The organism is Desulfovibrio inopinatus DSM 10711 (genome assembly GCF_000429305.1).
In the GTDB taxonomy this organism is placed as follows: Bacteria; Desulfobacterota; Desulfovibrionia; order Desulfovibrionales; family Desulfovibrionaceae; genus Alteridesulfovibrio; species Alteridesulfovibrio inopinatus.
The window spans coordinates 1-57,671 of record NZ_KE386879.1 but is presented as its reverse complement, the minus strand read 5'-3'; the positions used below and the strand labels follow the sequence as shown (position 1 = coordinate 57,671).

The window sequence follows — 57,671 nt, the reverse complement described above, 5'->3', positions numbered from 1 at the left end:
ATCGGCAAACGCGCCCTGCCCATACATAACATCCCCATAAAACCGGATAGGATCAAGAACAGATATTTCGAATGCCGCACCAGCCCAAAAAAAGAAATTTTGATTTTCCTGATAGCCAGAAGGTGTCAAATAAGAACCCGCAGTCAGTAATCCTTTTTGGTACTGTGAGCTGGGAGCAACTGCTTTGCCATACACGCCGGCCATGGCCCATGGAGTAATTTTAGCACCTGTCGGTGTAATGGGTATCGTCAAAAAATAGAAATCAAATTCATCATCAACTTCTGTTGTCGTTGAATCAAACATCCCATTGGAATCAAAGGGACGCCCAAAACCGAATCGTACATTGACAAGATCATCAACGATCGGTGCTTCTACCACAAGAGAAGCAATGGAACTGCTTTGATTGTCCGTGTTGATTACCGGGTTTTGGTAGAATACGGAGGAGATTGGTAAACTGAACGGTTGCATACCAACCGTAAAGGCTATGTCTGTATCCGGCCAGGTGAAATGAAGATAGGCTTGATATACTTGTACGGCGGTCGTCGAATTATCCGCGGTAAAAGTCCCATTTCCCCAATCGGTATTGTTTGGAAGGCGCAATCCAAACCGAAATTTCAAGTGCTCGTTCGCAATAAAATCCATACGTAAACGGGAACGTTGCCAGATATTCAAAGCATCGTATGTCCTTGTGCCTGCATCATTCCAGCCTGTAAAATTTTTATTGGACCACAAAACCGGAGCAATACGAAAGTCACCGACCATACGAATCTCTGTTGCCAGCGCAGTTGTCCCGACACAGAGAAAAAGGATTGCCAAAGCAATCCCACGATGAAGCGCCTGCATAAAATTACCACCTTTCCATTTGGTTACGCAGCCAGCCGGACCGCACAAAACACCGCCTTTCTCATCATGATATCGTCATCCAGAAGGCATCGTGCGCCAAGATCGTTAAGATTCTGATACTATGATGTGGAGCTATAGGGTGATCCCTGATGCCTGCACAACCTGACTCAAAACATGTTCAGCATCGAATAGTTGTTCTGCAAGACGTCTCGACGCCAGCTTTAATCCATGGGGATCGTCAATCACGCTGGCAAGCGCTGTGTGCATTTCGTCAGTATTGTTAAACCCGAATACGCCCTGCCCTTTCGGTATATATCGAAAGAAACCTGTATCTTCGACAATGATCGGCCTCCCACTGGCCAGATATGTTGCCGAACGATCAGAAAACCATCCGCTTTTTAAACGAACATTTTGTTCCTTGGCCATTGTAAATTCAGCCTTAGACTCCTGAATGTACCGCCTGTAGGCAAAGGGATCTCTGGAAATACGGTTGGCGTCACGAACGCACCACCCATGTTGAGCAAATCGATCACTATCGTTTGTTATTCCAGAAAACGTCAAATCAAAGCGCTCATTGGGGTACGATGCAGGGAGATCAATAATTTTTTCAAATCGAAGTGACTTGCGCCAGGAATAGACTTCTCCATTCAATTCAACATCACGCCCCTTGCTGTCCCAGGAACCGATCGTAGTCAAACCATCCCCAGATCCTGTTTGCATCGGCCAAAGATCAAGCGCCACAGGAGGTAACAAAGGTTTCCAATCAAAAGATCCCATGGGCACAGGTGTGGGGAAAAAGGGATCGGCTAAATTATAGCCGTAGGTAAAGTGAACGTCGTGTGCTTCGTAATATTTCCGCATTTTGGGAAAGTCACGAATTGAAATTTGTGTAAAAACCGGATCGGTATCGATAATGACTTTCGTTTTTGGACCGGCATACTCTTCCTCAAGCGGCAACAGTCCTGAAACGTTTATAAGCAGTTCTGCTTCATCCATAAAACTCTTTAATTCACGTAACGTCGCGCCATAAGAGGTGTCTTCAAAACGACTTCGATAGACGAACGTTCCATCAAAGCCGCATCGTGCAAAGAGGTCGTTCATAATCTGCCGCCCCACACTGGAGTCAACACCGTATGTTTTGGTGAAAGGATTGAATGGATAAGCCCAATTGGACGAGTCTTCAAGAAAAAGCACATCAAATCCGAGCCGCGAGAGACCGAGGAGATAATGCAAAATCATCCAGGCCTGTCCCCCCATGGGGAATGCGGCAGCATATCCCGCAATAACGGCTTTACGATTCTGACTCATGCTGGATTGCCACCACGTTTAAATGTTTGCCGAAAAGTCTCTCTGATCCTTCTTGCAACGTAACAACGTCAACTTGATGTTGATGAACCCAGGTCAAGAGCGCATCCAGTGTTTGAGAACTGATAGGTTCCCACCCCACTGAATCTCCAACACCGTGGAGGCAAAAAATAACCCATCCGTCATTCTGAATTGCATCCTTCTCAATGATACCACTGAGTTTCTGCAAAGAATGGTCACTATGAACGACAAATCGTTTCAAAGCATGTCGATCGGCATCGTGTTTGTAGTTTGCACGATTTCCTCCAACAGCAACGTTACTATACATGGAAAGACTTAAATCTCGTGTCTTTCTCGTCCAGTAATTATATGGAACAATATATGATGAAATATGAAATCCATATTTTTCAAGGTGCATCTTGGATTGAGCCATTTCGCGTTCATACGACATCGCACGGAATTTCCTCTCTCCTGGATACGGATGGATCACAATTCGCCCAATAGAAACATCAAAGAAATAGGATCCAGCTTGCGCTTTGAGATTGGAAAATGCCTGGACTCGGGAAAGTACATGATTATCTTGCACAATGTCTGTGAGAATCGGATAGAAATACGACGCACGCCACAGCATTGTATTTTGAGAATCGCGTACCGCATTGAGGGGTTCTGCTGTATATGTCAATGGAGCTTCGATAGGGCGGATATGGTTGGTTCCGTGAGAAGCGATTTCAAATCCGGCTTGGGCCAACACCTTGAGGTCATCGATATTTAAAAAATCAGGATCACCGCTCTCCACTCGTCGGGAAATCACTCCGACAACGGCGGGAACATGATGTTTTTGTAGAAGAGGAAATCCGTGCTGAATAACGCTTTTGAGCCCATCATCGAATGTAAGCGTTAGCATTCCCTTCGCCTCGGCAAAGGAACTTCCCCATATAAAAGGACACACAAAGAGGAAAACGAAGAAGAATCGAAAAATACTTGCGGAGTTCATGATATTGAGACGAGCAAAGGTTAAAAATTCCGTCCAAAGACGTCGAGAATTAACAAAGACATCGTCTGCGGTAAAGCTGGTCCTCTAAATTAAAAAATCAGGAGTTGCACTTTTGATCACCGGGTGACAGCTTCATGCTGTTTTCTTGATTGACGATGAGGAAAAAATTGTTAAAGCCAAAACCGGCCTTGTACAAAGAACCGCACTCAAGGCTTGTGGGCTTAGTGCCCCAACCAAGGTTTGGAGAATGTCATGAAGCACAGCGTCTCGTGTATTGCCATCGTTAGTTTGATCTTCATCCTCGCTTCCGAGGGATGGTGTCAGGCTCAGCATTTTGATACGTCATATTCAAATTTTGTCCGCTATCTTGATAAAGCGGCACAACTCTATTTTGACAGCGACGATCCATCAGATAAAAATATCCTGTCTCACTTTACTGCGACCACATCGCTTTTTGCGGAGAAATCTTACCTTTTTGCCACATTGCTTGAGATATTTGAGAATATGAAGAGTGAAGGTGACAAAACATATGTCAAGAATCGAATAGAAGGCGTTCGCACCAAAGAAGCCGGAAAACTCGAAAACATGATCGATATCACGTCTCGCCTTGTCGATACTGCAGACAACAAGGGAATTCAGTTCTTAGGGTATCAGATCATTAACGAAATGAGGATATTGCGTCGGAATATTGATCATCTTAACCTTCAATAAAGGCACCAAACGATAAACTTCACGCAAACATTGCAAGGTTATCTTCGTACCCTTCGGAATCGGCGTAGCGTGCTCTCACTTCGAGAAGACGTGGTAACAAGACTTGAAACTCACGGACTAAATCAGGGTCAAACATTGTTCCGGCTCCGTGAATGATTTCTTCAACCGCACGCTCAATTGGCCAAGCCTCTTTATACGGCCGTTTGGAACACAGCGCGTCAAAGACGTCACATAAGCATGTAATTCGACCAACTAAAGGAATGGAGCCCCCTTGCAGACCATGAGGATATCCTTTCCCATCAAACCGCTCATGATGCGATATTGCAATGATTTCAGCCATCTTCAATAGCTCTGACTGGCCTCCAGTAAGCATGCGGGCACCGATGGTTGTGTGTTGCTTCATGATGTTCCACTCATCCCCCGTTAATCGCCCCGGTTTGAGGAGAATGTTGTCTGGAATACCTATCTTACCGATATCATGCATAGAACTGGCATGATATAACGTATCGCACTCCTCCAACGGTAATCCGCATGCTTCCCCAAGGAGAGCGCACGTTCCACTGATACGTTTCACATGATGTCCCGTATCTGTATCTCGATACTCAGCAGCCATACTCAGTCGATGCAAAACTTCAATCTGTGTGTCATGAAGTTCTTGCGTCCGTTGGCGTACGCGTTCTTCGAGAATATCATTTTGTGCTTTGAGTGTGATGCGCGCTCGACGAAGGCTCACATGCGTTCGTACACGAGCCTTGACTTCAGTGATATCAAAAGGCTTCGTGATATAGTCAACCCCACCAAGAGCGAATCCCTTTGTTTTATCTACGGCATTGTCCATTGCCGTAATAAAAATAACGGGGACATCTTCAAGTCGTTCCTCGGTTTTGATTTGTTTGCATACCTCAAAGCCATCCATCCCCGGCATCATGATGTCAAGCAATATGAGGTCTGGCGTTCGGTTTTGCAAATATTTCAATGCCGTATGACCACTTGTCGCCACACCTAGTTTGTAGTCGTCTTTCAACGCTTCTACTAACAAAGAAATATTTGTTTTGGTGTCATCAACCAAAAGCACATTCGGTTGGTCGTGCATGTCCCCTCTCTCTTGACACGGTACGGATATGATTTGGTGCCTTCATTCAATGTGCTGCTTGGACCAACACATCCCGTAAGGCGATGACTTCTTCCTGTGCGGCATCGAATTCGTAGTCGTCGATTTTCTGGCGTAAACGATCAAAAGATTCTCCGCGCAGTCCTGTATATTCTTCAAGGCAACGCATGGCTCCAACTGGATCATAATCCGACAGTCGTTCCATAAGCTCGTCAAGCCATGAATGCATAGTGTGGAGATCCATTGCACTATATTGTTGCTCAATCGCTACACTCTGTAAAGCATTGCTGTCTGTTTTCAGCATGTGAAGGCGATGAACACTTACACACACGACCTTCAACTCACGCTTAAAACGTTCTGCCAACTCCCGTGAGCGTTCCAAATCATCTTTGTCCACCATGCGCTCCAAGTCACGAGCAACATCTTGCAATTGGACAGCCGCCACATTTCCGGCTGCACCCAGGACACGGTGAGCGATTTCCCGAACTGTTTTGATATCTCCCCGATCCAAAGCACGGGAAAGATCAATATCGCTTTTAGAAAAAAGCTCTACAAAGTCAAAAAGTACTTGAGCATAAACCGCATGACGCCCACCCAATCGTGTGAGCCCTTGAGTGACATTGAAGCCGTCGAGATCCATGGGAACTTTAAATTCATTGGAAAAAGAATTTGTTGAAGGCTGTGTCATCGTCTCAGTATTTGGACTATATTCGGTATGATCCACTCGTATCCAGTGATTCAATTTTTCATACAATACATTTTGATCAATGGGTTTCTTCACATAGTCATTCATACCGGCATTCAGACATTCTTCACGGTCTTCTATTCTGGCATGGGCTGTCATAGCGATAATGGGGAGCTCAGCAAAACGCTTATCTTCTCGAATACGCTGTGTGGCCTCCAAGCCATTCATTACTGGCATTTGTATGTCCATAAGCACAGCATCGAACGATGCGATTTGAATAGCTTCCAAAGCCAAAGATCCATTGTGAACAACATCGACATACAGACCAAATTCTTCAAGTATAGCCTTGGCTACCGTTTGATTCACTTCATTGTCTTCAACAAGAAGCACACGTGCTCCTTGAATTTTGGAGGTTGCTCCCCTTTGTTCATCAAAAGCACTCGGTAAGCATGGGTTGTGGCCGAACACAGCCATAATAGAATCAAATAGCACGGATTGTTTGATCGGTTTTGCAAGAAAACCATCAGTACCAACTTCTTGTGCACGACTTAGCTCTCGTTCCCGACCAAATGCTGTCATAAGAATCACAGGTATCGATGCCGTGTCCTCATTGCGGCGTATCTCTTCCACAAATTCGATACCGTCTTTCCCTGGTAACTTCCAATCCGTAAAGATAAGTTGAAATGTTGGCAAATCAGCGTCCTGAAGACGTTTGAGAGCGGCTTCAGCGGAATCAACGGTCTCAACGGTCATTTCAAAACATTCCAAAAGTTTGGCCATAACAAAACGAGCATATTCGCTGTCATCGACTACCAACGTATGAAGGCCAGCAATGGAACTGTAATTGGCTGAAATGTTAGAGTTCATCCGCTCTACTTCCAATTTGGCTGAAAACTGAAAGATGCTACCTTTTCCTTTTTGACCAGTCGCGGAAATTGTTCCTCCCATGAGCTCAACAAGGGTTTTGCAAATAGCCAAACCCAGACCAGTTCCTCCATAACGTCGCGTTATGGAGCCATCTTCTTGAGAAAAGGGCTCGAATAGCAGTTCGGCTTGCTCGGCACTAATGCCAATTCCCGTATCTTGAATTTTAAAATTGAGTTCGATGTTGTCCGCAACATGTTTAAGTACGGATACTGAAATATTGATTTCACCCTGTCGGGTGAATTTATAGGCGTTACCGGTGAGGTTAATAAGAACTTGTTTGAGCCGAAGTGGATCTCCACGAAGCTCCGCGGGAACATCTGTATCAATATGAAGAATAAGCTCAACACCGCTATACGCCATTTTTTCTCGGAAAATATCGGCAACTTCGTCCAAACAATCACGTAAACGAAACGTAATGGTTTCCAATTCAAGCTTACCGGCCTCAATTTTCGAAAAATCGAGTATGTCATTGATAAGGCCAAGCAGTGATCGAGCCGACGTGCGAATTATACGGAGTCGTTCTCGTTGTTTAGGATCCGATTCAGACGAGAGCGCAATTTCGCTCATTCCAATGACCGCATTCATGGGTGTTCGTATTTCATGGCTCATATTGGCAAGAAATTCACCTTTGGCGCGATTGGCTGTCGTGGCGTCCTGTGATGCTTTAGCCAAGAGTTTATTTTTTTTAATTAATTCAGCGGTCCGTTCCTGGACTTGCTCTTCTAATAGATTCCGATTGACTTTTAACAACCGGTCACGCTCTTCAACAACAGAAAGCATGCTATTAAAACTTTCAATCAATACTCCGATTTGGTCTTTGGAATATTGGGGCACACGCAATGAATAATCTTCTGTTGCTGTCACTTTTTGCGCCATATCAACCAGACTGGAGAGCGGTTTCGTCAGCAGAAAACGAAGAAAAACACTGAGACTGACAACGAGAACTAATTCAAGAAAGAGCATACGCAATACAACCATAAGAATCTCATGGCGTAACTCTTCGGTAAGAAATTCCGTTGTCACAAAAAGTTTAACAGATCCAACGTTATACCCTGATTTTTCGACAATGAAATTCGCAGATCGTTCTATAAAGTTTCCTGTATACCTTGGCACAACATGATGTGATATCGACCAATATTTGTTTCTTACGCCACCTGCAAAAATAGACGTGCCATCTTCTTCAATGACGACAATTGAATAAATGCGTTTATCACGCATAGATGTTTCAATTATACGTTCAGCTTCTTTGTTATCAACATTCCAAACTGGGTTTGACAACAGACGACTTAATTCCTGTACAGTAAAATCTGCAAAATCATTGAGTTCATCCATCATTTGTGTTCTGGATGTTTGATAGTCATAGAGTCCAAAAATGAAAAAAATGACAGTGATAACTGTAATGAGAATAAGACTAATTTTCGCATTCACACTGCGAAAAAATGTACTCGAAGAGTGATTGAAAAAGAAAGACGATAAAAACATGGAGGTTACAGAATTCCTCGTTCAGTCGTTGAGTTCACATTATTACGATGATGAGACGTTACCCATTCTTTGGAATCATTCTTTATATGAATTTGCATTTGGATATGTAATCACGATAAGATGACAATTTCAATAAAATACCTTTCTTCGTATCGAACGTATTCATACGGATGAAGGTCGCAGAAAGAAATCTCCTCAACGTAAAGACTGCAAAGCAAACCCAGCTCTCCTTTTCTATCAGAAAAAGATTGGTATGAAGATTGCTTGTTTCTCAGTAAGAAGGAAATGAGGCAAAAACTTCCCGATAGCTCATGGAAAACACCAAACGATCTTCTCTCCACTTGGGGAAGGGGCGGAAAAGATTGTTATTGGCCAGCATACCGGGAAAATATCCACAGGGGGTAAGTACTATGTCGACTATTTCAGGCGTAGCATCAGGCTTGGTCTATAACCCAAAACCAGTAAACACACGTCCAAGCGAAGAAGCATCCCAAGCAGAACAAATGAAAAACATTCAAAAACAGCACCTCGAGCGTGAAGTCCTCTCCGACCCGAGCAAGGCAGGAAAACTTGTCCAACGTGCAGCATCACCGGTGTACAACGCCAATGGCAATTTGATCCAGACGAGCGGATCACTGTAGTTGGCGTTTTTGATCGTGGGCTTTCGCGACAGTCACAAAACAGCCTCAAAACCTGACTTTGCTTTACTTCTGGCTGTCGCGAAGGACCATGCCGAGTATGATTTGATATGTAACAATGACTTTTGATTTTCTGCAGAAACTTCTTTCTTTCGCAATATCAACATCTTCCTCATATCCATACAGTTGTTTCTAGAAGCATTCACTTCTTCACATCAATTCCGTACAACTCACAGAAAATCAACGCAATTCATCGATATGCAACGATGCTCTACAATGTGGGCAACACATGAGGCTTGTCCCAAAAATTCCATTTGTTGACCAAAAGATTGGTCGCCAAGAGCGACGACCACGAAGATGCAAATAGCGGACATAAACGGCTGCGCCGCAACGGCAAAAACGAGGTTGCATATCATCACTCCTGTTGTCTTTTCCAAACATTTTGTCTATTTATATAAACTATGTGCCCTAAAAAAATTGCCCTGTTTATTTGAGGGCAACATCCTTACGTCGTGCTCATAGCAGCAACCATGCGATACGACACACGATCGCTCCATTTTCGCGTGTTTACCGATATTGAATCGATGCTACGAATGTTCCTTGCATATCCTGCGAAGAGGCAAGGAACTTTAATCAAACTTCTTGGAAGTAACTTTACGAGCAGAGTTCTCGACCAACCCAGACAACCCGCCCGATAATGCGAAACGAATGTAATTCATCTCCTCGTACTTCAATGGGGGAATAATCGCGGTTGTCGGAAAGCAAACGAATCTTTCCGGGCTGTTGTTCAAGACGCTTCACCATGATTGAGTCTTCAACACCCACAGCAAAAACAGCATATTGAATAATCTGATTTTGCGATTCATCCACTAAAACCGTGTCACCTTCCTTAATTTCAGGCTCCATGCTATTTCCGACGACATCAAGCAAAGCCATCATTTCAGGATTCCCCTTTCGTCGAAGCCAATCCAATCGAAATGCTTGGTAAAACTCGATATTATCCTCTACTTCAAGGGAACCACCACCTGCACTCAATCTCGCGGCTACTTTCGGAATTCTGTGGAATTCCGGGGCATTCTCAATACAACTTTGTCGACCGCCGAGTTTGCGGCCCGTCATAAGCCAATCCGCATCAATGGCATACATTCTTGAGAGGCGAAGGATCCATTTTTCCGGTACAGATTTCTTCTTTTTGGCCTGCGTTATCGCTGACCTATGGACCCGAAGTTTATCGGCAAGTTCGGATTGGGAATCAATCCCCGTCGCCTGGCATACGCGGGCATAAAATGTATCGAAGTCGAGATGTGTCATACTCCTCCTGTTTGTCGTCGTTGTTGAATTCAATAAACAACCAGACTCAACAATGTCAACATTATTTCGTTTATTCGCCGGATCGAGTATTTATGAATCTTTTACTGGCATCATTTCTTGCAACAAACCTCTTTTTCAGGATAAATGATAACAAAAGGTAGAGTTTCTATCTGTCATCAACCTTGAAGGAGCTTTCCATGGAGCGCACAATGCAAGCAAAAGAACAGTTAAACGAAGATTTCAAGCGACTTGTGGCCGATGCCCAAAATTTATTAAAGGCTACATCGGATGACTTGGATGATAAAACTCGTGAAGCCCGCTCTCGCCTTGAACAAAGCATCAACGATGCGAAAATCAAATATTCCTCGGTGACCGATACGGTTAAAGAGCAAACGGATATGGCCGATCGCCTTTTGCATGAAAAACCTTACCATGCCGTGGGAGCCAGCTTTCTCATAGGCCTTATTTTAGGTTGGCTTTTCGGAAGAAAATAGGCGGCATGCATGACAAATCGCTTTTCAGGTCTGATTGATGCCAGTAACCGCTTCCTTGGGTTGGCCCTCGATCTTGCCAAAAACCGACTTGAGCTTGTTTCTATAGAGCTACGAGAAGAAACGACCTTCCTTCTCTCTATGTTTATTTGGGGTTGTCTTGCCGTAGTTCTGACTCTCATGACGTTGGTTTTGGTCACTTTCACGGTGGTCTTTCTTCTTGATGCCTCCTTACGCCCCATCGCTTTAATTGTGGCAACAGCTCTTTACGCTTTCTCTGCTACCTTGATTCTCATTGTTATGAAGTACAAATTGAAAAACAGAAAACCGCCTTTTGCTGCTACAGCGGCTGAATTGGCCAAGGATCGACAATGTCTGCAGGACGCGCCCCCACATTAGCAGAGCGCAAAAAGGAACTTATTGCGCAAAGTGACCTGTTGCGCATGACGATGCGCATGGAAGCATATCGTATGCGTAAAAACGTCAACAGTGTTTCTCACGACGTCTCTCAGGGGATGGCGGCTATGGCTTGGATAGAATCTCTTATCGGGCTATATCGTCGTTTGCGCCGCAGGACTTCATGAACTTGCACACAAGAACCAGGAAGAGAGGCTCGCATGCCTTACGATTATGATGTCATTGTTATCGGCTCCGGTCCGGCCGGTGGCGTTGTTGCGCGGCAATTACACAGTCATAAAAAAAACGTTGCTGTAATTGACGCTGGTCCGTTTGGAGGCGTCTGTCCTAATACAGGATGTGAACCGAAAAAAGTACTTGTCGAATCAGCGGCTGCCGTTGCCCGAGTCAGACACATGTCGGGGAATGGCGTACTCGGCGCGCCAACACTGGATTGGCCAGCGCTTATGAAGTTCAAGCGAAGCTTTACAGAGCCCATTTCCGAACTCGTTCAAGACTCACTGGAAGGATCGGGAATAGCGACCTATGAGGGAGCAGCTTCTTTTGCTGGACCAAACGAGATTGCAGTTGGAGAAAAAACACTTTCTGCCAGACATATTGCCATTTGCACAGGTGCGCGCCCCCGTCACCTGACATTTTCTGGTGCAGAACGTGTCATTTCAAGCGATGAATTTCTTGAACTCGACACATTGCCCAAACGCATTGCATTTGTCGGCTCCGGATTTATCGCCTTTGAATTTGCGCATGTTGCCGCCACTGCTGGGTCTCAAGTCGCTATTTTTCAACCACGTGAACGCTCTTTGCGACAATTCGATATCGATATGGTCCGTCTCCTTGTTCAATCATCACGTAATGAAGGTATTTCCATCTATGAAAATGCGCCTATTTCGACCGTCCAACGTGTAGACGATGGGCTTGAGATTGTCGCAAATGACCGCGCCGGAACTCGCATTGTCGTCGATTGTATCGTGAATGCTGCTGGCCGTGTTCCCGATATTGAACACCTTGCTCTGGATAAGGGTGAGATCGAAATGAAGGATGGCGGGGTCTCTGTGAACGCCTATCTGCAAAGTACGACGAATCCAGCCGTGTACGCTGCTGGAGATGTTTTGGCAAAACGACCGGCACTCACTCCGGTCGCGGTGATTGAAGCGCAGACTGTTGTGGAAAATATTCTCTCCGGGAATACGTCTCTTATGCGTTATCCCCCTGTACCGAGTGCTGTTTTCACCGATCCTCCACTTGCACGCGTCGGGCTCAACGAAGATGAAGCGCGAGCCAAAGGGCTCCCGTTACGTGTTATCACGGGCCGCGCTGATTCCTGGTCTGAATACGAACGCCTTGGCCGTCGTTTTGTCGGATACAAGCTCCTTGTAGATTCGAACACAAACCATATTTATGGAGCCCACATACTCGGCGATGGAGCCGAAGAAGTTATCAATCTTCTTGCGATGGCGATGCGACATAAGCTGACCACAGATGACCTTATGAATATGGTCTTCGCCTATCCTTCGTTTGGCTACACCATTCGATATATGTTGCGATAACACAGAAACAGCACGCTTTTGATACCGAGGCGCCAATAACCGGCAGATATTGCACCCTTCCGTAGTCCATGCCGGTAATCCCCTTGTCATTCCTGGCGACTTCATCTATCGGCTTATCCTTCATCTGGAGGTGAAGCTATGTCCAGGCACAATAGGGAAATTGCAAAAAACGCCTCGGTCGTTGGTGGAGCGACACTTGTTACACGTATCCTCGGTTTTCTTCGAGATATGGCCGTCGCCTATGTCTTAGGGGCTGGCCTGTCGGCCGATGCATTCTATGTCGCATTCCGCTTGCCCAATCTTTTGCGACGCCTTTTCGCCGAAGGGTCTATGACCATGGCTTTTGTGCCGATATTCACAACCATCCGCAAGGAACAAGGCGACAATGAAGCGTTTGCCATGTCTCGTTCCGCTTTGGTTTGGCTTATTCTTATTTTACTTGCCATTACAGGATTGGCCATTCTTTTTGCCAAGCCCCTGACTCTTCTCATTGCTCCCGGCTTTGCCGAAGAAGCTGGTGCCGTCGAACAAACGGCGACATTGGTTCGGATTGTTTTTCCCTATATTATTCTCATTTCCGGGGTGGCTCTGTGTATGGGCATCCTGAACTCCATGGGGCACTTCATGGCACCTGCCCTCTCACCGGCGATACTCAATCTGGCTATCATTGTCGGCGCGCTGGTCGGCGCATTATTTCATATTGATATTCCAACAGCATTGGCATGGTCTGTTCTTGTCGGCGGCCTCGGACAATGGCTTATGCAACAACCTTATCTGGCTCGTTATGGGTTTCAGTGGCGTGGCCCGTGGTCATTAAAAAATAAAGGTGTTGCACAAATGGCCCGCCTTATGACGCCAACAATTTTCAGCGCAGCCATTTATCAACTCAATATTGTCTTTGGCACCCTTCTCGCTTCATATCTTCAGACAGGCAGCATTACATATTTATACTACGCCGATCGGCTTGTTCAGTTCCCTCTCGGCGTTTTTGGTGCCGCAGTAGGAACAGTCGCATTGCCGAACTTGTCCCGACTTGCAGCAGACAATGACCTGAAAGGCTTTGCCCATACACTCAATTTTTCTCTTCGTTTTACACTCTTTATTTGTTTACCGGCGGCTGCAGGACTTATTGGCTTATGTCATCCCGTTGTCGAGGTACTTTTCGGTAGAGGGGCTTTTGGTGCGGCAGATGTTACAGCCACAGCTCAGGCTCTTGTGGCCTATGGCGTCGGTCTGCCCGCGTTTGCCTGTGTTCGATCATTGTACTCGGCCTATTTTGCGCTGACTGACACCAAAACACCGGTTCTCATCGGAGCCATATGCCTTGTCGTCAATATTGGTTTTGGACTTTTGCTGATGGGACCACTGGAACACACAGGACTGGCCCTAGCTACGTCGATCGCATCATGGGTCAACGTCATATTGCTTGTTGTGCTACTCAAACCAAAACTCGGACCTTGGCTGGCAATTGGACGTTCCGTGGCGATTTCCACGCTGCTCAGCCTGGCTATTGGTGTTGCCACAGCCATGCTTGTGACATACGCCCCGCTTCGCATTGGGTTGATACCGTTCTGGGCAGCACTTTATATGTTGGGTGCAAAGTTTTTCAGAATGGAAGAAGCCAACTACTTCATTGAATTTGTTACAAAAAAAATAAAGCGTCGAAAAACGCGGTAAAAATCAATGCTCTTTCCAGATATACCAGAGTCAAACAAAACAGCTCGAGAGGCGTTTCCTCGCGGACTCCATCAACCCGAAGGACGATTTCGTTTTGGAATTGATGCTCTTCTTCTAGCTTGCTTCAGCTCTATAAAATCATCGGAAACTCTCGTCGATCTCGGAACAGGATGTGGAGCCGCCGGTCTTGGTCTTTTATTGCACCATGCAAAATCGAAGGCGCAGGTTATTGGTATTGACTGTGATCTGAAAATGACATTGGCAGCTCAAGCCAATGCCGATCACCTTGGTCTCTCCAAGAACTTTTTCGCTCTCGCCGCCGATGTCCGCGATATTGCATCCAAACGAACAATCAAAGCAGAAACAATCGATCGTGTCATTGCGAATCCGCCATATCGAAAATCCAACCAAGGACGTTCTTCAGCAAATGCAGCACGAGCTGCAGCTCGTTTTGAACACACAGCCCAACTCCGCGATTTTATCGCGGCAGCCGCATTTCTTGTAAAGAATAAAGGAGCCGTTTCGATTGTGATGTTAGCCGAGCGGCTTCAAGAACTTTTTATTGAAATGAATACAGTTAGGCTGACACCCAAACGCTTATGCTGTGTACATGGTCATGACCATGCCGAATCGCGACTTGTTCTTGTCGAAGCTATAAAAAATGCTCGCCCAGGGCTGCGAATTGAGCCTCCGCTTATTCTTTATGAAAAAGGCATTACGTGCTCTCAAATTTCGTCACAAGCACTAGAGTTCTGCCCTTTTCTCGCATGCAATGCGCGCCAACCGTCACATGATCATCACACAGAAAAGTCTACGCGATAAGTTCAAGCTGGCGAAGAAGGTGCAAAAGCAATTCTCGGTCAATGGGTTTTGCCATATATGATGTGGCGCCGCCTTGATAGTAGGCATTCATCACATTTTTGGGATCATCCAAAGCTGTGACCATGATGATTTTGACCTCATCTGTTCCGCGCACACCCAGCTCTTTCTCATTCTGCCGAATGCAACGCAAAGCTTCGTGGCCATCCATCTCTGGCATCATAATGTCGAGAAAGATAACGTCGTAAGGTTTTCCCTCTTTATGCGCGAAAGAAAACGCATCAACGGCTTCGACCCCATTGACAGCAATATCGCTTTCACCAACCCCTTCCAGAATTCCCTGCAGTAATTTCCGGCAGGTAAAGTCATCTTCAACGATCAGTGCCCGCATAGGCTCTCCCTGCAATCCGTTCTTGAAAGCAGAGGGTTTATCCAGCAACAGAAGTCCGCTTCCCCAAAACGTGCTGGATTTACAAAAATCTTTGTTTCACCTTTCACACGTCAGACGCCGCACATCCTTTTAGGATTAAAACAGGTCTGTGCACGACGGCAATATTATGCCTGTTTTTTTCCCGCCTGACTACACTCTGCACATACCCCGTAGAGGTACATTTTGTGTCCGGTAAGCAAAAAGCCATGCTTGAAGGCGACTTCTTCCTGAAGTTTTTCGATACGTTCATCTAAGACTTCAACATTCTTTCCGCAACGTTCACAAATGAGATGGTCATGATGATCTTTTTCGATATTGTACTCGTAGCGAGTGACACCATCACCAAAATCAACCTCATTTGCCAAGCCCGATTCACTGAGTAATTTCAATGTACGATAGACGGTGGCTTGGCCGATTGTTTTGTAGTTCTTCTTGACATGCCTGTAGAGTTCTTCCGAAGCGATATGCCCTTCATGTTTTAAAAAAACATCAAGAATATGTTTTCGCTGCGGAGTCATTTTCAATCGCTTATCTGCGATGAATTCGGCAAACTTGACATAGGGATCAATAGATTCGTTCATGCATTTATTGGAGGAGTTTTTCATGGTAGGCAACCATTTCTTCTTTTTGTCTTTGGTGTAACAGCTCAAGAAGAACAATCAATAGCATACAATACAAGTCGAGCCAAGAACAATGCAAAGCTTGACACTGATTACGTGTTCTTTACCATGCTGTCCACGTAGAACAATCACGTAAAATTCTCATGGTTGCAATTATGGCATCAGTAAAGAGTCAGTCCAATATTCATTCCAGACTCGATATAATCGCGTGGCATTTCACGTAACACCTTCTCTTCCCATTTATAGACATGGTCTACAACAGCTTCAAGTATATTGGGAAGTATATCTGGAAATCGTTGTACTGTTTTTTGAAATTTTTCACGTCCAATAACAAGACATGTCGCTGTAGAGACTACTTCCAAAGTAAATAATGATTTTGCATTACTCACCAGAGACATGCCACCATAGAAGTCATTGTTGCGAAGGTGATGTACAACCAATGACTCACCATTAAAGTCTCGCATGACGGCAATATCACCTTCATGGACAAAACAAAATTGATCGAGGACTTCTCCTTGATGAATCAGGATATCACCTTTATTGAAGGTTTCCTTGATACTGAAATATGCAAGAACCTTGAGAGCATCCAAGGAAACTCCCGTAAAAAACGTGAGGTCTCGCAAGACATCGAGATGGTGTGTATAGCCGCAGGAAGTTGCGCCGCTATTTGGAGGAGCCGTGCACGAGCTCATAAAGCATCCCCTTCTTGGCAATAAGTTCCTCATATCCGCCGACCTCGACAATGCGACCGGCTTTCATGACCGCGACCTTATCATAGTTCTTGATCGTGTCCAGGCGGTGAACAACAGCAATAACTGTGCTGCTTCCCCTCCACTTGTTTTCAAGAAGATTCTGAATACGATTCTGCGATGCATTATCCAACGCTGCAGTGGCTTCATCCAAGATAAGAATGGGAGGTTCACGCAAAAAGGCTCGCGCCAGAGCAACCTTCTGCCTTTGTCCACCCGAGAGTCTGTCACCATGGGAACCAACCTGAAAATCAAGCCCCAATTCAACGATACGCTCAAGCATGTCTTCCATGATAAGCAGACGAATGATTGTTTTATTGATTTTATCCAATGCGTTGGGATTGGTTGTTTTTGTCCGTCCAAAAAGAATATTATCCATAATCGTCTGGTTATGGATATAGTCTTCACGTCGGTAGAACGTAATATCTCCGGAACGCTCACTGAAAATCTTTTCCATAAATCGTGCCCGGGCACCGAGAATGAGACGTTCGGTGAGTTCAGGCAATGCGACAAGCCGATGAACACCGGGAACGAAACGCAAAGCAAGGCTTAATAACAAATCTTGATCTTCAGGAGTCATTTCATGAAGTTTGGTGCGCGACAAACGCTCATCAAGCTCCCGATAGGTTTCAAACTCATCAGCGAGGACCGGTGTCTGATCAAAGAATGTTGAATCGAGCTCCGGAACATTTTTCAAGATGTCCACAGTCTGGTGTGTCAAGTCTCGTCCAAGCTCCAAAAGCACCATACGTAACCCAAAATCTTGGATGAACTCTATAAAATACGTGCTCTTGTGGATATTCTCGAATTTAAATTCATCATTATCGGGCGAACCAAAAACAATGTTCGTCGCGACATCACTAAAGTACAGGTAGCGATCAATATCAAAGAACTCGACATATTCAGCAAGGGATTCACCCTGTTCCTGATAGTATGTCTCACGAATCCTGATGACCTTTTTAACAAGGTTCTCTTTCTTACCTTCCTTAAATGTCGTATTGAGACCGAAACGCAACACATCGATAAAGAGCCCGACTTGCTGAATCGCTTCAATGATACGATCAAGGCTCGGAAGTCCTTCCTCTCCTATTATATCGTGTGCCTCACGTCGCGCATTGATGGAGTACAGGAGGTTGTCTTTGATGCTCCCTTGAAAGATAAACGGATGCTGGGCGACAACTCCAAGATTGTCTGCAACATCGCTTTTTGCCATGAGGGCGATTTCATTCCCACTTAACGTCGCGCTTCCCAGTGAATACGGGTTGATTTGACACATGATGAGAGCCAGCGTGCTTTTTCCTGAGCCGGAAAACCCTACCAGGGCCACAAGCTCTCCCGGTTTAACCTGTAGCGAAACGCCTTTGAGTAATTGAATGCCGCCTGTAACCTCCATAACCAAGTCTTTAACTTCCACACTTCCATCAAGTTCAATCGGCGGGCGTGGCTCAGCCGGTTCCAGAACAAAATCGGGATCGGCTGTGAAGTATTCCATAATCCTCGAGTAGCTTACGCGAGCATCCTGCCAAGTTTGATAGAAATCCATGAGTTCTTTCCATGGATCATAAAGCTTTTCGTTTGCCGACAAGAAAGCAACAAGAGCGCCAAGGTCAAAATGGCCGTTAATTGCGAGATAGCCCCCAACCAGGAATAAGATAAATGGTCCCAGGCTCTGGAAAAAATTATTGCTTGTCTTTACGCCATATTTATACAGGTTCCAACGCAGACGAACACGGTACAGAGCGTCGGCAAGTTGGCTAAATCGTCGGTTTTCCAAGTGGAAACTGGCATTGGAATGAATTTCGTGAACCCCGGAAATCGCTTCACTGACCAGAGTGGACATGGCTCGCCCCGTATCGACGCGCTCCTTATTGGCTTTGTTTGTTCGGCGTTGCAGAATCGGAATAAACATGAGCGCAATAGGATACAGCGCCATGGACAACAACGCCAAAAGAGGATTGAGATAGAAAAGATAAACAGCAAATGCGAGCAACGTCAGGAGGTTGACGACCGGCGTGGCAATAGCTTGACCGACGAACTCACCGGTATTCGCGACTTCGGTTATAATCGATGAGACAACCATCCCCGGAGAGGCCGTACGAAAAAAAGACGTCGGTAGCGTAAGAATATGAGCGTAAAGTTGTTTACGCAGACTCGCTAGCGCCTGTTGTCCTATTGTTGCCTGCAATGCGTTGATGACATATTTTAGCATCGCAGCCAGAACAACGGCCCCCAGATAGTATCCGCAATATAAGTACAACAGTTGGAGGTCTTTTAACCCAATGGCCTGGTTGATGATCTTTTTTTGCATTTCAAGGGGCAGCACACGAACGCCGACCGTTACCACAATTACAAAAAGTAGAACGATTTGAAGCGTCAAATTGCTTGTCTTGACCCAGGAAAACAAGGATCGTTCATAAATCTTTGAAGGAATGTTTTTACTCAACATGGCGATGTCCTGGGTTCGAATGCGACAAAAAGAACAAGCTTTTCTCAAGAGGAGAAACTTTGCCTCGTTTGCCTGTAAAAATCAATAAAAACACCTTTTTCTTGCTTATTCAGTCTGAAATAAGAAGTTTTCCCGTTGTGCACACCGCAACAAGCATGAGAAAAGTATTTCATAACTCTGTGACAAGCCTTTACCTTAATTGAGTGGACCGGTATTGAGAACAAAAAAGATTAGGAGAGAGCGGAACGTATGCATGCCCAAGACATCCTCATCGATGACGTCATTCTCTTGCAACTCAAAGACAAAAGTCTTGATGTCTCCAATGCCGCAGATTTCAAAACCATGGGCCTTGAGTATATTGATTCAGGGCATCACAACATTCTCCTTGATATTTCCGAAGTGGAATTCATTGATTCCAGCGGCCTCGGTGTGATGGTCTTTTTGAGCAAGTCAGTGAAGAAAAAAGGAAATTTTGGTGTGTGTTCCGCACGCCCCGAAGTCACCAAAATCATTATGTTGACCCGTCTTGATCGTGTATTCCATGTTTTTGAAACTGTGGAGCAAGGTTTGACCGCGTTCGGCGTCAGCTCGACATAAGTGCTCAACGCGTTGCAACACGGAAAAAGCGTTTTCCCTCCTTGACTTTTTCGCCGCTTTCTTCCCAAAGTTATACTGCTGCTGTGGCATAACTGCCGGAGTTCTCCTACGCATAACCAGCCAAACTCCTCGGGAGGAAAACCGTGCGAACCGGTACCGAAGAAAAAACGGCTCTCCGTTTGACCTTTCACAATATCGATGCCTACGTCAAAGACGCGTTCGGTCCTGATGCCGAATTGCTCGATATGGGTGAAATCGGCGTTCCAGGAACTCAAGGCATTAAAGAGTTCGGTTACGGGAAGCCCCTACGCATTGAGTATCGTCAAGCTGGCACAGTCCATCGCGCCGTTTTATCGATTATGCGCGGAGACAAATACGGTCATCAATTTTATTGGGACCGTGCCGCTATCCTTATGTTTCAACATGCCACTTCAAATCGTATGCCTCGGCATGTACGATCACTGGGATTGGGCTATTTCGACGAATCCGATACCCCTATAGCCGTTAAAGATCCCAAAGAATTCTTCATTGTGAGTGAGATGGTCGAAGGATACGATTACTATCGTGATCTTGAACGGATCCGTCAGTGTGACTTCAAACCGACCGATGAATCATTAGCGCGTTCTTTCGCTGGTTGGCTTGCCGACATACACAGTCAAAAATTCGAAGATCCAGACCTCTACCTGCGTCGAATACGTAACCTCATCGGCGCTTCGGAATGTATCTTCGGACTTGTGGACTCCTACCCGTATCCCTACGACCTGTTCCCACCGGAACGATTTGCCGCTCTGGAAAAAAGAATTGTCGAGTGGCGTTGGAAACTCAGAGACTATACGCATCGACTCAGTGCGGTTCATGGAGACTTTCACCCATGGAACGTGCTCGTTCAAGACACACCGGCCGGTCCCGATTTCAATGTCTTGGATCGAAGCCGCGGCGAATGGGGCGAACCCGCTGACGATGTTGCCACCATGAGCATTAACTATCTCCTCTTCGGTCTCTTCGATACCGCCTGTCTGGGACAATACTTCGACCGTCTGTATGCTGCTTTTTGGGAAGAATATCTTGAACAAACCAACGATGAAGAGATTCTTGAAGTCATCGCTCCATTCTTTGTTTTTCGCGGCCTCGTGATTGCTTCTCCGCAATGGTATCCCAGACATCCTCCGGCAGTCCGACAAGGATTGTTTCATTTTCTCGAAAACGTTCTCGAGGATGAGCGCTTTGATTACAAGAATATCAATAAATACTTGGAGGTATCACCGTGAGTGCCACCGTGCAACGTCAGGCAGGAAACAACGGTCCTCTTGAAGAATCCCAAGGAGCAGCCATCTGGTTCACGGGATTGCCCGGTTGCGGCAAAAGTTCGATAGCGAGGGCCGTACGCGATGCGTTGGCTGTCAAAGGCTTACCCGTCATTTGGCTTGAGATGGACAGACAACGCAAAATATACGTCCCGCACCCACAATACACGACGGAAGAGCGACACCAAGCCTACGCACTTTTTGCGAAAGAAGCCGCACAACTCGTTGCCGAGGGCCATATTGTTTTGATGGATGGCACTGCGCCGGAAAAATCCATGCGTAACACCGCTCGGGAACAAATCGAACGATTTGCCGAGGTCCATATCCAATGCAGCCTCAAAACGGCTATGGAACGGGAATCGAAACGTCCCGAAGGAAAAGTCATGGCAGGACTGTACGCGAAAGCCGTCAAACGAAAAGCAACCGGCGAACAGTTTGAAGGACTCGGAGAAGTCATTGGCGTGGACACGCCGTTCGAAGTCGATCCCAATGCCGAACTCATACTCAATAGCGAAGAACTTACGGTACAATCAGCTCGTGCTACGGTTCTCAGGCGTTTTGCAGCCTGGTTATAACGATTCCGCCCTGTGAACTGTGGGTACATTCTGTTGACAGGGCGGTTTCATTGCTTCGCCCTATCCCAGACAGTTATTAACGCAAACGTTTGATGTCTGCGCTCCATCTCATACAATTCGAATATTCATAGCCCCAAAAGACATACGCTGGATATGTTGTCCGAGTTCTCTTCTCTTTCATCCCCCCCATCTATCAATAGTTATTCGCGTAACGTACTCAGAATACAATATTATAGTGAAAAATATGTGTTCTGTGCACAAAAACTTCATTGGACGCCCGCTTTTCAAAATTCAAGAGATTTTACTCTTCCTGTTGACATCGCAAACGATATATTGCACCTGCCCTCGGATCGATCTCCACGCGAGACACTTTTCAACATTTCAAGGAATACATGAACTCTCCCAAGTACCCGACACACGACGTATGGTGCGCTCCCCCGTATCAACGGCTCGAAGTGAACGCATGTGACCAGACATGGCTTCTTGAACGTACGGCCGACATGGAATCGTTGTGGGAAGCCATGGATGACGAAAGATTCAACGAAGACGAACGGATGCCCTACTGGGCTGAATTATGGCCAGCGAGTTTCTTGTTGGCTCGTCAAATTTCCCGCCGCCAGGCTGATATTCAAGGAAAACAATGTCTCGACCTTGGCTGCGGTCTCGGCCTCTCGGCGATTATTGCCTCGTCATTCGGGGCTTCGGTCACCGCGATGGATCATGTTTGGCCGGCAGTCCATTTCGGCCAACGCAATGCAGCACTCAACAACGTCCCTCCTCCCCTTTTTGTTCAGATGGATTGGTGCGCACCAGCGTTCAAACCCGAAGTTTTTGATTTTATATGGGGGGGCGATATCGTTTATGAAACCCGGTTTTATGAACCTCTTCGCAACCTTTTTTTCAACCACCTTGCTCCAACCGGTGAAATCTGGCTTGGAGAGCCCGTACGTAGTGTTTCGCGCCCCGTGTGGGAGCGACTTGCATCTGATGGCTTTCTTGTGGAAAATCTCGGAGTGGAAAACATCCCCGTGGAAGGCTATCATGTTACGGTCAATTTATGGAGACTGATGAAACCTCGTTCATAGGTCCGGCCAGCTCACCCTGACAACAAGGAAATCGCAGCCATGGGAAAAACAATCCGATTCGGTGTCTCCCTGAACTCCGAACTGCTCGAAAAATTCGACAAGCTTTGTGAAGATAAAAGCTACCAAACGAGAAGCGAAGCCATACGGGATCTCATTCGTGGTGTTCTCGTGCAACGTGAATGGGAAGAAACCGACAAAGAAATTGCTGGCGTGCTTTCCCTTGTTTATGATCACCATGTCAGTGATCTTGCACAACGCCTTGTTGAAATCCAACATGATCACCACGATATTATCTTAACTTCGATGCATATCCATCTTGATCATGATAATTGCCTGGAAGTTCTCATCCTGAAAGGGCCTGGCGAGTCCATGCAAAAGCTCTCACAAAAGCTTATTTCCACTCGCGGTGTGAAGTATGGCAAGCTGACATTGGCCACGACCGGTCAAGACCTGGTCTAACGCCGTCTTCACCCGGGCTATGGCGACCATTACCTTCCTGCCCGCTTAAATGACAGTTGAGGCTCGTATTAATACGGCTCCCGTCATGAAAAGCGGCCTACGGCAGCGAAGGTATGGTCCAGAAAAAAATATTGATTCCAAGAGATCGAAGCCCCCTGGAGACGTGTCTGTCTGTGACTAAAAACGAAGTCAGTCGAAGTCTCTTTGAGCTGTTTGGGAGCGGTTGCAGAAATTTTGCAGCTTCATAATCCTGTTTTTTAAATGTGTTACGGTTCGACTTGGTCCAATGCCGCGTCGATGCGTTTCAGAAGATCATCCAGATCAACCTCCCAAGTCAATTTATGGATAAACCCCACTGTCTCGGCATCCTTGGACGGATAGGCTGCTTGTGCTGATGCAGCCCCTTTAAGATTTGCAAGCCGAATAAAACAAGGGTTCAGGTAGGGTTCTGGAAAAATTTCAAACAGGAGTCGAAGATTATCCGAATACACAATGTTGGTGAGCCCTGCTCCATGTGGTCCGACGATAATTTCCGCCTGAGAAAATACCTGAATCTGCTCGCTATACGGTAATTCACCAGGAGCAATAACGGTGAAACCACGTTTCTCCATGGCGGCGGCAAGCTCGCTTTCATTTGCAAGCACACGACGTTCGGCATCATGACGGCTGACATACAGACGTTTTCCAGATTGTACTGCAGGCGTTTGTTCCTCTGTACGTTCTGCCAACCTTTTTTTTATGACCTGGTATCCATCAAGAATCGTTGGATGTGGTGAAAAAGCTTCCCCTCGCAAGACGGTGGGATAAAAAATATCATCGGCTGTATAATGTCCAGGGCGCAACTCAAATCGATTCTCCACGCCAAGCAAATCCAGAGAGTCACGTTGCCATTGTGCAAGCGGCATAGTGACAACGCAGACATCGTCCATACCAAGTTTTCGTGCCTGAGTGATTGCCGGTAACGCATCAATATGCCAGTGGAAATAGTCCCGATGACAAGCATTAAATAAAATCAGACTGGTACGTGGGATATCAAGTCGACGCGCAACGGCCGGAAAACGTACACAATGTGTTTCCGGTGCATGACGCCAAAACAACGCACTATCATTCAGGTATTCTGTTTCTGGAACAAGACGATTCTGTGCATCGTAGACATGCAGTGAGTATCCGCTGATTTGGGCTCCCGGTAAATAATACAATTGTTGTGGAGCCGCCGTATACGGCACATCCAACGATTTCAGGAATTGCGCCAAGGCAGCTTGATTTTTTTCAACATTGAGCAAGCGGGGGCGCGGTACGGCTGTTTGGGGATGCACGACAAACCGGGATGCTTGCCGTTTGACAACAGCATCTTTCCATTGTTGTGCGGGCAATCCGGGAAGATCGTTTTGTGCAGAAAGCTTACATTCTTTAGCCTCAACAACAGCCCCGGATGTATCTGTAAGACGAATCAACTCGGAAGGCTCTCTAATATCAATACAACTTCGTACATTCTGCGAATACTGCTTATAATACAAAAAAAGATACTCACTGAATATACCGCCAATACGCTTGTCCAATTGTTCTAAATCGCGTTTGGCTTGTGGAGCATTGCGTTCATGAGTGTCAAAGAGCAACTTCTGATGAATGACACTATCTGGCGTATAATGGGGAAAAAAACGTTGAAGGCCATGCGATTCAAACCGTTTCACATCGAACATATTTGCCATGCCTTCAAAACGGGAAAGACCACACAAAGCCGTATGAGGACGATCTTTTAACTGCTCATACGCAGCAAGGCGCATGTCGATAGAAGCAAGAGCTGGAATAAGATCATAATTGTTATCGCGAATAATAAGGAGATCGCGTGCCAGCTTATACAGCCAACAGAACGATTCAATACTTCGCAGGACCTCACGCGTCCCAAAATGGTAGGGAGCAAAGACGATATCCCATTGCGGACTTGAAGAAAGATCAAGGTCAGTAATAACAATAGCGTTATGACCATCATCTTGTGCTTTCTTTGCTTCCTGTTCCGTTTGCATGAGAAACGTAATATCTACATTCCCCTGAAACGGAAGGATATCGAGCCATATTCTATTCCGAGCAAGAACAAGTACTTGTACTAAAGGAACCAAACCTGTCACCGTCTTTTTCGCCTCCTCATGTTCATATCGCCTGCTCGTAATTTCTTTTTAGCGTGGTGTCGATTCTTCATATTTCATAAATGCGAGGGCGGCAATCAACGACCAATAAATTACTATTAAATTCAGAAGAATACGGGAAGATAAAAAAGACACGAGAAAATGCAGCAGATCTATTGGCAGAAAAACGAAAAGTCGCAAATTCAATTCGTTTTACGGCTTCCTTTCCAAGGAGCCATCAATCACTCATTATATCTTTCAGAGAATAACACCGAGCAATTAAAGCAAAAGCCTCTTTGCTTGGCAAGGGGCGAGACATGAGAAATCCTTGTCCATAATCGCAACCAGCCTGTGTCAAGACACCGAGAACAGCTTCGGTTTCAAGTCCTTCAGCAATGACATCAAGTTCAAGTCCATGCGCAAGATCAACAATGGAGTGCACAATGTCCTGGTCTCGGCCCGGATGATCTAAATTTTGAACAAAACTTCTGTCAATTTTAATGACGTCAAGTGGTAAAGATCGGAGGTATCCCAATGAAGAATACCCCGTACCAAAATCATCAAGCGCAATCGTTACGCCTTGAGCATGTGCAGCTTCAAGCACTTCCGTAGCAATTTCCAAATCATCCATCAGAACAGTTTCGGTGACTTCCAAACGAAGACGATGCCCAGGGAGGCCGGTGGATGCAAGAGTTTGCCGAATTTGACCAACGGGATCCCCCTGGTAGATTTCACGGCCCGACACATTCACGCTCATCGTCAGCGGGGTGTCCTCCTCAAGTTTGTCCAACCAATCAACCATCTGCTTGCACGCTTCGCGCAACACATACGGCCCAATCTCCAAAATAATACCTGCATCTTCGGCAACAGGAATAAATTCAGCAGGTGAGACGATCGTTCCATCGTGTCGTCTCCACCTCACTAGAGCTTCAAAACCAGCTAATTGCAACTCGTTCAAATCAAAATACGGCTGATAATAAACAATAATTTCTCCTGCTGGAACTGCTCGCCGCAATCCCTGTTCCAGCTCAACGCGTCGAAGTAAATCTCGATACATGTCTTTATCAAATACTTCGGTTTGCCCTTTTCCACGATGTTTCGCCCGATACATGGCGATATCAGCGTCTCTAAGGACATCCTCGGGAGTCAAATAGCCTGTCTTACATAACACTAAACCAATGGATGCACTGAGGACAATTTCACTTCCTCCAACTCGAAATGACTGATTCAAGACAGCATGAATATCTTTCGCCACGTGCAACGCGGCAAAAAGATCAATAACCGGAGAGATAAGAACACCGAACTCATCGCCTCCGAAACGAGCGACCAGAGCTTTGCCGGCAAGAAGTGCTTTGAGTCTACTGGAAAAACGACTCAATAGATCATCGCCGACGGGATGTCCGAACCCATCGTTAACAAGTTTAAAGTTATCCAAATCAAGAAAGAGCATGGCGAAACGCAGTTTATCGTGGACCGCCGTTTCAATAGCGGAACGCATCTGCTTCAGAAAAAAGCCTCTGTTGGCTAACCCGGTCAATTCATCGTGATAAGCTTGGTGTTTTAACTTGTTTTCTACGAGCTTACGATCCGTTATATCTGAGACAAACCCTTCAAACGCAAGGACTTCTCCTGTAGAACTTCGTCGAGCTCGCACATTGCGCATCGTCCAAAAAATGCTCCCATCGTAGTGACGATTTTCACTTTCAAAATCATGGACCGCTCCGGTTGTTAGTATACGTTCATGCAGCAGGCAACGTTGCTTTGGGTCAACATAGATTTGTATCGCAATGTCCTTGACAATACGAAGGACTTCTTCTGGAGATTCGTACCCAAAAATCTGCGCAAAATGACGATTGACTTGAATATAATGTGCATGAGGCTCGGGTAGACTTTGGTAAATTCCAACAGGAGCCAGTTCCACAAGCAAACGATACCGTTCCTCAGCCTGCCGAAGTGCATTTTCAGCATGTTTGTACCGACTCATATCCCGAGCAAAACTCGCGAGTTGGACAACATTCCCCTGACCATCATGGATAGGGTGAAACGTGACCCACGTCCATCGTTCGCCGACGTGTTCCTCAAAAAAAACAGGCTTGCCCGTGTTAAACACCTGACGAATAGACTGTTTTCTCTGATCGACAATTGCTGGTTGATAAAAATCGAATATTGTCTGCCCCAATAAATCGTCAGGTTTTAGTCCTCGCTTCCTCGCTGCTTCATCATTGAGTGCCTGAACTCTTCCATCAATGCTTAAAAGGACAACGGAGTCAGTCGTTGCATTGAGAAGCGCTTTGATGCGACTGGCGTAATCGTGAAGAGCCTGCAACCTTTCGGCATCTTTTTCGGTACGTTGTGCGAGATCATGCGCCATATGCTCAAAGGCTTGCGCCACCAAACCGAGCTCTCCCCACTCGGGAACATCTTGTATGTGAACGTTAAAGTGCCCTAAACCAATTAACCTGGCTGTTCGAACCAGTGCCGCCGCAGGTCTCAAAATGTATATGTGACTGATTAATCGAGTAATCCAAAGAACAAGAATGGCAACACCAAGCGCACCAAGAAACGTATTTCTCATCATGCGATCAGCTCTTCGAATCTGTGGACTGGATGATATATCGGCAAGTGTCGACATCGGCTCCTTTTGAGGACGAGTTTTCATTTCGAATGCTGGTCTTTCCTGAGTTTGAACATGTCCCAAGGCTTGATCAATAAGAAGTTGACGACTTTGCAGCCCGGTATAGAGCGCGACACACAAGGCCGGGGTCAATGCCAGGCAAACAAGTCCAAAAAGTAATCCCCGAAGAGATTTCCAAGGCCAAACATACGTGTACAACCGGGCTTGGTCTTGGGGGACATTATGTATTGAGTTCTTGGGTAAGTTCATGAAGATCTTCAGCTGTTCTGGTCAGGTGGTGCAGCGCATCAAGAGCATCTTTCATTCCATCGGCTGTCTCCGATGCCACAAGGTTGACCGCATCCACGGCTCGATTGATTTGTTCGGTTGCAGCCGATTGTTGTTGGGAAGCAGCAGCAATAGATTGCGCCTGCCCTGCTGCATCATCGGCAAATTGGCTTATCTTATTCAACGCTTCGGATGACGCGACAACCAAGCGGTTCGCTTCATCAACTGCTGAAATGGCCGAGTCCATCCCTTCCTGATTACGCTTGGTTGCTGATTGAATCGCATGAACTCGTTCGGCGACTTCTTTCGTTGCGGCCATAGTCTTTTCAGCAAGTTTCCGAACTTCGTCTGCCACAACGGCAAAACCACGACCGGCATCGCCAGCACGGGCAGCTTCGATAGCAGCATTGAGCGCTAACAAATTGGTCTGATCAGCAATTTCATTAATGACATCAATGACTTGACCAACGGACTCAGCATTCTTGCTCAAGCCGGTCATTTCAGATTGCAACCCTTGTGCAATTGTATTGACTTGCTGCATGGCTTTACCCGCTTCATCTGCGACGAGAAGGCCCTGGACGGCATTGTGTCTGGTCGATTCCGCCGCTGATGCCGCACTGCCAGCATTGCGAGCTATTTCAAACACTGTTGCGCTCATCTCTTCCATGGCTGTAGCCGTTTCCGTCACACGATCTTTCTGCATCATGGCTCCTTGGGCGACATTTTCCGCTTGCTCGGTCAGTCCAACAGCTGACCCTGCTAAATTTCGCGCAATATCATCAACACGGCCAGCCACATGTTGCATGCGCTCAAAAAGCCCACGAACCTCATGCTCACGCGAGTTGGCTTCTGCTGATGCCTGATCGGCTTTTTCAGCCTGAAGTTTTGCTTTCTCCTCACTCACAAGGACTTGACGCATTTTTTCATCAAGGCTGGAAACCATCGCAGTAATATCATTGCGCAATTCAGCGAGTTCACCATGAAAATCTCCATGAGGTTTTGCCGTAAGTTCACCTCTCGCGACGGCTGCCGAATAACTTCGAAGAGCCCCCAGTGAACTATTGATGCCTGCAATAATCCACAGGATCATTGCAATCACAATGGCAACAGTGGATCCTTCTAAAATGACACCGATCCGATCGACACGAGTGACAAGAGTATCGTGTTGCTCTTCATATACTTTGCGCAGGTTAACAACCAAGGTTTCAAGTCGTCTTCCCGCCTGGATAAGGTGATCCGCTTGCAGCACGAGTTCATTATGTTGGTCGATATATTTGGTAAAATAAGATCTATAAGCTTGAAGTAATGGACTCACCGAATCATTGGCAGGAAAAGAAGATTTCAAATCTGTAAGATATTTCAATACGCGATTGGAATATAAAGCTTCACCTCGCAGGATAAAATTCTTTTCCTGTCGCCGGAGTTGCAACAATGCAATAAGCAAATCTTTATTGTTTCGAGAAGTGATGGCCTCTTCAAGCTTGCGGGCTGCCATGACAAAGTCATGCTCCAATCCCGAATCGAGTTTCCCCATAGCTTGGTCTGCTCGAGAAACTTCAGTAAATGCTTCGGAGTAGGATTGGAGTGCGACGAGAATCGTCTTTATGGTACCGGCCATATCAGGGTCATCTCGAGCAATGCTATCAAGTTGCGTCCCAATTCGTGCTATTGCTGCTTCAGCTTTTTGAAGGGAATCGGCATCATGCCTGATCAGAAAATTTTTTTCTTGGCGTCTGGACTGCAACACATCCAATGCAGCTTCGGACATGAGGCTTTCACGATAATTTACACTATCAACGAGGATAATGCCCACACGGTCAACAACAAACATACAACTGAATCCTGCAACGCATATACATAAGAGAAGAAGCAACTTTTGTTTAATTCCCATGACGCCCTTCTTTGTGTTATCTTTTTCTATACACTGTATTCATGATTCCATTCTGAGGCATTTTCCATGCCAAAAAGAACTCTTCATCAAATCCCCAACAGACAGAACTTTTCTTTCTCTTGGTGAAATAAAATATTGTTGATCTCACATGCTTTTTTACAAATCGTAAAAAAAGCTGACAGTCTTTTCAGGAATTTATTGAGTACAAATACGAAATCTCTGCGACCCCCTCGAAAAATTTTCTTCATTCTATACAACTGAAGGGTAGATATACGCGATGCTGAATGACTGTTTTTCCGACGAAATGACAAACAACCTGACAGTACGGAACCAAGTCAAGACAACACAAAATACACTAAGAAAAAAAATCAAAGAAAAACAAGCCGGATAGACACTTCGTATATCAATGGAACTGGCATCTATTTTGCCTTCTGTCCAACATCCCTGGTCTTTCTTTACACGTGTACCACCATCTCTCTTTGAGCCAGGGCAAAACAGGAGGAAACCATGCAAGAATATAAACTCCTTGTTGTGGACGATGAAGCGGATTTTGTTCGTAGTTTAGCGGAACGGCTTCAAACGAGAAAAATGAAGGCCGAAGTTGCTCTTTCCGGAGAAGAAGCGTTAGCAAAAACTAGTGTAGACGAACCAGAAGTCATGGTTCTTGATCTCAAAATGCCCGGTTTGGATGGATTGGAGGTATTGCAACGCATCAAGATGGCCTACCCGACAACCCAAGTTATCATTTTAACCGGACACAGCTCCCTGGAAACCAAGGAGCAGGCAGAAGGCCTTGGAGCGTTTGCTTACCTGGAAAAACCCGTAGAGATTTCCACATTAGTAAGAATCGTCAAACAAGCTCACGATCAATTTTTACAGATTAAAAAACAGGTTGATGCCGCTCTTATGGGGATGGCGATGTCATCAATCGCCTGTCAGCCCGATATGGCTCGTAATGTGATGGCCGAGGTAAAGGATGAGTAGCTTTGCAACGGGTCCGGCGTGGCGAACAGACACCCCGCTTGGACCCACAAGTCTTTTTCAGGAGCGTTGTGAGAACATGACATCGGTACTTCTCGTCGATGATGAAACCCGATTTCGACAGGTTCTCGTCAAACGTCTCTCACGGCGTGGTTTTCAGGTTTTCGAAGCCGCCAATGGAGCAGATGCGTTGAAGCGCATGACGAAAACCCCCTGCGAAGTCGTTGTGCTTGATGTAAAAATGCCAGATCTTGATGGGCTGGAGGTTCTGCGGCGCATCAAAGACCAATTTCCGTATACAGCTGTTATCTTACTCTCTGGCCATACCAGTATCGAGGATGGTATGAAAGGTATGAAAGCCGGAGCATATGACTACCTCTCCAAGCCCGTCGACCTCGAAGAACTCGCCAAAGTTATCCGTTTGGCGCATATCAATCAGAAAAATAACATTTCCCTTTCGTGAAATACGGCCGGCTTCGAAATGAAGTCTGTGAACAATCCAAGCCGGCCATTTCTCGTAACACCACATATTTTATACGAGAGAACTGTCGTGCACTTCCGCTGTTTCCTGCTCAGGAACGCCGGTCCAACGGCAACGCATTGCAGACACTTGATCCATTTCGCGTTGTAATCTGGCTCGTACAAGCGCGACCTGTTCAGCATTATTCATAATCATATCGAGCTGCCGTGTATGCATGAGCAAATAGCCGAGTACCCGCAATCCACATTCCATGTCAGATCGGCTCAAACGTTCGAGTCGAGCGGCAAGGCGATCCTCACGCAAATCCACCCGAAAGCCATGCAATTCAAGGAGTTCCCCCACCATCGCGACTCTCCGTTCTCGTCGCATATCGTCAGCCGCTCCCCCCTGAAAACGAAAACTCGCATAATTTTCCCGAGCATGCTCACTCACCATGGATTCGACCTGAGCAAAATGGTAGCCGAAGCGTGAATGTAAGGAACAGAAATTTTTCGAAATCATAAAATAATTGCGACTGGAATAATGTGACGGCATGGCTGGATCAAGAGATCGATTCATGGTCGAGTTAAACAGGACCGACATGAAGCCACGCCCATCAATAGCGGGCGGGCCTTGCCATGGCACCGCGATAATACCATCCCAGAGAGCCCTCATGGGAATGGATACGATATTATCAAGGTGCACATACTTTCCGGGCATTTCTTTGGCAATACCATCGCTGAGATCAAGTACCCACCACTGCATGGTCACACTGGTGACTAGACGTTTTCCCGAAAATTCCGGGTTCTCATGATGTTTGCCGAATCGAAATAACTCATGCACAGCTTTCTCATGGCAAAATCTCGTCACATCATGAACCGTTTCACAGTTGGATGCACGAAACGCCGGGGAATCCGGATCAATCAATGTCAACGGAGCTATGTGTCGAGAAACGTCTTTGAGCGTTGCAAGGACCGTACTGCCTTCCATAAGGTTACGCGGTCTTGGCCGACGCGTGAGTAACGTTGGAACCGTACCTCCAAAAATGGCTTTGTTATCGGCATCAACGGTAACCACTCCCGCATCGGGCAAAATTTCAAGTGCTCCGGTCAATCCAAACAGAGCAGGCACTCCAAATTCACGGGCAACATTGGCGAGGTGTCCCGTCACGGAACCTTGCTCCGCCACGACGGCGACAGCTCGAGAAAGCAACGGCGCCAATCGCGGCGATGATTGTCTGGCAACGAGAACAGCGCCTTTTGGAAAAGACAGCATATCAGCTTCTTTAAACACTTTATGGATATTACCGACGGCAACGCCACGGCTGGCCGTGACACCACCCGACACGAGAGCTCCACCACCAACTGTCACGTCATCCTGAATTTCGAGTGAAGGTTCGGCAATCGTTAAAGGACGGCATTGCAGTAAAACAAGGTTGTCTATTGCATCAAAAGCCCATTCAACATCCATAGGTCGATTATAAAAGGCCTCAATAGCCAACCCCAACTCAGCGAGTGCCATCGCCTGTGAAACGCTTAATACCGAGGCTCGGTGTTGAGATTCCGGCAACGAAACCTTCCGCACGCCTTCAACCGGTCCACACTCAAACCGAAACGTCTTTTCGGCCACGACCGACCGCAAAATAAGCGGGGCTCCGCCACGGCGCATGGCGTATAAATCACTCGGTGCGCTGCCATCAACAACGGCCTTCGGCAAACCGAACACCGCGCTGAGCAACAGTTCTTCCTCCCCTCCTGGCATGGGATTGCGTGTATACATCACTCCGCCTCGTATGGCATTGATCATACGCAAGCACCCGACGCACATCGGTGTTTCTTCGTCCGCTATTCCACGAGCAAGGCGATAGCTCATCGCTGTCAATCCATACTTCGATGCCACCACTTCTTTGTATGCTGTAAGCAAACTTTCACGGCTGACATTGAGTTCGGTTCGATACTGACCGGCAAATGAAATCGAAGCAAAATCTTCACCGACAGCGCTTGATCGCATCGCCAGGTGGAGTTGACGTTCGTGACGTTGCGCCAAATCGTCATATGCAGCATAAATGGCTTCAGCCAAATCGTCAGGGACTTCTGCGGCAATAACCATTTGTTGCAAATGCTGGCTCAGCCGATGCAAATCGTCCATGTCGTCTGCCGATGCAAGACTGGAAAGTCCTTCCTGAATGCGTTCCTGGAGTCCGGTCATTTTTAAAAAATGCATAAACCCGGCGGAAGTGATCACAAAACCTTCCGGAACAGCAACACGCATGACCGAAGCCAATTCGGCCAAACTTGCCATCTTTCCGCCAACAAGATCAGCTCTTTCCCGATCTGCTTTGGAAAAATCAAGTACAAACGGTCCCGCACGCTCCGATGTACGCAACCGCAGACACGGCTCGATATTCTCGCGCATTTTTGCCAAACGGTCGGCTAAGGCATCATATTTCTGTGGTGCCAAATCCATAAGCCCCATGGCCATGGTTCGTGCGGACTCCACAGCAGTCAAGGATCTGGAGCGAACAAACGCCATGCCGAACAGACGCTCACCACGCAAACCCGCATCCAGTTCGGACATGACTTCCAATGCTTGGTTATTGGCCCGTATGATGGAAAGAAACAGTTCATAGCGTCGCCTGAATTCTTCTCGCAACGATGCAATGTCGCGAATTCTGTTTTCTCGCTTTGCAGCCGAACGGCCAAACAAACGATCGAACCATCCCATTATCTGTCCTTGCGCTTGCGAGTTGAGTGGAGAGAAAAAGGCCGGAACGGGGTCCGTCCCGTTCCGGCCCACAATAAACCGGTATTTTTTCGTCGATCAATGCTCAAGCTTGAGTCCCCATCCTTCAAACATGAATAGGATGGCAAAACCATACCAAAGGGTATATACAACATAGAAGATCAAAGAGAAAATGACGACGCCGATCTTATCCATAATACTTTGTGGGGCGATACCATAATAATTGTATGCCGGTTCCACTCCACGATTCATGATATAAATGACATCGCTTGCTGCAGCAAACATCTTTTGCTTTTTGAGCTGCTTATCCATACTGCGAAGAATGTCCCACCATGCATATATAGCGACTCGGGGGCGCATTCCACGTCGCTCAGAAACAACGTCGCCACGGTTATAGTACATATCCTCACAATCGGCGACTACAGCGAGAAGCATCGTACTTAAATCACCAACAACATGTACTTTACCACCTTCTACGGTAGCAGACAGACCGGAACTCGACAACAGTGCGGGTATAATTTCTTCAAACTCTGCAGGAATGGAAAGATTGACATCAATGGTTTTTCCTTCTTGAGCTTTTGCCTTTTCCGTAATCTGCTCCATATAGTTTACAGATCCCTTGGAAATGGAGTTATACAACCTATCCATATAGGCCAGACCATTGGTACCGTTTTCAAAGATTGGAGCAAAGAACAACGCCAGTACTCCAAAAAAGAGGACGATCATACCGATCCCTCCGAAAAATTCCTTACGATTGGCGATCATGATATCACCTCCTCACCTTTGAGTACACTCAAGTTCTTGATAAAAACGCTCAAAACCCACAGGCCAAACCCGCCAATAACGAGAAAGAACGCCCATACGCCGACTTGCTCAAGGCCCGAAGCCATAGCTGGAGAGATATCGAGCACTTCCAGACTGCGCAGCTTGGCTGGTAGTGCAAAAATCCGGTTCACAAACCCGGAAAGAACAGCCATGGCGTAGAAACCGCGAATTGTAATCCCTTTGACAACCTTAGTGACCAACGCTCCAACTTGGATTCCAAGTAACGAACCGAGAAGCATTCCCATCGCCAAGGTGTAAAAAATAAAGCCGTAAATAGCGTACTGTGTGATGGAGCCATAACCGGCAGTAAAAATAATCTGGAAAATATCCGTACCAACTGTTGTTGCCGAAGACACGCCAAGCATGTAGACGAAAATGGGGAAAGTAAGAAAACCGCCACCAACCCCCATGATCCCTGCAGCCAGCCCGACGATAGCGCCAGACAGAACGAGGAATACCCACGATATCCTCCGCCCGCCTTCGGTGATCCCCTCATCGAAGCGAATCATTGGTGCAATTTTGATAGACTGGAGAAGGCGAGGAAGATTCCCTAAATCGGTGCCTTCGCCTCCGCCGTGCGCGCCGTGGTCGACGACTTGCGGACCTTTCTTCATGGCACGCGATGCTTTCAAATAGTCGGTCATGGCGTATGCACCGAGAAATCCGAGCATGAGGCAATAAATAGTTGTAATGAATGCATCGGACAAGACTGGATTCAGTTCATACAACCACCGGTTGAGCATCCCACCACCTGTTGTTCCAGCCACGGCTCCAATGAGGAAGACCAAAGCTAACGCGACGGATACGTTGCCCAATTTGCGGTGAATGACGCTCCCCATGATGGCTTTTGCAAAGATATGGAACAAGTCTGTTCCGACAGCCAAAATCCCTTTAATCCCTGCACTCATGAGCGCTGGAGCAATAATAAATCCTCCTCCGGCACCGATGCAGCCGGTAATGAACCCGGCGAGAAGGCCAATGGCAATGGAAACAAGAAAAATTCCAAGAGAATAAAATGCAGGAGAATACGCTTTTTTCCCACCGATCATTTTGGGAAGATCGGGCATGACCTGGGATATATCGGCAGCAAACGCGATACCAATGATAAAAATCGGTATAATGAACAACGCCAGCACGGCGAGCCGTTTGCGGGAACCGAGAATGTTCCGACTCATTTCGAGCTCCCATTGCGCGTGCGCCCTTGCCCCCGCCATCATAAAGGCGCCCAGTTCTCTGAAGAAGTTCATGTTCGTATCCTTTTGTGGCTACAGGTTATCGTTCTCGCGCTCAGATGGTTGTGGCTGACCGCGGAATTCCCTTTTCCAAACTATTATCTTGTCGATGCTGACTGGCTCGCTTTCCCGCTTCTTCAATGACATGCAGTAATTCGTCGATGGATATCGGCTTCAACATGTAATCAAAGGCGCCTCCTGACATAGCCTGATTGGCTGCTTCGATATCAGCGTGCCCAGTGAGCAATACAATTTCGATATCTTCATGACTTTTTTTGATACATTCCAATGTTTCCATGCCGTCCATGCCAGGCATTTTCATGTCGAGCACAACCACATCCACACGCTCTTCAGCCAACCGAGACAGCGCCTCCAAACCATTCGGAGCGTCAATGACATCGACACCACGACGTTTCAGGCGTTTGATAAGCGTGGAGCGGAAGGCGGCTTCATCATCCACGACAAGAACACGTAGCGGACGCATGGCGTTTCCCTCCTTCAGCTGCCGCTTGAATGCGACAGACCAGATCGTCGAGTGAACAGGGTTTGACCAAATAATCGAATGCGCCCATTGATCGAAGCTGCTTGGCCGGAAGTTCAGATCCGTGACCGGTCAACATAATCACAGGCAGCATCGGATCCATCAGGCGCAAAATGCGCATTAGTTCGACTCCATCCATGTCCTCCAATTTGAGATCGGCAACGACAACATCAAACTCATTTTTCCTCATAATTTTAACAGCTTCAGCTCCGCTTGCTGCGGTCACGACATTCAAACCGCGTCGGGTGAGACGTTTGCGCATGACGTCGATAAAGCCGACCTCATCATCAACAAGCATGACCCGAAGATATTGTTCTCCATTCACGCGTACATCACTCATAGGGTCGCCTCCAAGGCCGGTTGGTCTTGATCTGGTTCATTCAGATCGTCGTGTTGGATCTCGGCGGCAGGAAGCAATACGGTGAACACGGTCCCTTCTTCCGAACGACTTTGCACCTCGATATCCCCACCCATACGAGTTACGATGCCGTAACAGATGGAGAGGCCGAGCCCTGTGCCCTGACCAACAGGCTTTGTTGTGAAAAAAGGATCGAAGATACGTGAGAGGTTCGCTTCTGGAATTCCTTGGCCATTGTCGGCCACCTGAATAAAGACCATGGGATCATCAGGAGTTTTCCGATTCCCAGTACTGACGACAATCATTCCGCCTTCTCGGCCTATGGCATCAATGGCGTTATTGATAAGATTAAGCACCACCTGCTGTAATTCGGTGGAAGAGCCCAAAACGATAGGCAGATTGCCATGAAGTTGGCTTATAATATTGACTTTATTATATCTGGCTCGTTGCTCCACAAGAGACAGGATTTGCAAAACGAGCTCATCGACGGCGATGCGTTGCGTATCTTGACCACTCTTACGCGCAAAATGGAGCAACTTATGGGTGATTTCCTTGCACCGTTGCCCTTGCAAGCGTATTTGCTGCAGGGCACGCATGAATTCGACCAAACCCTCTTCCGGATCTTCATGAAATAAAACACCATCTTCGAGAAGATCTTCCATCCAACCCGCTTCTTCCACCATGATGGCGACAGGATTATTAATTTCATGTGCAATCCCTGCAGCCAATTCACCGATGGCAGCCAGACGACCGGCCTCCACCATCTGCTTATCCATATCCGCTTTTTCATAGTCGGCACGGGCTACCCGAGCAGCCATTCTTCGAGAGAGAAAGATAACGGTTGTAACAATCCCCAGCGTACCAAGAATCAGAACAATGACTGTGACGAGACGGGTACGCATGAGCATCATGTACGCATCTTTGGTGCTTTGCTGATAAACAAGACGCCATGCACCATTCTTGAGCGGAACGATGACAACAATGTGCTCCTCTCCGCTCTCATCGCTCACGATTTTCGTCGTCACGATATCGCTGGAAAATTTTGTTGGGACCGGAGGTAAGACGAAACTCTGACCGGCAGTACCAGGCAACATTTGAGTCTGAAACTCGTTATTGGCATTGAGAATATAGGCAAAACCGGTTTCGCCCACGCGAATATTTTCTACCAGACGACTGAAAACGTTGAAGTCTACCGTGGCGCGCAGAATGCACTTTCCATGAGGTGTACTTTTGGAAACAGCCACGATAAAATGGGGTAACCCACGAAGCCCGAGAAAGACATCGCTTATATAGGTCGAAGCTCCCCGTGCCTGCTCAAACCATTTGGAACCAGAGTACAACGCTTCTTCCAAACGGAATGGTCCTGCATAGGCGACTTGCTTGCCTTCAGTGTCTACAAATCCCAAATCAACAAATTGCTGGCCATATTCACGATGCAAAGACGCCAGAATACGACTTAAAAACTTCGGATCACTGAGTTCTTCACTGGTGAAAATGTCCGCTAAAAACCGAATGAGTCCGAGTTGTTGATTGAGATAGGTTTCAATCTCATGTTGATGCTTAAGGACAAGCTCTTTCAGATGATCATGGATTTTTTCTTTGTAGGCGCTATGGAATTGGTGAATAAAGATAGCCGTGACAAGGAGCATTGGCGCTAAGGCAACGGCGATAATATTCATCGACATATTTCTCGCCAGATGCTTGTAATACTGCTCACCCTGCGGGCGTTCTTTGCGCGAGGTGCTGATCCTGTTCATGCCATCTCCTTGCCTTCTGTCTGCAAACTTGTAAGGGCAAGGACTATGCCGACATCTCGACTTGTGAATTTCGTCACAACATGTTGAAAATGCTTTCTTTGTCGGGAGGCATCACATGGATCGTCGAATTTCTTTCTATTTTCTCTGTCAGCTTTTTTTACACTTCGTAAAAAAGGCTTCCAAATTCGCAACTGGTTCGACCAAGACAGGCGGAAAGATCATAATCAATTCAACCCTCCACAGCGTATAACGCTGCATCATTCTTGCAGAAGACGACAGAGCATCATAAGCAGTACTGAGAAAAAACAAATCCCTCACTCACCGAGGGCTATCATCCATAGAGAACATACCACCTGGAATATTCAACTCTATTGGCAACCGCCCCGGAGCAAAGACACACGTATGGAAACGGAATTATCAGACAGAAAGCAATTGAACAGTTCATCCAAAGGATGGAGGCTCGGATTACGACGACGCATCATTCTGTGTTTGACCGGCCTTGCACTGACGGCCATTGCCGGAGGCATCACCACTGCATGGTATTCATATGAAGCCCGCCATCTCTTGGAAGTCATCATTGACCAAGATATGCAAGGTCTTCGTATCGTGGAACGTCTTGCTACTGAGCTCAGTATGCAGAAAGGTTATACAACCTATTATGCTTTAAGCCTTGATGAGTCCTACCTCAAAGACTTGGCAACACATACTGACATGTTTGATACATTAATGAGCAAAGCCATGCTGCATCCCTACTCCGAAAAGAATCATGCTTTGCTGGAAACTATCAATACGGAATACAGGCATTATGTCGCCGACAGAGCGAAAGTCATCGAACTCTATTCACAGGGATTTGCAGACGAAGGAGCCAGACAACACTGGGCAATACGAGGCGTCTTCGACAAGATCAGCGGCCAAGTCGCGTCACTTCGTGCAGCTCAAGAAAGTCAAATCCACAACGTTGTCGATAATGCCAAGTTGGATGCAACTGCAATGATGTACATGGCATGGGTGGCGGTGTTTATCGCCGTCATCATTGCCTTAATTTTGGGATATGTACTCATTCGAAAAGTCTTGGATCCCATTCGGAGAATGGCGCAAGAAGGACAGTCACCAATCGTTTTCAAGGGAACAGACGAAATTGAAGCCATTGACAAACGCATGCATGGACTGATGGATGACATGGATCGAGCACGAGAACATGTCATGCAAACCGAAAAACTCGCCCTTGCCGGAAAACTTGGCGCCGGGGTTGCGCATTCCGTTCGTAATCCTCTCACTTCGGTAAAAATGCGTTTGTTTTCGCTCAGCCGGACACTTCGATTAGATGCCACACAATCCGAAGATTTCGAAGTTATTACGGAAGAAATTGGCCATATCGATACGATTCTTCAACATTTTCTTGAATTTGCCAGACCTCCTGGCCTTCGTCGTGAAATCGTCACGTTAGCCGAAATCGTGGATAATGCGGTTCGATTACTCACCTACCGCCTTGATTCGTACGGTGTTGAAGTCAAAATGGATCTTACGGGCGGAAATCGTCCTATCCATGCCGACCCGGAACGCCTGAAGGAGGTGCTCGTCAACCTGTTACTCAATGCCTGTGAAGCGATGCCTGGTGGTGGTAGAATTTTGATCACGACGTACAGTCGAGCCGATGCATCAGGACGACGCATGGCAATACTTCAAATTCGAGATTGGGGGCCTGGCATCCCCGAAGAACTTCAAGGGAGAGTCTTCGAACCATTCTTTAGCACCAAAGAAGACGGTTCCGGACTTGGGCTGGCCATTACCTGGCGCATCATCATGGAACACGGGGGCACTGTTGAAACTCGTATCCCCGAAGGGGGTGGCGCTTTGTTTGAAATCGGCCTGCCCTGTAAGGAACCTTAATCATGGCAGACATTCTCATCATAGATGACGACCCACGACTGCGACAAAGTTTTGCCAAACTCCTAACATCCGAGGGACATACCACCCGACAAGCACCGTCAGGCGAAGCAGGACTTGAACTCATGCACGAGAAATTGCCGGACATGGCCGTTATCGATTTACGGCTTCCAGGCATGAATGGCTTTGAGACCTTCAAAGCCATGCGTGACATAGAACCGCGCATGCCCGTGGTCATCATGACTGCTTATGGAACAACGGAAACGGCTATTGAGGCGACCAAACTCGGGGCGTACGACTACGTTCTAAAACCCTTTGATATTCCGGTCTTTCTCAAGCTGGTGGACAATGCACTCCAAGCTGGAAAATTCATGCGCAGTCGGGTCGATATGTCCTCCGAGCCGGATACAACCCGTGGAGAAGTGCTCCTTGGTCGGAGCCAATGCATGCAGGAATTGTTCAAAGCTGTGGGACGTGTAGCTCCGACTGATGCCACGGTATTAATACGTGGAGAATCCGGGACCGGGAAAGAACTTGTTGCTCGAGCTGTCTATCAACACAGCTTACGTTCTCACAAACCGTTTATGGTTATCAACTGCGTCGCCATCCCAGAAACACTCCTGGAGTCAGAACTTTTCGGGTATGAAAAAGGGGCGTTCACTGGTGCCACCAACCGACGTATTGGGAAAGTGGAGCAAGCAAATCACGGTACGGTCTTTCTCGATGAAATTGGAGATATGCCACTCACCATTCAAGCAAAAATTCTGCGATTATTACAGGAGAAACAAGTGGAACGTCTGGGAGGACGAGATACTATTCCCGTTGATGTCCGTATACTTGCCGCGACGAATCGTGACTTGGAAGCAGCTGTTCAAGATGGACGTTTTCGTGAAGACCTGTATTATCGTCTAAAAGTGGTATCACTCCACATCCCTCCTCTTCGTGAACGGGGAGAAGACATCGCCCATTTGTCAAATTTTTTCCTGGCTCGCCACTCACGGGACGTTGGTATCGACAACCCTGGCCTCACAACAGAAGCGAAAGATATCCTTCGCGCCTATCATTGGCCTGGCAACGTCCGAGAACTCGCCAATACACTGCATAAAGCCGTTATTTTTTCTCGAGGTGGACCTATCCAAGCACAAGACGTTTCATCGATCATCGGACAGCCAGGAAAACAACAGTCCGGCTGTGTTCCCGATAACGAAGCTTTGGAACATTGGATACAAAATACACTCAATCGCAACTCCGGTGAAAATGCTCTTGAATCCATAACCGACCACGTTGCCGCGCTCACCATTAAAACCGCGTTGGCTGCCACTGGTGGCAATCGGACACGAGCAGCCAAATTATTGGGTATCTCTAGACCGACGCTCGTTGCCAAAATAGACAAGTACGGCCTGCGGATTGATGCAAAAATAAGTTGATAATTTTTTTTCAACTCGTCAAAGAACGTGACACCCTCTCCCCTATGGTGCATGCCAACTTGTATTTAAAACATATGATATCTCAAATGATTAGCTTAAGGCAAAGAGTATGCTCGTCTGGCATACCCTTTGCCTATCCAAAGCTATGGCAACTTCTGCTCAAACGATTCTTCTTTGCGATCGCAATCCTAATGTAAGAAATTTGCTGCTAAGGGAATTTACAAGCAGACATTTTCAGGTGTGCACAGCCCAAAACGGAAAAGAAGTGTTGCATTTCGTCAATGGAGCACATCCACCAGCACTTATTCTCATGGATATGGAACTCTCGGGATGCGATCAGAAATTCTGGGACATGCTTCTCAATCGTCCCCGAGCCCCTATTGTTGTTCTTCATACGTTTGGAGAAGAAAATATACCGAAAGCATTGCTGGGCAAAGTCGCCCGAGTTCCCAAAGATGGCAATATTGAAGCTTTGATTCGTGCAGTGGGCTGGTGTCTCGAACGGCTGGCAGGTCGTTATGTCCACCGCGATAATACATTCAAAACGACAGACTTTTCATCGTGAACATATTGGCTTTCGTTAAAAAATATTCAAGTCAAAGGTACGCGACAAGACGCGACAAAAGGACATCGCAGACGTGCTGTATATCTTGAGCAATCATCCTGCATTCGTCGATCGTTTTTTCTCTCGCTGCATGTTCCATGCGAGTAGCCAAAGTATGGAGCGCTTGAGAACTGACTGGTACTGCAGAATTGGCGAGACTATGCGCTTCTTCGGCAATAGCAGTTACATCTGCATCATATATTGCCGTATTGAGGCGTGTTAAAGAAACAGGAAGTGCATCGCTGAATTCTGTTACCAATTCTTTAAACAACTCTGGATGAGACTGGTATCTTTTTTCAAATGTTTCAGAATCGAATATCGTATTTTCATCCTTGAGATTGATTATTGGGGCTTCGTTCGATGCCTGATGTACTTCAGTTTGTAATATTTCGTTTATAACACGATTTAAAGACGACATACTAACCGGTTTTGTTATGCATGCATTCATCCCAGCTTGCAAAAAGACTTCTTTTTCACTTTCCATCGCATATGCTGTTAATGCAATGATGGGGATATCGACAGGAATACGCTTGTCTCTTCCAGAACGGATATTTTCTGTTGCTTCAATACCATCCATTTCCGGCATACGTACATCCATAAGCACAATATCAAAGGATTCCTTAACCAGAGCATCAAGCGCTTCTTGACCGCTTTTCACTGTAGTTACTCGATGTCCGTCTTCTTCGAGAAAATGGAGAAGAAATTTACGATTAATGGCATTATCTTCGGCTAAAAGAATAGACAATGGTCCGAGAGCATTGTCCCCTTCATGCTTTGACACCTCATCTCTACACTCAGACGCCAATACACCGGCTTCTTTCAATGAAACAGTAAAGTGAAACGTGCTTCCTTGATTCACAGTACTTTCAACCCATATCGTTCCACCAAGCATGCTCGTTAACCGTTTGCAAATTGCCAACCCCAGCCCAGTGCCCTGCTGAATCATTTCTGAAGCCACTTCAAGTTGGCTGTAATTCTGAAATAATCGTGGAATATGATCTTCTGAAATGCCAATTCCTGTATCTTCAACACTGAACTTCAGTAAGGTTCCTTGAGCATTCCGGCCAATGTGAGAAACGTGAACGAGGACATGACCTCTTTCTGTGAATTTAATAGCATTATCAGTTAAGTTCCGTACGATTTGACAGAGTCTGACCGAATCACCGTGTACACCATCAGGAACACCCTCCTCAACACTGAGTTCAAGAAGTACGCCTTTACTCGTTGCGCGAAATTGAAGAGGACGTAAGGCTTTTTCGAGTGTTTCACGTAAGGAAAAATCCGTTGGTGACAGACTGAGTTTGCCAGCCTGAATTTTTGAAAAATCAAGGAGATCATTGATGATCGATAAAAGCGAATCTGCCGCATCCTTGACCATCCCGAGATATTCAGTTTGTTCTGTCGTAATGCCCGATGATGCAAGAACAAGGTCGGTCATGCCGATAATGCCACTTATCGGGGTACGAATTTCGTGACTGATGTTGGCAACAAACATATCCTTTGCTTGGTTGGCCGATTCGGCCAAATTTTTTGCCGCAACAAGTTCAGATTCAATACGCTTCCTGTCAGAAACATCTCGAATGAACACTTGGATATATTTATCCCCAATGATTTTCGCACTGACATCCACGGACAAAAAATGACCGGATTTCTGTCGAACTCGACACTCGGTCCGTATGACTTCACCGGCGACAAGTTCCTTGAAGAGAAGAGGAGCCGTTGCAAGGTCCGCAGGATGAATTAATTCATCATACCGCATTCCGCGTAACTCAATCCGTGCATAACCAAACATTTCCAAGGCTCGTGGATTAGCATCGTCAATCACCGTATCGATATCCATCATGATGATGCCTTCTGCAGCCTGTTCATAAAGCATACGGTAGCGGGCTTCACTTTGCCGCAACGTCTTGACTCTTTCCAAGCGGCTTCCGATATCACGACTGACGCCGAGAATACCTGATATTTTGCCGTGCTCATCATGTAATACCGTCACGGCACATTCAACCATGACAATCTCTCCATTCTGATGAATCAAAGCCAGTTCAACAGTTCGTGGACGTCGAACAAGGCACGGTTCACGCTTGTCATGTACGTTTACCATCTCATCGAAGATGTGCTTGGCCACACGAAAAGATTCAGGCGTGAGCAATTTGTGAACGGCAGTATGTATAACTGTTTTCGAGGGCATGCCGAGCAAACGTTCTACAGAAGGGCTGACATATGAAAAACGCATATCGAGATTGACGCTCCAAATCACATCGACGACGTTCTCTACCAACACTCGAAAGTGTTCTTCCGAATGGATTAAATCTTCTCTGGTCCGAGACAAGCGGTCAATTTGTTCATTCAACCCTTTCATCGTGAACGTCAATTTGTCCGTCATGGCATTGAATGCATGTCCGAGATCCTCGAATTCATCCCCTGTGTCTATATGCACACGCAGGGGAGTATCTCTTGTACAAAGAGATCGAGCCGCATCGGTTACCAATCGAATCGGCCGAAGAATACGACCTGCCAGAAGGTATCCGGCAATTGAGGCTCCAAGGATAATAAGGAGAAGGATGACCAAGACAGGCCATACGGACTGCTGTGAAGCAAAGGAAGATAACGGACGCTCAACGCGAACCAAAAATCGATCATTCCCCAAACGAAAACATGCTGTTGCAGCGATAAGGGAATCAAATGAGTTCAAGGCCGGGAGTGTCGTATGCTCAGTGATACCGATATGAGACGAGACGCGACCGCTTACGCCAGCAGATGTAATGACCCGGCCCGAGGCATCACAAATAAAGACGGTATCGCGTGAGTGATAAGAAAGGTCATTTGTTAAGCGAAACAGTTCTTGCGTACGACACACCGCAATTAAACGGGCAGACGCGCTACCATCGATTGATAGAAATTTTGTCAAAGGGATATCCAGTGTGGCTTCATCATGACCACCACCTCTATCACCTCGTACAGGAATGCGCGCTGTCACCATTCCTTGCACATCCAGGCAATAGATGCTGGAAAAAACTTGTGGAGCTAAATCAATCAGTGTTGAGAGAACTTGAAGCTGTCCTTCCTTGTCGAGATGGACGAGGTTTGTCAAACGAGCAGCATCATGCAGACGAACTTCAAGCGCGTCGATTCGACGTTCCAATGATGACGCGACCCTTTCGGCTGTAGCTTGTTCGATATCCAGAGCATGCTGACGATTCGCTTCGCTCCCCCGCCCCCAAAGAAAAACACCCATAATAATCAGGGGAATAAAGCTAAACACCAAAAACATCCCCAGAAGCTTATTTCGGATGCCTGGTTTCACATCCCTCCCGAATGGGTTTGGTGCCGTTATTTATACAATGCTGTTTTTCCTTACTAAAAACGAACAGCGTCCTCTACGCCATGACACTCATCGTATGATTCTGGTTCGACTCCCTGGGTACTCTCTTCCTCCAAAGCAAAGAGATGTTCTGCATCCACGCGCAACGCACTTACGCTTGCCTGAGACCTTTCTTCATAAGACGGTTGACGATACCACGTGAATTGGCTTCCGCACGAGAATATTCTTCCGGGCTCAAGCCGGCACCAAGCGCTACCGCTCGACGCAGTTCAGCTCCAACAAGATCAGAAGGAGCATGGGCATCATTATTGATGACAAGACACGCTCCATGTGTTCGGGCCAAAGCGGCAACATGACCGTTTGTTAAACTGTGGCCTTTGCGTGTTGTTATTTCGAGAGCAACGTTGTTTTTAGCAGCCAATTCGACTTCTTGCGGTGTTATAAGTCCCGGATGAGCCAGAATGTCTGCACCGGCCTCAATTGCAGCCAAATTTGTCCCAAGGGGCACCGGCTCCACAATGGTTTCGCCATGCACGACCACAATTTCGGCTCCGACGTCCCGGGCTTCCTCTATTAAAGAAGGAATAAGTGGTGGAGGAACATGCGTCAGTTCGACACCAACATAAACGTCGATACCCAAATATGGGCCTTCGCGTTTCACGAAGTCGTGTATACGGTCAACAATAAATGCCAGATTGCTCACATCGGCGTGATCAGTCATGGCCATTGCCGTATATCCGGCTTTCACGGCACGACGGGCGAGTTCCGAAGGAATAAGTTCGCCGTCACTAAAAACGGTATGGGTATGCAGATCAATCATCGTGGGTTCGCTACATTTTGTATTTTGTGTCGTCGAGTGTGAACTTTTCCAAAATCTCTGTCCATTCTTCGGCGTCGTCCGAATGCAAAAGCGGTTGAGAAGCTTCTTTTTCTGTCACAGCCGCCTGCTCCAGTACATCATCATTAACATAAATTGCGGCTTGGGCACGAAGAGCCAAAGCAATGGCATCAGACGGTCGAGAGTCGACTGTTTGCATCTCTTCGTGCATTAAGAGACGAATTTCAGCGTAATACGTTCCATCACGCAACTCGGTAATCGCTACAGAATCAACTTTTGCGCCAACGGTTTCAATGGTTTTCAACAGCAAATCGTGCGTCATTGGTCTCGGCAGACTGACGTTATGCAATGTCATGGAAATCGCCAGAGCTTCCATAGCGCCAATCCAGATAGGGAGCGCCCGTTGATCGTCTTTATCCTTAAGTATCAAAACAGGCACTTGTGTATCTTCATCGACGGCCAGACCGAAAACATGCATTTCAACCATGAACTAAACCGCCTTCCCCCATAAGGAGTGCTTCTTGGCTTCCAAGATATCAACATCACAGATGCTGCCGGTCATGTCAGCGGATGAGGAACAGGTAAAGTTGACAACGCGTCCATACTCATCACGACCGCGCCAAGCCGCAAGACTCCCATCCTTGTTTGAACTCGCCCCTTCAACAAGCACTCGCTGTCGTGTACCAACAGCTTGGCAAAGGTGGGTCTGCGTCAACTTTTCTTGTACTGCTTGCAGTTCTGCGAGACGCCGCGCTTTGACTTCATCTTCCACTTTGGAATCCAACCGTGAAGCAGCTGTACCTGGTCGGTCACAGTACATGAAAGAATAGCTTCCAGCAAATCCTACTGTCTGAACCACTTCAACGGTTTCACGAAAATCATCTTCAGTCTCTGTTGGAAATCCAACAATGATATCCGTTGTCAACGCTATATCCGGTCTTGCTTCACGCAATTTGCGAACCTTCTCAAGATACGTTGCAATGGTATATCGTCGGCCCATTTTCTTTAGAACGTGATCAGAGCCTGATTGCAAGGGTAAATGCAGTGCCGAACTCAAATTCGAGAGTCTTCCAAAAGCGGAGATTACATCGTCACTCAAATCTTTGGGATGCGACGTTGTAAAACGAAGCCGCATAATACCGGGAATGGCGGCAATACGTTCTAATAATTGAGCAAAAGACGTCCCGTCTCCGGCAGTATCAAGACCGAAGCTATTTACGTTTTGCCCTAGCAGTGTAATCTCTTTCACACCTCGTGCAGCGAATTCACGACATTCGGCAACGACTTCATCGCTCGACCGAGATTTCTGTCGCCCACGTACAAACGGCACAATGCAGTAGGCGCAATAATTATCACAGCCCTGCATAATGTTTACAAACGCCTGCGCTGTTAATGCATCATCGACAAACGCGGCTGCTCGTTCTGGATATCTATCGGTAAAGTCAAGTAGGCTGATGCGTGTCCCGGATTCCGAAGCAAGGCGCATGATGGCCGACGGGGCATTCGCAACTCCATCGGCGCCAAACACAAGCCGCACAAAGGGAAAACGTTGAAAGAGTGTTTCACCAACTTGCTGAGCCACGCATCCTCCGACAGCAACAAAAACCGCAGGACGACGCGCAACATGCCGGGCCAATCGACCAAGCAGACTATATACTTTTTGTTCCGGTTTTTCCCGGACGCTGCATGTATTGACGATAAAAACGTCGGCATCATCTTCTCCGGACTCTTTCCAGTCCGCGGCAAGAAGTGAGCGACGAATCCAGTCGGAATCTCCGACATTCATCTGGCAGCCAAAGGTCAAAATATGAAACTTCATAACCCATGATATTTAGCCTATCCCGCGTAAACCGTAAAGCCAACATTGCGACCTTCATTTTCTTATCGCAAGACGCCTTGACGATGAAAGGCCATTATGGAAAAGCAACCTCGAACCGTGTCGGCCAAAGGAACGCACCTCTCGTTCCGGCTCGGAACCAGGTGTTCGCTGCAGGCAAGCTGTTTTTTTTGCAGTATTGCCCCTCATCGTCGCCTTCAGCGTGTTGCCTGACCTATTGGTTTTTACTAACGTTGCGTTAGCCTAACTGACACCAGTGGGTCCTTGACCCATAATCCGCCAAATCTTTTTTGGGGAGAGAAATGTTATGATCTCAAATGATTTATTGTACACCAAGACCCATGAATGGCTCCGCCAGGAAGACGATATTGCCGTTGTCGGCATCACCCATTTCGCCCAGGAACAACTTGGTGATATCACGTTCGTTGAATTACCGAATGTTGGTGACACGATTACGGCTGGAGAAGAAATGGGATCGGTCGAATCCGTCAAGGCAGCCAGTGAATTGTATAGTCCGGTCACGGGAGAAATTATTGAAGTGAATGCTCAGCTCGACGATGCTCCCGAACTGCTCAACGATGATCCCTATGGAGAGGGTTGGATTATTAAAATTCGATGCAGTGAAGATCCTGAAGGGATGTTGTCTCCTGAGGAATACGCCGATTATATTGAATCCGAGCACTAAGGATAGACTGCATGCCCTATATTCCCCATACCGACTCAGAAATTCGGGAAATGCTCAACGCCGTCGGCGTCTCTTCTATTGAAGAATTGTTCGCAGAAATTCCTGAAGACATGCGTCCCAAAAGTTTTGATGTGCCTCACGGTATGACCGAAATGGCGGTTTTGCGGCACATGGAAAACTTGGCTGCAGCCAATGACATCGACATGGTCAGCTTCCTCGGAGCCGGTTTCTATGACCATGACAGTCCTGCCGCAGCCTCCGCGCTCATTAGTCGAGGCGAATTTTACACGGCGTATACTCCCTACCAGCCCGAATCGTCACAGGGCACACTCCAGGCGATTTTCGAATATCAAACAGCCATAACCCGTCTGTTTGAAATGGAATGTTCCAACGCCGGAGTATACGATGGCGGAACGGCGCTCTACGAAGCCATTATGATGGCTGTTCGTGCAACAAAGCGCCGTAAAGTCGTCATTAGCGAGGCCGTTAACCCAATTTACCGAATAGTTATCAGCACCTACACCAAGAATCTTAAACTTGAGCTTGTCACCGTACCGCATGTTCAGGGACGAACGAATTTCGAAGGCTTGGTTGACGCGATTGATGACAAAACAGCATGCGTTGTCGTCCAAAATCCCAACTTCTTTGGTTGTGTGCAGGACTTTACGGAGCTTTTCAATGCAGCCAAGGCGCTGGGCGCATTGTCCGTGATGTCTGGTTATCCCGTTCTCCAATCGGTCATAAAAACGCCGGGAGCAATGGGCGCTGACATCTGCGTGGCTGAGGGGCAAAGCCTTGGGCTGCCATTATCCTTTGGTGGACCGTATCTTGGCATTATGACCTGCACCAAAAAGCTTGTTCGCCAAATGCCTGGCCGTATTGCCGGCCGGACGACCGATGTTGACGGAAAGACCGGGTATGTTCTCACCCTGCAAGCGCGTGAACAACATATTCGACGCCAAAAGGCCACGTCGAATATTTGTTCCAACCAAGCGTTGTGCGCCTTGCAAACATTGGTTCACCTCTGCCTTCTCGGCGATGAAGGCCTTCGCCGCCAGGCATTGTTATCCATGGAAAATGCCCAATATGCCGCAGCGCAGTTGATGGAACTCGAAGGCGTTCGTTTGCTCAACGATGCTCCTTTCGGCAATGAATTTACTGTGCTTTTCCCAGGCCGCGGTCGGGAAATCTGCGTGAGCCTCATGAGTCGCGGCATTATTCCCGGCTTCCCTACAGGACGATACTATAAGGGCCTTGAAAACGGGCTGCTGGTCTGCTGTACGGAAAAACATACTCGCGCAGAAATTGACGAGATGGTTGAACTTATCGGAGGCCTGGCATGAAAACAGTATTTGAACAATCTTCTCCCGGACGCGAAGGCGTTTGGCCGGAAAAACCGTCCTCCGAGGCTTCCGACTTTTTACCTGAACACCTCCTTCGCTCCAAGCCGGCTGACTTGCCTTCGCTTGGCGAACTCGATGTCGTTCGACACTTCACGTTGTTGTCCAAGCGCAATTTTGGTGTAGACGGCAACTTCTATCCTTTGGGATCGTGCACCATGAAGTACAATCCCAAGTTCACGGAACAAGTTGCGGCACTCCCAGGTTTTGCCCGACTCCATCCGGTCGTTCCTCAACTTCCCTGGGCCAGTGAAATGACGCAAGGAGCTCTTGCGGTCATGTACGAGACCGAAAGGCTTCTCAGCGAAATCACGGGCATGGCGGAATATACCTTGCACCCGATGGCTGGAGCGCACGGCGAACTGACTGGTGCCCTCATTATGGCTGCGTATCATGCAGACAAGGGCAACAAGAAAACCAAAATCATTTGTCCGGACTCGGCACACGGAACCAACCCCGCTTCAGCCTCCATTGCCGGTTTTGAGGTTATCAGTATTGAGTCCAAAAACGGTATCGTTGACCCCGAGGCACTGAAGGCCGTTATTGATGACGATGTCGCCGGGCTCATGATGACATGTCCGAACACGTTGGGCTTGTACGAAAAGCATCTCCCCGAAATCGTCAAGATGGTACATGACGTTGATGCTCTCCTCTACTATGATGGAGCCAACCTGAATGCTATTTTGGGCAAACTCCGTGTTGGTGATGCCGGATTCGACGTTGTCCACCTCAATTTGCACAAAACATTCGCCACCCCGCATGGTGGCGGTGGCCCTGGCTCCGGTCCTGTTGGTGTTTGCGAAAAACTCAGACCGTATCTGCCCGTTTCTCGTGTCGTTGTCGATGTCTATGGCCGGTACCAACTCAAGTATGATTACCCCAAATCCATTGGGTATGTTGCACCGTTCTACGGCAACTTCGGCGTTGTTCTCAAAGCGTATGCGTACATCCTGCGACTCGGCAAAGAAGGACTCATCCGTGTGTCCGAAAATGCGGTTCTTGCGGCCAACTACATGCGGAAACAACTCGAAGACGTGCTTGAAATTCCCTACAACAGGGTTTGTATGCACGAATTCGTCGCTTCAGCGCACGATGTGGCCGAGCATATCCGCGCACTCGACCTTGCCAAAGCCCTGCTCGACAAAGGCTACCACGCTCCAACGATTTATTTCCCGTTGATTGTCAAAGAAGCCATGATGTTCGAGCCGACCGAAACGGAGAACAAAGAAACGCTTGATGAATTCATCGCGGATCTGAAAGCGATCATTGAAACCGCCAAAACCGATCCCGAATCCATAACCCACGCACCGCATACCATGCCGGTCAAGCGACTTGACGAAACCAAAGCCGCCCGTGCTATGGAAATCACGCACGATCTTGGGTAGTTATAATTAACTCCACGTTTGGAGTTCCCTGAGATGAAACGGAAGAAACTTCTTTTAAAAGAAGTTTCTTCCGTATTTCTTCTTCACTGCGCCCCCTCAACGCTTTGCCGAAAACGTTCTCCAAAGAGGATCACGCGACACGAACGCGCATCTTTCATTTGTTATTAAGTCCACAACTGTGATTTTCACACGACAGAGCAAACCCCATGGAGATAAACGCCATGACTTCTTTGACCGCTACCAGGAAATGTGACCTCATTATCGTTGGAGGTGGACCAGCCGGATACGATGCTGCACGTTTGGCAGCGTCCAAAGGCCGGAGCGTGACGTTGATTGAACGTGAACACCTTGGCGGTACGTGCCTCAATTGGGGGTGCATTCCTACGAAACTGTATCTTGCGGCAACATGTGCTCAAGACGAACTGGCTGGTCAGGCAAAAGCTAAAATTGCCAGCGGGACAATTCAACTCGATTTTGCCGCACTCCGTACCAAAAAAGACCGCCTTATCACAGCCACACGTAAGGCCATGGTTAAACAACTTGATGCGGCAGGAATTGAGTTGATACAAGGGGACGTGACCGCGATCACAGAAAAGACCGTCCACGTGAACGACACGATCCTGTCTTTTCAAGACTGCATTCTCGCTTTAGGATCGCGCTCAGCGGTTTATCCAGGTCTTGCTCCCGATCACGAAGTGATTCACGATTCCAGCAGTGTATTCGATATTCCCGAAATTCCTTCGTCTATCATCATTGTTGGGGCAGGTGCCATTGGCATTGAATTTGCCCATTTTTTTCATCGTCTTGGTACGAAAGTCGATATTTTTGAGGCAGCACCGCGGATTGTACCTGCTGGGGACCCGAACATTTCGGCGAGCCTTGCGCAGATCCTCAAACGAGCCGGTTATGGTCTCCATACAAACGCATGCATCGAATCCGTATGCGCGTGTGACGGACAAGCCGTGCTCACGATGTCAGACGGCACAAAGCACACAGCAGAAAAAATACTTCTTGCGTTGGGACGCACCCCGAACACCGAGAGTGTTGACGTGAGCGAAACGACTCTTTCGCTTGATCAGAAAGGATTCATCCAGGTTGACGACCATCTCCAGGCAGCCCCGCATATTTATGCCACCGGAGATGTCAACGGACGCATGTTGCTTGCTCACGCTGCTGCGCATCAGGCCGAATACGCCGTTGACCACGCCTGCGGTCATGCATCGAATCCGTATACGTTTGGCCCCTACCCTTCAATTGTCTACGGTTCTCCGGAAACCATGAGTACAGGTCGGACGGTAGCGGAATTGCAAGCCCAAGGACTTTCCCCACAGATTTCTCAATCGCCGTTGATTGCAAATCCCATTGCCCAAGGTCATGCAACCACGGGTGGATTTGTCAAAGTCATCTGGAACGAAGATCGAGTTGCTGGAGTCACTGCGGTTGGCCACGGGGTGTCCCAGCTGACCACGACGGCAACGATCATGTGCAATCAGGGATGGACCAGAGAAGACGTACGACATTTTATCTTCCCTCATCCGACACTCGATGAAGCACTGAAGGACGCGCTGTTAGCTCCAAGGAAAGACGCATAAAAACGAATCAAGCATCATGAGACCAGTAAATGCTTAAACATCTGGTCTTGTGTGTGAAACAGAGCACCGGCACGAGACGATACAGACAGCGTTATCGTGCCGGTTTAGTCAACCAATATATAACAGCTCAAGCATTGCATTATCAGGACTGATACCCCATGCCTACCAATATTATACCGGGTCCATTCTGTAATATCTCTCCCATTGTTCTGGCTTCCGGTTCACCGCGCCGGCGTGACTTCCTTACCTCTGTCGGCTTGGACTTCACGATCGTTCCCTCATCATTCGAAGAGCCAGCTCCGGAACCCGACGAGTCTCCCGAAGCGTACGCCAGCCGTATGGCGACAGGCAAAGCGAATGACGTTGCCCAAGCACACCCCGAAGCCTGCATTATCGCCGCCGACAGCGTTGTTGCCATAGACAATAACATCTTAGGCAAGCCCAAAGACGAACACGACGCTCATCGTATGCTCCGCCTTCTCTCTGGCAAACAACACGCCGTCACAACCGGCTGCACCCTCATTGCCCCGCAAAGAAAAGAAATTTCATCCTTCGCCATAACAACAAAAGTCTGGTTCACCGAACTCAGCGACGCCATTATACACGCATATATCCAAACCAAAGAACCCATGGACAAAGCCGGCGCCTACGCCATCCAAGGCCAAGGAGCCTTCATGGTAAAAAAAATCACCGGCTCCTACACCAACGTCGTCGGGCTACCCCTCTCCAAAATTATAAATACCCTGTTATCCTGGGCTGTTATAATTCCAAGAAAATCATGAAAAACCCCACAAATGTGAGAATTTCCAGGCGAAGTCCCCACTTATTCCCCACTTTGGGGGATGGCGATTTATGATGGAGAGGGAGTGTCGATGTTGCTCTGTTTTTGTTTTGTGAGATTGTATTGAGGGGATTGAGTTATTTGAACTTGATGGTTTGAGTTGAGGGAGTTGTGGGAATTGTTGAGTTTGTATGTGATTTTTGTATGTGAACTTGAAGTGCAGGATGCTGCGTTTTTGATTGTGATTTTTTGTGATATTTTATATCTGCTCATTCTATTCCATTATGAGGTGAACACCTTGACCTTGCGTCTACCACTCTGTAGTAAAAACACAAATCATTTTTATACTCAAATACAAATAAGATTAAACTTTCAGTGCATCATTTAATGTACAATAAGCGATAATGTTTTTAGTATGTCTTTACTCATTAAAGAGGGATAACAAAATTGCACAACAATATACGCTATGATTTATCAAATTGGCTAATTCATTTTTTTAGAGATGTTGACCTTGATTCAGATGCTAGTATTGATATACCTGAACACATCGGTTGGAATAACATTTTTGAGTACGACAACTCCCCTTTACAAGCTTTTTTTCTATTAAGATGTGCAATACGGCAGCAAAGGATATGGGCTACCTGGTCTTACAGAGGTGGCGTAAGAACTATATACGGATTAAAACCCGCAGTTTGCTTTACAGATATGCCTATAGCTGCTTTTTTTGAAGCAGCAGAACTGCGAAAAAAAAGAGGAGAACATATCAGTAGTTATGCTATATTAATAGATAAAACTCAATTGGCACAATATGGAGCACTCCCTGTTATATATGGATTAAGTCAAAAATATTCTGCTTCTACTGATCCGCAAACTGGAGCAAGAATCATAGATTTAAATTGCTTACCTCTCGAAGAACAATATAGATTTGTGACTTATAATCCTTCACCTCTAAGGACCATAGATTGGACTCATGAACGTGAATGGCGGTGGGGTTGTCATCATAATGTCCAAAAAAACAATAATGATGAGATTGTTTCTTTCGAAGAAATGCCTGCGTTAACTCTGTCAACAATTGATTTATGCGGAATGGGCATTGTTGTTAATGATAGTCAGGAAGCCCAATATATACGTTCTGACTTGCTTACGCTCATCGATCGTGGTCTCATAACAGAGAATAAGTATAAGTTTATTTTGTCCTTATCAAGTATCCCTTCCATTCAGTCTCTTCAATCTTTGAACGGATTAACAACAGCGATAAATCAAGCACTGATCAATCCTTTAGCAGGACTCACAGTGAATAATACAACTATGACCTATAACAATAATATATTAAATAATCTTGCATGCCAGCTGGCAAGAACCACGCCTTCTCAGAGTGGCGAAAAAGGAAAAGCGTGGTTATGGCTATACGACAATACGCATCCATTCACTCGTAGCATGAAAGCTATTGGACGCTTGTATGTCAGCAACGATGGTCGATACTTAGTAGATATACCAGAGTTTTCAGAATCGAGAAGCTTACGTCAACAAGAAAATATGATAAAGCAACTCGCGGCTGCTCTACAAACACAAATAGGAATTCAGTGTGGATATTTTTCTGTTTTAGGCCATAACGACCCTAATAGGGAACCTTTTTACTGCTCCCCTCCTGACAACCCTTTCATTTACAACGAGAATTAATATACATTTTTCAATATTATTTGCTTCTGCTACAAAAACGAGACTGATTTTTTGTAAAGAAAGAGCATTTTTCAAATCAGCTTTAAATTGCTTGTCAGGTGCAGTCGCGATGATAGCATAGTTAGGGGATTATGGGATTATATCCCATTAAATCTTCATTTCGAAGAACTTTCACGGGATGACCAATCTTAATATTCCGATTGGTTATATAAGTAAAAGCTGCTGACTGCTGCTATTATTATAATTTTTTTCAACGCGATTGACTGCTCGCATGACTCCGTCAATATTTGGTTTGCCATATCTGTTTGCCCTTATCGCATTCGCTCCTCTTGAAAGGAAATAACGGTTTCCTTCCGATGATACATTTTCATTTTTGTAGTCTGCAAAAAACAATGGCACTCGATATTCAAGAGCGTCAATAGCTGCAGCATAAGTTCCCCCTTTCATAGCGGCTTCAATAACCACCATTGCTTTGGATAACCCTAAGATAGTTCGATTTCTTTGCATCGCATTTGAAACAAACCAACGACTTGTTGGGAAAAATTCTGAAACAATAACGGCTTGCTTTTCACTAAAAACAGTTTTGATTTCTTTCTTGATACGAAAGTTTTGAATTCCCTCAGCCAAAACAATCGTAGTTGTTCCTCCATGCGCTAAAGCAGCAAAGTGATCCTGCTACAGAGTTGATCCTGCTACAGAGTTGTGGACACGAAGTTAAGCCAGCATGAGCAGTTCTCATGGGAAATATGATGCGAAATTTAAGCGGAATGATAGCTGAGTCGAAGGGGTATAGCGTGACAAGTTTCTGAACGCACCTCCCCCTTCCCCAGCCGTTTCCGTAAATATTTGGTCCCCAAACGCACGAAAGCCCGAACTTTCATCAAGTTCGGGCTTCGTGTTGCCGTGTGTGGCATTTGAAAAGGATCCTGGCGACGATCTACTTTCCCACGGTTATAACCGCAGTATCATCGACGATGGAGGGCTTAACTTCCGAGTTCGGAATGGGATCGGGTGTACCCCCTCCTCCTTGGTCACCAGGAAATATTGGTGATATATAAGTAAAATAAGAAACAGGATAGTTTGAAGGAAAATAAGTCGAACGACTTATTAGTACCGCTTTGCTAAGTACATTGCTGCACGTACACATGCGGCCTATCAACCGAGTCATCTTCTCGGAGTCTTCAGGGAGATCTTATCT

At 46.8% G+C, this 57,671-nt stretch carries 47 protein-coding genes, 2 rRNA genes and 1 pseudogene (1 of these 50 running past the window's edge); 24 read left to right on the top strand and 26 right to left on the bottom strand.

From position 1 onward, the window contains the following. The 3 genes from G451_RS0122735 to G451_RS31205 form a co-directional block, all read right to left on the bottom strand. Positions 1-843, bottom strand: the 5' portion of a protein-coding gene (locus G451_RS0122735; RefSeq protein WP_027186048.1) for an outer membrane homotrimeric porin. It extends 594 nt beyond the left edge of the window; 843 of the gene's 1,437 nt are visible here — the first part of the coding sequence; it begins with the start codon at positions 841-843; its stop codon lies beyond the left edge, outside the window. Positions 844-975: 132 nt separating this feature from the next. After that, complete coding sequence (locus G451_RS0122730; RefSeq protein WP_027186047.1) at positions 976-2,151, bottom strand: glycosyltransferase; 1,176 nt, start codon at positions 2,149-2,151, stop codon at positions 976-978. Next, positions 2,135-3,052, bottom strand: coding sequence for a polysaccharide deacetylase family protein (locus G451_RS31205; protein ID WP_169727929.1), 918 nt, complete (start codon positions 3,050-3,052; stop codon positions 2,135-2,137). Before G451_RS31205 ends, G451_RS0122730 begins: the two co-directional genes overlap by 17 nt. A gap of 342 nt (positions 3,053-3,394) precedes the next feature. Here G451_RS31205 and G451_RS0122720 point away from each other — a divergent pair, with 342 nt between their 5' ends. Continuing rightward, positions 3,395-3,853, top strand: a complete 459-nt coding sequence (locus G451_RS0122720; protein ID WP_027186046.1) for a hypothetical protein — start codon at positions 3,395-3,397, stop codon at positions 3,851-3,853. A 19-nt stretch (positions 3,854-3,872) separates the two neighbouring features. Here G451_RS0122720 and G451_RS31200 read toward each other — a convergent pair whose 3' ends face one another. Continuing rightward, a complete protein-coding gene (locus G451_RS31200; protein WP_051261808.1) occupies positions 3,873-4,946 on the bottom strand; it encodes an HD domain-containing phosphohydrolase in 1,074 nt (357 codons plus the stop codon). A gap of 46 nt (positions 4,947-4,992) precedes the next feature. After that, positions 4,993-8,058, bottom strand: a complete 3,066-nt coding sequence (locus tag G451_RS31195; RefSeq protein WP_051261807.1) for a hybrid sensor histidine kinase/response regulator — start codon at positions 8,056-8,058, stop codon at positions 4,993-4,995. Between the two features lie 410 nt (positions 8,059-8,468). Here G451_RS31195 and G451_RS31190 point away from each other — a divergent pair, with 410 nt between their 5' ends. Next, positions 8,469-8,699: a hypothetical protein gene (locus G451_RS31190; protein WP_034643655.1), complete on the top strand. Its 231-nt coding sequence runs from the start codon at positions 8,469-8,471 to the stop codon at positions 8,697-8,699. 651 nt (positions 8,700-9,350) lie between these two features. Here G451_RS31190 and G451_RS0122695 read toward each other — a convergent pair. After that, positions 9,351-10,007 carry a LexA family transcriptional regulator gene (locus G451_RS0122695; protein ID WP_027186044.1) on the bottom strand — a complete coding sequence of 219 codons (657 nt, stop codon included), beginning with the start codon at positions 10,005-10,007 and terminating at the stop codon, positions 9,351-9,353. Positions 10,008-10,204: 197 nt separating this feature from the next. Between G451_RS0122695 and G451_RS0122690 the strand changes: the two genes are divergently transcribed. The 6 genes from G451_RS0122690 (at position 10,205) to G451_RS0122665 (ending at position 14,961) form a co-directional block, all read left to right on the top strand. Then, a complete protein-coding gene (locus tag G451_RS0122690; protein ID WP_027186043.1) occupies positions 10,205-10,501 on the top strand; it encodes an ElaB/YgaM/YqjD family protein in 297 nt (98 codons plus the stop codon). A gap of 9 nt (positions 10,502-10,510) precedes the next feature. Beyond that, the gene (locus G451_RS0122685; protein WP_027186042.1) at positions 10,511-10,897 is read left to right on the top strand and encodes a phage holin family protein; all 387 of its coding nucleotides are present in this window, start codon (positions 10,511-10,513) and stop codon (positions 10,895-10,897) included. After that, complete coding sequence (locus tag G451_RS0122680) at positions 10,870-11,082, top strand: hypothetical protein (protein WP_027186041.1); 213 nt, start codon at positions 10,870-10,872, stop codon at positions 11,080-11,082. The genes G451_RS0122685 and G451_RS0122680 overlap by 28 nt, the downstream gene beginning before the upstream one ends. Positions 11,083-11,115: 33 nt before the next feature. Further along, the gene (locus G451_RS0122675) at positions 11,116-12,462 is read left to right on the top strand and encodes a dihydrolipoyl dehydrogenase family protein (RefSeq protein ID WP_027186040.1); all 1,347 of its coding nucleotides are present in this window, start codon (positions 11,116-11,118) and stop codon (positions 12,460-12,462) included. A gap of 138 nt (positions 12,463-12,600) precedes the next feature. Further along, entirely contained in the window at positions 12,601-14,139 is a 1,539-nt protein-coding gene (gene murJ / locus G451_RS0122670; protein ID WP_027186039.1) for a murein biosynthesis integral membrane protein MurJ, read from the top strand. Between the two features lie 6 nt (positions 14,140-14,145). Next, positions 14,146-14,961, top strand: coding sequence for a tRNA1(Val) (adenine(37)-N6)-methyltransferase (locus G451_RS0122665; RefSeq protein ID WP_051261806.1), 816 nt, complete (start codon positions 14,146-14,148; stop codon positions 14,959-14,961). Here the strand turns inward: G451_RS0122665 and G451_RS0122660 are convergent. From G451_RS0122660 to G451_RS0122645, 4 genes are all read right to left on the bottom strand, one after another. Next, complete coding sequence (locus G451_RS0122660) at positions 14,951-15,349, bottom strand: response regulator (RefSeq protein WP_027186037.1); 399 nt, start codon at positions 15,347-15,349, stop codon at positions 14,951-14,953. The genes G451_RS0122665 and G451_RS0122660 overlap by 11 nt on opposite strands. 164 nt (positions 15,350-15,513) lie before the next feature. Then, the gene (locus G451_RS0122655; protein WP_027186036.1) at positions 15,514-15,969 is read right to left on the bottom strand and encodes a Fur family transcriptional regulator; all 456 of its coding nucleotides are present in this window, start codon (positions 15,967-15,969) and stop codon (positions 15,514-15,516) included. Positions 15,970-16,169: 200 nt separating this feature from the next. Next, entirely contained in the window at positions 16,170-16,598 is a 429-nt protein-coding gene (locus tag G451_RS0122650) for a Crp/Fnr family transcriptional regulator (RefSeq protein WP_169727928.1), read from the bottom strand. Positions 16,599-16,671: 73 nt separating this feature from the next. Next, a complete protein-coding gene (locus G451_RS0122645) occupies positions 16,672-19,203 on the bottom strand; it encodes an ABC transporter ATP-binding protein/permease (protein WP_034643651.1) in 2,532 nt (843 codons plus the stop codon). Between the two features lie 249 nt (positions 19,204-19,452). Here G451_RS0122645 and G451_RS0122640 point away from each other — a divergent pair, with 249 nt between their 5' ends. The 5 genes from G451_RS0122640 (at position 19,453) to nikR (ending at position 23,223) form a co-directional block, all read left to right on the top strand. After that, positions 19,453-19,800, top strand: coding sequence for an STAS domain-containing protein (locus G451_RS0122640; RefSeq protein ID WP_027186033.1), 348 nt, complete (start codon positions 19,453-19,455; stop codon positions 19,798-19,800). Positions 19,801-19,943: 143 nt separating this feature from the next. Continuing rightward, the gene (locus G451_RS0122635; protein WP_027186032.1) at positions 19,944-21,068 is read left to right on the top strand and encodes a phosphotransferase family protein; all 1,125 of its coding nucleotides are present in this window, start codon (positions 19,944-19,946) and stop codon (positions 21,066-21,068) included. After that, the gene (locus G451_RS0122630; protein ID WP_245587862.1) at positions 21,065-21,679 is read left to right on the top strand and encodes an adenylyl-sulfate kinase; all 615 of its coding nucleotides are present in this window, start codon (positions 21,065-21,067) and stop codon (positions 21,677-21,679) included. Before G451_RS0122635 ends, G451_RS0122630 begins: the two co-directional genes overlap by 4 nt. Before the next feature lie 392 nt (positions 21,680-22,071). Beyond that, positions 22,072-22,764, top strand: a complete 693-nt coding sequence (locus G451_RS0122625; protein WP_027186030.1) for a class I SAM-dependent methyltransferase — start codon at positions 22,072-22,074, stop codon at positions 22,762-22,764. A gap of 39 nt (positions 22,765-22,803) precedes the next feature. Further along, a complete protein-coding gene (gene nikR, locus G451_RS0122620; RefSeq protein ID WP_027186029.1) occupies positions 22,804-23,223 on the top strand; it encodes a nickel-responsive transcriptional regulator NikR in 420 nt (139 codons plus the stop codon). Between the two features lie 266 nt (positions 23,224-23,489). Here the strand turns inward: nikR and G451_RS0122615 are convergent, their stop codons facing one another. From G451_RS0122615 to G451_RS0122605, 3 genes are all read right to left on the bottom strand, one after another. Continuing rightward, the gene (locus tag G451_RS0122615) at positions 23,490-25,349 is read right to left on the bottom strand and encodes a glycosyltransferase family 61 protein (protein WP_027186028.1); all 1,860 of its coding nucleotides are present in this window, start codon (positions 25,347-25,349) and stop codon (positions 23,490-23,492) included. Between the two features lie 235 nt (positions 25,350-25,584). Continuing rightward, positions 25,585-28,230, bottom strand: coding sequence for a bifunctional diguanylate cyclase/phosphodiesterase (locus G451_RS31185; RefSeq protein WP_051261805.1), 2,646 nt, complete (start codon positions 28,228-28,230; stop codon positions 25,585-25,587). After that, positions 28,202-30,079, bottom strand: a complete 1,878-nt coding sequence (locus G451_RS0122605; protein WP_051261804.1) for a methyl-accepting chemotaxis protein — start codon at positions 30,077-30,079, stop codon at positions 28,202-28,204. Before G451_RS0122605 ends, G451_RS31185 begins: the two co-directional genes overlap by 29 nt. Before the next feature lie 567 nt (positions 30,080-30,646). On the opposite strand from G451_RS0122605, the gene G451_RS0122595 reads away from it, so the two are divergent. Both G451_RS0122595 and G451_RS31180 read left to right on the top strand, forming a co-directional pair. Further along, entirely contained in the window at positions 30,647-31,123 is a 477-nt protein-coding gene (locus G451_RS0122595; protein ID WP_027186025.1) for a response regulator, read from the top strand. A 76-nt stretch (positions 31,124-31,199) separates the two neighbouring features. Continuing rightward, on the top strand, positions 31,200-31,583 hold the full coding sequence (locus G451_RS31180) for a response regulator (RefSeq protein ID WP_034643647.1): 384 nt from the start codon (positions 31,200-31,202) through the stop codon (positions 31,581-31,583). A gap of 69 nt (positions 31,584-31,652) precedes the next feature. On the opposite strand, the gene G451_RS31175 is transcribed toward G451_RS31180, so the two are convergent. From G451_RS31175 to G451_RS31170, 6 genes are all read right to left on the bottom strand, one after another. Then, positions 31,653-34,304 (bottom strand): PEP/pyruvate-binding domain-containing protein, encoded by a 2,652-nt coding sequence (locus G451_RS31175; RefSeq protein ID WP_051261803.1) that lies wholly within the window; start codon positions 34,302-34,304, stop codon positions 31,653-31,655. Between the two features lie 96 nt (positions 34,305-34,400). Beyond that, a complete protein-coding gene (locus G451_RS0122580; protein ID WP_027186024.1) occupies positions 34,401-35,087 on the bottom strand; it encodes a hypothetical protein in 687 nt (228 codons plus the stop codon). Further along, entirely contained in the window at positions 35,084-36,394 is a 1,311-nt protein-coding gene (locus tag G451_RS0122575; protein ID WP_027186023.1) for a sulfite exporter TauE/SafE family protein, read from the bottom strand. The genes G451_RS0122580 and G451_RS0122575 overlap by 4 nt, the downstream gene beginning before the upstream one ends. Positions 36,395-36,434: 40 nt before the next feature. After that, entirely contained in the window at positions 36,435-36,863 is a 429-nt protein-coding gene (locus G451_RS0122570; protein ID WP_034643644.1) for a response regulator, read from the bottom strand. Further along, positions 36,832-37,260, bottom strand: a complete 429-nt coding sequence (locus G451_RS0122565; protein WP_027186021.1) for a response regulator — start codon at positions 37,258-37,260, stop codon at positions 36,832-36,834. Before G451_RS0122565 ends, G451_RS0122570 begins: the two co-directional genes overlap by 32 nt. Continuing rightward, positions 37,257-39,035 carry a sensor histidine kinase gene (locus G451_RS31170; RefSeq protein WP_034643641.1) on the bottom strand — a complete coding sequence of 593 codons (1,779 nt, stop codon included), beginning with the start codon at positions 39,033-39,035 and terminating at the stop codon, positions 37,257-37,259. Before G451_RS31170 ends, G451_RS0122565 begins: the two co-directional genes overlap by 4 nt. 402 nt (positions 39,036-39,437) lie before the next feature. Between G451_RS31170 and G451_RS0122555 the strand changes: the two genes are divergently transcribed. The 3 genes from G451_RS0122555 to G451_RS0122545 all read left to right on the top strand — a co-directional run bounded on the left by G451_RS0122555 (position 39,438) and on the right by G451_RS0122545 (position 42,914). After that, positions 39,438-40,925 carry an ATP-binding protein gene (locus G451_RS0122555; RefSeq protein ID WP_051261802.1) on the top strand — a complete coding sequence of 496 codons (1,488 nt, stop codon included), beginning with the start codon at positions 39,438-39,440 and terminating at the stop codon, positions 40,923-40,925. A 2-nt stretch (positions 40,926-40,927) separates the two neighbouring features. After that, entirely contained in the window at positions 40,928-42,349 is a 1,422-nt protein-coding gene (locus G451_RS0122550; protein ID WP_027186019.1) for a sigma-54-dependent transcriptional regulator, read from the top strand. A gap of 109 nt (positions 42,350-42,458) precedes the next feature. Beyond that, entirely contained in the window at positions 42,459-42,914 is a 456-nt protein-coding gene (locus G451_RS0122545; protein WP_084448731.1) for a response regulator, read from the top strand. A gap of 31 nt (positions 42,915-42,945) precedes the next feature. On the opposite strand, the gene G451_RS33290 is transcribed toward G451_RS0122545, so the two are convergent. The 4 genes from G451_RS33290 to miaB all read right to left on the bottom strand — a co-directional run bounded on the left by G451_RS33290 (position 42,946) and on the right by miaB (position 48,932). Beyond that, positions 42,946-46,257: a PAS domain S-box protein gene (locus G451_RS33290; protein ID WP_051261801.1), complete on the bottom strand. Its 3,312-nt coding sequence runs from the start codon at positions 46,255-46,257 to the stop codon at positions 42,946-42,948. 169 nt (positions 46,258-46,426) lie between these two features. Further along, positions 46,427-47,095, bottom strand: coding sequence for a histidinol phosphate phosphatase domain-containing protein (locus G451_RS0122535; RefSeq protein ID WP_027186017.1), 669 nt, complete (start codon positions 47,093-47,095; stop codon positions 46,427-46,429). 10 nt (positions 47,096-47,105) lie between these two features. Continuing rightward, positions 47,106-47,600: a bifunctional nuclease family protein gene (locus tag G451_RS0122530; protein WP_027186016.1), complete on the bottom strand. Its 495-nt coding sequence runs from the start codon at positions 47,598-47,600 to the stop codon at positions 47,106-47,108. Positions 47,601-47,603: 3 nt separating this feature from the next. Beyond that, complete coding sequence (gene miaB / locus G451_RS0122525; protein ID WP_027186015.1) at positions 47,604-48,932, bottom strand: tRNA (N6-isopentenyl adenosine(37)-C2)-methylthiotransferase MiaB; 1,329 nt, start codon at positions 48,930-48,932, stop codon at positions 47,604-47,606. 325 nt (positions 48,933-49,257) lie between these two features. Here miaB and gcvH point away from each other — a divergent pair, with 325 nt between their 5' ends. From gcvH to G451_RS0122495, 6 genes are all read left to right on the top strand, one after another. After that, positions 49,258-49,635: a glycine cleavage system protein GcvH gene (gene gcvH / locus G451_RS0122520; protein ID WP_027186014.1), complete on the top strand. Its 378-nt coding sequence runs from the start codon at positions 49,258-49,260 to the stop codon at positions 49,633-49,635. Positions 49,636-49,646: 11 nt separating this feature from the next. Beyond that, positions 49,647-50,978, top strand: coding sequence for an aminomethyl-transferring glycine dehydrogenase subunit GcvPA (gene gcvPA / locus G451_RS0122515; protein WP_027186013.1), 1,332 nt, complete (start codon positions 49,647-49,649; stop codon positions 50,976-50,978). Further along, positions 50,975-52,420 carry an aminomethyl-transferring glycine dehydrogenase subunit GcvPB gene (gcvPB, locus tag G451_RS0122510; protein ID WP_027186012.1) on the top strand — a complete coding sequence of 482 codons (1,446 nt, stop codon included), beginning with the start codon at positions 50,975-50,977 and terminating at the stop codon, positions 52,418-52,420. Before gcvPA ends, gcvPB begins: the two co-directional genes overlap by 4 nt. 221 nt (positions 52,421-52,641) lie before the next feature. Beyond that, positions 52,642-54,012, top strand: coding sequence for a dihydrolipoyl dehydrogenase family protein (locus tag G451_RS35230; protein WP_027186011.1), 1,371 nt, complete (start codon positions 52,642-52,644; stop codon positions 54,010-54,012). Between the two features lie 158 nt (positions 54,013-54,170). Continuing rightward, a complete protein-coding gene (locus G451_RS0122500; protein ID WP_027186010.1) occupies positions 54,171-54,794 on the top strand; it encodes a Maf family protein in 624 nt (207 codons plus the stop codon). Between the two features lie 446 nt (positions 54,795-55,240). Continuing rightward, on the top strand, positions 55,241-56,473 hold the full coding sequence (locus G451_RS0122495; protein ID WP_027186009.1) for a DUF4427 domain-containing protein: 1,233 nt from the start codon (positions 55,241-55,243) through the stop codon (positions 56,471-56,473). Positions 56,474-56,677: 204 nt separating this feature from the next. On the opposite strand, the pseudogene G451_RS31160 reads toward G451_RS0122495, so the two are convergent. From G451_RS31160 to G451_RS0122480, 3 genes and pseudogenes are all read right to left on the bottom strand, one after another. Continuing rightward, positions 56,678-57,130 (bottom strand): annotated as a pseudogene (locus G451_RS31160) (DNA-processing protein DprA); the annotation flags it as partial. 267 nt (positions 57,131-57,397) lie between these two features. Then, positions 57,398-57,512, bottom strand: a 5S ribosomal RNA gene (rrf, locus tag G451_RS0122485). Positions 57,513-57,559: 47 nt separating this feature from the next. Next, positions 57,560-57,671 (bottom strand): 23S ribosomal RNA (locus tag G451_RS0122480); the annotation flags it as partial.

What these genes read in the sequence shown, in the direction of transcription:
- G451_RS31170 (WP_034643641.1), bottom strand. Translation starts at nt 39,035, where the DNA reads ATGAACAGGATCAGCACCTCGCGCAAAGAACGCCCGCAGGGTGAGCAG.
- G451_RS31190 (WP_034643655.1), top strand. Translation starts at nt 8,469, where the DNA reads ATGTCGACTATTTCAGGCGTAGCATCAGGCTTGGTCTATAACCCAAAA.
- G451_RS0122625 (WP_027186030.1), top strand. Translation starts at nt 22,072, where the DNA reads ATGAACTCTCCCAAGTACCCGACACACGACGTATGGTGCGCTCCCCCG.
- G451_RS31200 (WP_051261808.1), bottom strand. Translation starts at nt 4,946, where the DNA reads ATGCACGACCAACCGAATGTGCTTTTGGTTGATGACACCAAAACAAAT.
- G451_RS35230 (WP_027186011.1), top strand. Translation starts at nt 52,642, where the DNA reads ATGACTTCTTTGACCGCTACCAGGAAATGTGACCTCATTATCGTTGGA.
- G451_RS0122665 (WP_051261806.1), top strand. Translation starts at nt 14,146, where the DNA reads ATGCTCTTTCCAGATATACCAGAGTCAAACAAAACAGCTCGAGAGGCG.
- G451_RS0122565 (WP_027186021.1), bottom strand. Translation starts at nt 37,260, where the DNA reads ATGAGTGATGTACGCGTGAATGGAGAACAATATCTTCGGGTCATGCTT.
- G451_RS0122660 (WP_027186037.1), bottom strand. Translation starts at nt 15,349, where the DNA reads ATGCGGGCACTGATCGTTGAAGATGACTTTACCTGCCGGAAATTACTG.
- G451_RS0122570 (WP_034643644.1), bottom strand. Translation starts at nt 36,863, where the DNA reads ATGCGTCCGCTACGTGTTCTTGTCGTGGATGATGAAGCCGCCTTCCGC.
- G451_RS31185 (WP_051261805.1), bottom strand. Translation starts at nt 28,230, where the DNA reads ATGAACTTACCCAAGAACTCAATACATAATGTCCCCCAAGACCAAGCC.
- G451_RS0122695 (WP_027186044.1), bottom strand. Translation starts at nt 10,007, where the DNA reads ATGACACATCTCGACTTCGATACATTTTATGCCCGCGTATGCCAGGCG.
- miaB (WP_027186015.1), bottom strand. Translation starts at nt 48,932, where the DNA reads ATGAAGTTTCATATTTTGACCTTTGGCTGCCAGATGAATGTCGGAGAT.
- G451_RS0122545 (WP_084448731.1), top strand. Translation starts at nt 42,459, where the DNA reads ATGCTCGTCTGGCATACCCTTTGCCTATCCAAAGCTATGGCAACTTCT.
- G451_RS31175 (WP_051261803.1), bottom strand. Translation starts at nt 34,304, where the DNA reads ATGGGATGGTTCGATCGTTTGTTTGGCCGTTCGGCTGCAAAGCGAGAA.
- G451_RS0122720 (WP_027186046.1), top strand. Translation starts at nt 3,395, where the DNA reads ATGAAGCACAGCGTCTCGTGTATTGCCATCGTTAGTTTGATCTTCATC.
- G451_RS0122680 (WP_027186041.1), top strand. Translation starts at nt 10,870, where the DNA reads ATGTCTGCAGGACGCGCCCCCACATTAGCAGAGCGCAAAAAGGAACTT.
- G451_RS31205 (WP_169727929.1), bottom strand. Translation starts at nt 3,052, where the DNA reads ATGCTAACGCTTACATTCGATGATGGGCTCAAAAGCGTTATTCAGCAC.
- G451_RS0122640 (WP_027186033.1), top strand. Translation starts at nt 19,453, where the DNA reads ATGCATGCCCAAGACATCCTCATCGATGACGTCATTCTCTTGCAACTC.
- gcvPB (WP_027186012.1), top strand. Translation starts at nt 50,975, where the DNA reads ATGAAAACAGTATTTGAACAATCTTCTCCCGGACGCGAAGGCGTTTGG.
- G451_RS0122555 (WP_051261802.1), top strand. Translation starts at nt 39,438, where the DNA reads ATGGAAACGGAATTATCAGACAGAAAGCAATTGAACAGTTCATCCAAA.
- G451_RS0122655 (WP_027186036.1), bottom strand. Translation starts at nt 15,969, where the DNA reads ATGAACGAATCTATTGATCCCTATGTCAAGTTTGCCGAATTCATCGCA.
- G451_RS0122535 (WP_027186017.1), bottom strand. Translation starts at nt 47,095, where the DNA reads ATGATTGATCTGCATACCCATACCGTTTTTAGTGACGGCGAACTTATT.
- gcvPA (WP_027186013.1), top strand. Translation starts at nt 49,647, where the DNA reads ATGCCCTATATTCCCCATACCGACTCAGAAATTCGGGAAATGCTCAAC.
- G451_RS31180 (WP_034643647.1), top strand. Translation starts at nt 31,200, where the DNA reads ATGACATCGGTACTTCTCGTCGATGATGAAACCCGATTTCGACAGGTT.
- G451_RS0122550 (WP_027186019.1), top strand. Translation starts at nt 40,928, where the DNA reads ATGGCAGACATTCTCATCATAGATGACGACCCACGACTGCGACAAAGT.
- G451_RS31195 (WP_051261807.1), bottom strand. Translation starts at nt 8,058, where the DNA reads ATGTTTTTATCGTCTTTCTTTTTCAATCACTCTTCGAGTACATTTTTT.
- G451_RS0122580 (WP_027186024.1), bottom strand. Translation starts at nt 35,087, where the DNA reads ATGATCGCCAATCGTAAGGAATTTTTCGGAGGGATCGGTATGATCGTC.
- G451_RS0122530 (WP_027186016.1), bottom strand. Translation starts at nt 47,600, where the DNA reads ATGGTTGAAATGCATGTTTTCGGTCTGGCCGTCGATGAAGATACACAA.
- murJ (WP_027186039.1), top strand. Translation starts at nt 12,601, where the DNA reads ATGTCCAGGCACAATAGGGAAATTGCAAAAAACGCCTCGGTCGTTGGT.
- G451_RS0122675 (WP_027186040.1), top strand. Translation starts at nt 11,116, where the DNA reads ATGCCTTACGATTATGATGTCATTGTTATCGGCTCCGGTCCGGCCGGT.
- G451_RS0122690 (WP_027186043.1), top strand. Translation starts at nt 10,205, where the DNA reads ATGGAGCGCACAATGCAAGCAAAAGAACAGTTAAACGAAGATTTCAAG.
- G451_RS0122605 (WP_051261804.1), bottom strand. Translation starts at nt 30,079, where the DNA reads ATGTTTGTTGTTGACCGTGTGGGCATTATCCTCGTTGATAGTGTAAAT.
- G451_RS0122575 (WP_027186023.1), bottom strand. Translation starts at nt 36,394, where the DNA reads ATGAACTTCTTCAGAGAACTGGGCGCCTTTATGATGGCGGGGGCAAGG.
- G451_RS0122685 (WP_027186042.1), top strand. Translation starts at nt 10,511, where the DNA reads ATGACAAATCGCTTTTCAGGTCTGATTGATGCCAGTAACCGCTTCCTT.
- G451_RS0122500 (WP_027186010.1), top strand. Translation starts at nt 54,171, where the DNA reads ATGCCTACCAATATTATACCGGGTCCATTCTGTAATATCTCTCCCATT.
- G451_RS0122645 (WP_034643651.1), bottom strand. Translation starts at nt 19,203, where the DNA reads ATGTTGAGTAAAAACATTCCTTCAAAGATTTATGAACGATCCTTGTTT.
- nikR (WP_027186029.1), top strand. Translation starts at nt 22,804, where the DNA reads ATGGGAAAAACAATCCGATTCGGTGTCTCCCTGAACTCCGAACTGCTC.
- G451_RS0122595 (WP_027186025.1), top strand. Translation starts at nt 30,647, where the DNA reads ATGCAAGAATATAAACTCCTTGTTGTGGACGATGAAGCGGATTTTGTT.
- G451_RS0122730 (WP_027186047.1), bottom strand. Translation starts at nt 2,151, where the DNA reads ATGAGTCAGAATCGTAAAGCCGTTATTGCGGGATATGCTGCCGCATTC.
- gcvH (WP_027186014.1), top strand. Translation starts at nt 49,258, where the DNA reads ATGATCTCAAATGATTTATTGTACACCAAGACCCATGAATGGCTCCGC.